Annotated in this window: 45 protein-coding genes, 4 pseudogenes and 2 riboswitches (1 of these 51 cut by a window edge); of the genes and pseudogenes, 26 read left to right on the top strand and 23 right to left on the bottom strand. The window is 63.0% G+C overall.

Going from position 1 to position 57671, the window contains the following annotated elements; genetic code table 11:
• Nucleotides 1–217: 217 nt before the first annotated feature.
• From E2H86_RS26845 to E2H86_RS15730, 11 genes and pseudogenes are all read left to right on the top strand, one after another.
• Nucleotides 218–985: pseudogene (locus E2H86_RS26845) on the top strand (cache domain-containing protein); the annotation flags it as partial.
• A 138-nt stretch (nucleotides 986–1123) separates the two neighbouring features.
• Nucleotides 1124–1858: a methyl-accepting chemotaxis protein gene (locus E2H86_RS26840; RefSeq protein WP_409977290.1), complete on the top strand. Its 735-nt coding sequence runs from the start codon at nucleotides 1124–1126 to the stop codon at nucleotides 1856–1858.
• 54 nt (nucleotides 1859–1912) lie between these two features.
• A complete protein-coding gene (pnuC, locus tag E2H86_RS15770; protein ID WP_133329416.1) occupies nucleotides 1913–2485 on the top strand; it encodes a nicotinamide riboside transporter PnuC in 573 nt (190 codons plus the stop codon).
• On the top strand, nucleotides 2482–3042 hold the full coding sequence (locus E2H86_RS15765) for an AAA family ATPase (protein WP_133329414.1): 561 nt from the start codon (nucleotides 2482–2484) through the stop codon (nucleotides 3040–3042). The genes pnuC and E2H86_RS15765 overlap by 4 nt, the downstream gene beginning before the upstream one ends.
• A gap of 290 nt (nucleotides 3043–3332) precedes the next feature.
• Nucleotides 3333–3770, top strand: a complete 438-nt coding sequence (locus tag E2H86_RS15760) for a hypothetical protein (RefSeq protein ID WP_133329412.1) — start codon at nucleotides 3333–3335, stop codon at nucleotides 3768–3770.
• A gap of 1 nt (nucleotide 3771) precedes the next feature.
• Nucleotides 3772–4344, top strand: a complete 573-nt coding sequence (locus E2H86_RS15755; RefSeq protein WP_133329410.1) for an adhesin — start codon at nucleotides 3772–3774, stop codon at nucleotides 4342–4344.
• A 52-nt stretch (nucleotides 4345–4396) separates the two neighbouring features.
• Nucleotides 4397–5728, top strand: coding sequence for a heme utilization protein (locus E2H86_RS15750; RefSeq protein WP_133329408.1), 1332 nt, complete (start codon nucleotides 4397–4399; stop codon nucleotides 5726–5728).
• Between the two features lie 63 nt (nucleotides 5729–5791).
• On the top strand, nucleotides 5792–6472 hold the full coding sequence (locus E2H86_RS15745; RefSeq protein WP_133329406.1) for a C39 family peptidase: 681 nt from the start codon (nucleotides 5792–5794) through the stop codon (nucleotides 6470–6472).
• Nucleotides 6473–6515: 43 nt separating this feature from the next.
• Complete coding sequence (locus E2H86_RS15740) at nucleotides 6516–7286, top strand: hypothetical protein (protein WP_133329404.1); 771 nt, start codon at nucleotides 6516–6518, stop codon at nucleotides 7284–7286.
• 45 nt (nucleotides 7287–7331) lie between these two features.
• Nucleotides 7332–8612: a transporter gene (locus E2H86_RS15735; protein WP_133329402.1), complete on the top strand. Its 1281-nt coding sequence runs from the start codon at nucleotides 7332–7334 to the stop codon at nucleotides 8610–8612.
• Nucleotides 8613–8717: 105 nt separating this feature from the next.
• A complete protein-coding gene (locus E2H86_RS15730) occupies nucleotides 8718–10925 on the top strand; it encodes an LTA synthase family protein (RefSeq protein ID WP_133329400.1) in 2208 nt (735 codons plus the stop codon).
• A gap of 23 nt (nucleotides 10926–10948) precedes the next feature.
• Here E2H86_RS15730 and E2H86_RS15725 read toward each other — a convergent pair whose 3' ends face one another.
• Complete coding sequence (locus tag E2H86_RS15725) at nucleotides 10949–12274, bottom strand: sigma-54 dependent transcriptional regulator (RefSeq protein WP_133329398.1); 1326 nt, start codon at nucleotides 12272–12274, stop codon at nucleotides 10949–10951.
• A gap of 343 nt (nucleotides 12275–12617) precedes the next feature.
• On the opposite strand from E2H86_RS15725, the gene E2H86_RS15720 reads away from it, so the two are divergent.
• A complete protein-coding gene (locus E2H86_RS15720; RefSeq protein WP_016392598.1) occupies nucleotides 12618–12884 on the top strand; it encodes a hypothetical protein in 267 nt (88 codons plus the stop codon).
• 113 nt (nucleotides 12885–12997) lie between these two features.
• On the opposite strand, the gene E2H86_RS15715 is transcribed toward E2H86_RS15720, so the two are convergent.
• The 4 genes from E2H86_RS15715 to cobW form a co-directional block, all read right to left on the bottom strand.
• Nucleotides 12998–13567, bottom strand: a complete 570-nt coding sequence (locus E2H86_RS15715; protein WP_133329396.1) for a vWA domain-containing protein — start codon at nucleotides 13565–13567, stop codon at nucleotides 12998–13000.
• A 98-nt stretch (nucleotides 13568–13665) separates the two neighbouring features.
• On the bottom strand, nucleotides 13666–14676 hold the full coding sequence (locus tag E2H86_RS15710; RefSeq protein ID WP_133329394.1) for an ATP-binding protein: 1011 nt from the start codon (nucleotides 14674–14676) through the stop codon (nucleotides 13666–13668).
• Nucleotide 14677: 1 nt separating this feature from the next.
• Nucleotides 14678–18439 carry a cobaltochelatase subunit CobN gene (cobN, locus tag E2H86_RS15705; protein WP_133329392.1) on the bottom strand — a complete coding sequence of 1254 codons (3762 nt, stop codon included), beginning with the start codon at nucleotides 18437–18439 and terminating at the stop codon, nucleotides 14678–14680.
• Between the two features lie 3 nt (nucleotides 18440–18442).
• A complete protein-coding gene (gene cobW, locus E2H86_RS15700) occupies nucleotides 18443–19510 on the bottom strand; it encodes a cobalamin biosynthesis protein CobW (protein ID WP_133329390.1) in 1068 nt (355 codons plus the stop codon).
• 101 nt (nucleotides 19511–19611) lie between these two features.
• Nucleotides 19612–19815: riboswitch (cobalamin riboswitch) on the bottom strand.
• An 80-nt stretch (nucleotides 19816–19895) separates the two neighbouring features.
• A riboswitch (cobalamin riboswitch) is annotated at nucleotides 19896–20127 on the top strand.
• Between the two features lie 105 nt (nucleotides 20128–20232).
• Between cobW and E2H86_RS15695 the strand changes: the two genes are divergently transcribed.
• From E2H86_RS15695 to E2H86_RS15665, 7 genes are all read left to right on the top strand, one after another.
• Nucleotides 20233–20418 (top strand): CbtB domain-containing protein, encoded by a 186-nt coding sequence (locus E2H86_RS15695; RefSeq protein ID WP_133329388.1) that lies wholly within the window; start codon nucleotides 20233–20235, stop codon nucleotides 20416–20418.
• Between the two features lie 10 nt (nucleotides 20419–20428).
• Nucleotides 20429–21121 (top strand): CbtA family protein, encoded by a 693-nt coding sequence (locus tag E2H86_RS15690; protein WP_133329386.1) that lies wholly within the window; start codon nucleotides 20429–20431, stop codon nucleotides 21119–21121.
• Nucleotides 21121–21513: a cobalamin biosynthesis protein gene (locus E2H86_RS15685; RefSeq protein WP_133329464.1), complete on the top strand. Its 393-nt coding sequence runs from the start codon at nucleotides 21121–21123 to the stop codon at nucleotides 21511–21513. The genes E2H86_RS15690 and E2H86_RS15685 overlap by 1 nt, the downstream gene beginning before the upstream one ends.
• 29 nt (nucleotides 21514–21542) lie before the next feature.
• Complete coding sequence (gene cobM / locus E2H86_RS15680) at nucleotides 21543–22295, top strand: precorrin-4 C(11)-methyltransferase (RefSeq protein ID WP_133329384.1); 753 nt, start codon at nucleotides 21543–21545, stop codon at nucleotides 22293–22295.
• 65 nt (nucleotides 22296–22360) lie between these two features.
• On the top strand, nucleotides 22361–22603 hold the full coding sequence (locus E2H86_RS15675) for a DUF1272 domain-containing protein (protein WP_133329382.1): 243 nt from the start codon (nucleotides 22361–22363) through the stop codon (nucleotides 22601–22603).
• Nucleotides 22604–22824: 221 nt separating this feature from the next.
• On the top strand, nucleotides 22825–23439 hold the full coding sequence (locus E2H86_RS15670) for a response regulator transcription factor (RefSeq protein ID WP_133329380.1): 615 nt from the start codon (nucleotides 22825–22827) through the stop codon (nucleotides 23437–23439).
• A gap of 12 nt (nucleotides 23440–23451) precedes the next feature.
• Entirely contained in the window at nucleotides 23452–26709 is a 3258-nt protein-coding gene (locus E2H86_RS15665) for a transporter substrate-binding domain-containing protein (RefSeq protein ID WP_133329378.1), read from the top strand.
• Here E2H86_RS15665 and E2H86_RS26835 read toward each other — a convergent pair.
• The 3 genes and pseudogenes from E2H86_RS26835 to E2H86_RS15655 all read right to left on the bottom strand — a co-directional run.
• Nucleotides 26684–27106: pseudogene (locus tag E2H86_RS26835) on the bottom strand (methyl-accepting chemotaxis protein); the annotation flags it as partial. The gene E2H86_RS15665 and the pseudogene E2H86_RS26835 sit on opposite strands and share 26 nt — an antisense overlap.
• A 114-nt stretch (nucleotides 27107–27220) precedes the next feature.
• Nucleotides 27221–28003: pseudogene (locus tag E2H86_RS26830) on the bottom strand (PAS domain-containing protein); the annotation flags it as partial.
• A 113-nt stretch (nucleotides 28004–28116) separates the two neighbouring features.
• Entirely contained in the window at nucleotides 28117–29133 is a 1017-nt protein-coding gene (locus tag E2H86_RS15655; RefSeq protein ID WP_133329374.1) for a LacI family DNA-binding transcriptional regulator, read from the bottom strand.
• Between the two features lie 207 nt (nucleotides 29134–29340).
• On the opposite strand from E2H86_RS15655, the gene E2H86_RS15650 reads away from it, so the two are divergent.
• From E2H86_RS15650 to E2H86_RS15640, 3 genes are all read left to right on the top strand, one after another.
• Entirely contained in the window at nucleotides 29341–29880 is a 540-nt protein-coding gene (locus tag E2H86_RS15650) for a gluconokinase (RefSeq protein WP_133329372.1), read from the top strand.
• A gap of 112 nt (nucleotides 29881–29992) precedes the next feature.
• Nucleotides 29993–31345, top strand: coding sequence for a GntP family permease (locus tag E2H86_RS15645; protein ID WP_133329370.1), 1353 nt, complete (start codon nucleotides 29993–29995; stop codon nucleotides 31343–31345).
• A gap of 79 nt (nucleotides 31346–31424) precedes the next feature.
• Nucleotides 31425–31724, top strand: coding sequence for a hypothetical protein (locus tag E2H86_RS15640; protein ID WP_133329368.1), 300 nt, complete (start codon nucleotides 31425–31427; stop codon nucleotides 31722–31724).
• Between the two features lie 48 nt (nucleotides 31725–31772).
• Here E2H86_RS15640 and E2H86_RS15635 read toward each other — a convergent pair whose 3' ends face one another.
• The 4 genes from E2H86_RS15635 to E2H86_RS15620 all read right to left on the bottom strand — a co-directional run bounded on the left by E2H86_RS15635 (nucleotide 31773) and on the right by E2H86_RS15620 (nucleotide 37096).
• Complete coding sequence (locus tag E2H86_RS15635) at nucleotides 31773–33197, bottom strand: sigma-54-dependent transcriptional regulator (protein WP_133329366.1); 1425 nt, start codon at nucleotides 33195–33197, stop codon at nucleotides 31773–31775.
• Entirely contained in the window at nucleotides 33166–34656 is a 1491-nt protein-coding gene (locus E2H86_RS15630; RefSeq protein ID WP_133329364.1) for a sensor histidine kinase, read from the bottom strand. Before E2H86_RS15630 ends, E2H86_RS15635 begins: the two co-directional genes overlap by 32 nt.
• Before the next feature lie 294 nt (nucleotides 34657–34950).
• Nucleotides 34951–36375, bottom strand: a complete 1425-nt coding sequence (locus tag E2H86_RS15625) for a sensor histidine kinase (RefSeq protein WP_230385482.1) — start codon at nucleotides 36373–36375, stop codon at nucleotides 34951–34953.
• Between the two features lie 127 nt (nucleotides 36376–36502).
• Complete coding sequence (locus tag E2H86_RS15620) at nucleotides 36503–37096, bottom strand: transglycosylase SLT domain-containing protein (protein WP_133329360.1); 594 nt, start codon at nucleotides 37094–37096, stop codon at nucleotides 36503–36505.
• A 181-nt stretch (nucleotides 37097–37277) separates the two neighbouring features.
• Here E2H86_RS15620 and gspG point away from each other — a divergent pair, with 181 nt between their 5' ends.
• Complete coding sequence (gene gspG / locus E2H86_RS15615; RefSeq protein ID WP_133329358.1) at nucleotides 37278–37703, top strand: type II secretion system major pseudopilin GspG; 426 nt, start codon at nucleotides 37278–37280, stop codon at nucleotides 37701–37703.
• An 11-nt stretch (nucleotides 37704–37714) separates the two neighbouring features.
• On the top strand, nucleotides 37715–38905 hold the full coding sequence (locus E2H86_RS15610) for a type II secretion system F family protein (RefSeq protein WP_133329356.1): 1191 nt from the start codon (nucleotides 37715–37717) through the stop codon (nucleotides 38903–38905).
• A 15-nt stretch (nucleotides 38906–38920) separates the two neighbouring features.
• On the opposite strand, the gene E2H86_RS15605 is transcribed toward E2H86_RS15610, so the two are convergent.
• Entirely contained in the window at nucleotides 38921–39835 is a 915-nt protein-coding gene (locus tag E2H86_RS15605; protein WP_133329354.1) for a site-specific integrase, read from the bottom strand.
• 460 nt (nucleotides 39836–40295) lie between these two features.
• On the opposite strand from E2H86_RS15605, the gene E2H86_RS15600 reads away from it, so the two are divergent.
• Complete coding sequence (locus E2H86_RS15600; protein ID WP_133329352.1) at nucleotides 40296–40556, top strand: DUF1652 domain-containing protein; 261 nt, start codon at nucleotides 40296–40298, stop codon at nucleotides 40554–40556.
• Here the strand turns inward: E2H86_RS15600 and E2H86_RS15595 are convergent.
• The 6 genes and pseudogenes from E2H86_RS15595 to E2H86_RS15570 all read right to left on the bottom strand — a co-directional run.
• Nucleotides 40553–42640 carry a putative bifunctional diguanylate cyclase/phosphodiesterase gene (locus E2H86_RS15595; RefSeq protein WP_133329350.1) on the bottom strand — a complete coding sequence of 696 codons (2088 nt, stop codon included), beginning with the start codon at nucleotides 42638–42640 and terminating at the stop codon, nucleotides 40553–40555. The two genes, E2H86_RS15600 and E2H86_RS15595, sit on opposite strands and share 4 nt — an antisense overlap.
• Nucleotides 42641–42771: 131 nt before the next feature.
• A complete protein-coding gene (locus tag E2H86_RS15590) occupies nucleotides 42772–44262 on the bottom strand; it encodes an efflux transporter outer membrane subunit (RefSeq protein ID WP_133329348.1) in 1491 nt (496 codons plus the stop codon).
• Complete coding sequence (locus E2H86_RS15585; RefSeq protein WP_133329346.1) at nucleotides 44259–47366, bottom strand: efflux RND transporter permease subunit; 3108 nt, start codon at nucleotides 47364–47366, stop codon at nucleotides 44259–44261. Before E2H86_RS15585 ends, E2H86_RS15590 begins: the two co-directional genes overlap by 4 nt.
• A complete protein-coding gene (locus E2H86_RS15580) occupies nucleotides 47363–50461 on the bottom strand; it encodes an MdtB/MuxB family multidrug efflux RND transporter permease subunit (protein ID WP_133329344.1) in 3099 nt (1032 codons plus the stop codon). The genes E2H86_RS15585 and E2H86_RS15580 overlap by 4 nt, the downstream gene beginning before the upstream one ends.
• Nucleotides 50458–51720: an MdtA/MuxA family multidrug efflux RND transporter periplasmic adaptor subunit gene (locus tag E2H86_RS15575; RefSeq protein ID WP_133329342.1), complete on the bottom strand. Its 1263-nt coding sequence runs from the start codon at nucleotides 51718–51720 to the stop codon at nucleotides 50458–50460. Before E2H86_RS15575 ends, E2H86_RS15580 begins: the two co-directional genes overlap by 4 nt.
• A 144-nt stretch (nucleotides 51721–51864) precedes the next feature.
• Nucleotides 51865–52218 (bottom strand): annotated as a pseudogene (locus E2H86_RS15570) (RNA-guided endonuclease InsQ/TnpB family protein); the annotation flags it as partial.
• 86 nt (nucleotides 52219–52304) lie between these two features.
• Between E2H86_RS15570 and E2H86_RS26455 the strand changes: the two are divergent.
• The gene (locus E2H86_RS26455; protein WP_268868253.1) at nucleotides 52305–52562 is read left to right on the top strand and encodes a transposase; all 258 of its coding nucleotides are present in this window, start codon (nucleotides 52305–52307) and stop codon (nucleotides 52560–52562) included.
• Between the two features lie 163 nt (nucleotides 52563–52725).
• On the opposite strand, the gene tpx is transcribed toward E2H86_RS26455, so the two are convergent.
• The 4 genes from tpx to E2H86_RS15545 all read right to left on the bottom strand — a co-directional run.
• Nucleotides 52726–53226, bottom strand: a complete 501-nt coding sequence (gene tpx, locus E2H86_RS15560) for a thiol peroxidase (protein WP_133329340.1) — start codon at nucleotides 53224–53226, stop codon at nucleotides 52726–52728.
• A 179-nt stretch (nucleotides 53227–53405) separates the two neighbouring features.
• Nucleotides 53406–54695, bottom strand: coding sequence for a serine/threonine transporter (locus E2H86_RS15555; protein ID WP_133329338.1), 1290 nt, complete (start codon nucleotides 54693–54695; stop codon nucleotides 53406–53408).
• A gap of 812 nt (nucleotides 54696–55507) precedes the next feature.
• Nucleotides 55508–56704 (bottom strand): amino acid aminotransferase, encoded by a 1197-nt coding sequence (locus E2H86_RS15550; protein WP_133329336.1) that lies wholly within the window; start codon nucleotides 56702–56704, stop codon nucleotides 55508–55510.
• 187 nt (nucleotides 56705–56891) lie between these two features.
• Nucleotides 56892–57671 carry the 3' portion of an Ldh family oxidoreductase gene (locus E2H86_RS15545; protein ID WP_133329334.1) on the bottom strand. 246 nt of this gene lie beyond the right edge of the window, so the window shows 780 of its 1026 coding nt (coding positions 247–1026); the start codon falls outside the window, past its right edge — the gene reads right to left on this strand; the stop codon is at nucleotides 56892–56894.

Raw genomic sequence — 57671 nt, 5'->3', positions numbered from 1 at the left:
CGGTTTTTACAGCGACAGGTGGGACAAATGCCAGCAGAAAAGTTCATCCCACCTAAAGGTTTCATCTGACGCGGCCGAGATCCTATCAGAGCGCCTCTGCCAAGGCTTGTCGCGGTAAAGCATAGCGCTCACTGATGGCAGTTAGCCATTGGTCGAGTGTGGCACGACGCCCGGACATGCTTGGATAGACCTGAATAAAAAGAACAATCAGGGAGTAATGATGATGAAGGCATTGAGGTCGATGTCGATCAGCCGCCGCTTGTGGCTGATTCTGCTGGTGGCGGTGGTGATGGTGGTGGCTCTGGGGCTGTTGATGTTGCGCCAGATCCATGGCGATCTCTACCAGGCCAAGGCCGAGAAAACCCGCCATGTGGTACAGACCGCCGCCGGCGTGCTGGCCTACTACCAGGGATTGGAAGCGGCCGGCAGCTTGAGCCGTGAGGCCGCCCAGAGCCAGGCACTGCAGGCCGTGCGGGGGCTGCGTTATGACAAGGACGACTACTTCTGGATCAACGATCTGGGGCCGAAGATGATCATGCATCCGGCCAACCCCAAACTCGATGGCAAGGACCTGTCGGCCATCCGTGACCCCGACGGCTTCGCCGTGTTCAACGAGATGGTCGCTCTCGCCCGCAGCCAGGGCGAAGGTCCGGTGAACTACCGCTGGCCCAAGCCCGGAGCCGCCGACCCGGTCGCCAAGACCTCGTACATCCAGCTGTTCAAGCCCTGGGGCTGGATCATTGGCTCGGGGGTCTACGTCGACGACGTCCAGGCTGAATTCAATCGCCAGCTGCGCGACAGTCTACTGCTGGGGCTGGGTATCGTCCTGCTGATGGCACTGGTGGTCATGATGATCGCCCGCAGCATCGCCCAGCCGTTGCAGCAGGCCGTACAAGCCATGGGCAACATCGCCAGTGGCGAAAGCGACCTGACCCGACGCCTGGATACCCATGGCCGGGACGAGCTCAGCCACCTCGGCGAGCATTTCAATCAGTTCAACGGCAAGCTTCAGGGCGTGGTCGGCCAGTTGCAGCGCACCGCCCATGCCCTCGCCCAATCCGCAGGTCAAGTGGGCGACAACGCCGGCGCTACCCGAGCGCACAGCAGTCAGCAGTCGCTGCAGATGGATCAGGTTGCCACGGCCGTCAACGAAGTCACCTACGCCGTACAGGACGTGGCCAAGACCGCCGAACAAGCCGCTGGGGAAATGCACGCCGCGCAGCAACAAGTGGAACATGGCCAGCAGGCGATCCACGGCAGCCTGCAGCAGATCGATCGACTGTCGGCCACCATCGAGCAAGCCGTACAGGTCATCCGCGATTTGGCCGGGCATAGCACGCGCATTGGCGGCGTACTGGAGGTCATTCGCTCCATCGCCGAGCAGACCAACCTGCTGGCGCTCAACGCCGCTATCGAAGCGGCACGTGCCGGCGATCAGGGCCGCGGCTTTGCCGTGGTCGCCGACGAAGTTCGCCTGCTGGCCCAGCGCACCGCCCAATCGACCGCCGAAATCCACACCATGATCGAGCACCTGCAAGGGCAGTCCGATGCGGCGGTACGGGCCATCGACACCAGCAGCGAGGCCTCGCGCCAGACCGTCGAACAGGCCCGCGAGGCGGGTTCCAGTCTGGATGCCATCAGCCAGGCGCTGCACAATCTGACCGCACTCAACGCGTCGATCGCCAGTGCCACCTTGCAGCAGTCCCATGTGGTCGAGGAAATCAACCGCAATGTGCTCGACACGGCCGGGCTGTCGCAGCAGACCGCCGATGCCGCACGACACTCCAGTGAGGCCGGGACCGCCCTGGCACAATTGAGCGAACAACTGGAACAATTGCTCAGGCAGTTCCGCGTGTAATGCCAGCGGCCGGCAGGTTACAATCACGCCCTTTTCCCTACCGAAGGAGCGCTGATGTCCGGCCTCGAACTGATCGCCGCCGTGCTCGGCGTGAGCGCCGTCTGGCTGACGGTCAAACAGAACGCCTGGTGCTGGCCGATCGGCCTGGTCATGGTGCTGATCTATGGCTGGCTGTTCTTCGAGGTGAAGCTGTATTCGGGCATGTTGCTGCAACTGGCATATGCCGTGCTGACGCTTTACGGCTGGTGGCAGTGGAAACGTCCGGATCGGGTCGAGGACGCGCGCCGAGTCTCGCGCCTGGGTAGGTCGACCTTGCTCGCCGGGCTCGCCGCAGGCGTGCTGATGAGCCTGGCGCTGGGCGCTGGCATGGCGAACTGGACCGACGCTGCGCTGCCCTGGCTGGATGCGACCCTGACCGGCTTCAGCCTGGTGGCGCAGTTGTGGATGGCGCAGAAGCGCCTGCAATGCTGGCCGCTGTGGGTGGTGGTGGATGTGGCGTATGTTGGCCAGTACCTGCACCAAGGCATGTATTTCACCGCCGGTTTTTTCGCCGTGCTCACTGTGATCGCCGTACGCGGCTGGCTGGAATGGCGCCGTGATCCGGCGTTGGCCCAGGTGGCGCCATGAAGGTCGTCGTACTATGCGGACCGGAATCCAGCGGCAAGAGCTGGCTCAGCGGCCTGATTCAGGCGCGATTCGGCGGAGTGGTGGTGTCCGAGTACGTGCGACATTTCATCGACCACGAGTGCCGAGACACCTGTTATGCCGATATCCCGGTCATTGCCCAGGGGCAATTGGCCTGGGAAGATCAGGCTCGTCGGCAAGCCCCGGAATTGCTGATCCTCGATACCCACCTGCTGAGCAACATGCTCTGGAGCCGCGCCCTGTTCGACGACTGCCCGGCCTGGCTCGAGCAGGCGCTGCTCGCGCGGCGCTACGACCTGCACCTGTTGCTCAGCCCCGAGGGCGTCGACTGGGTCGCCGATGGCCAGCGCAGCCAGCCGGAGCTGCGCGACCGCCTGGCGTTCTTCGACGACTCCCTCGCCTGGCTGGAAGAACATCGACAACCCCTGCAGGTCATCGGCGGTGACTGGTCAGCCCGTGAAAGCGCCGCGCTCAATGCAGTGCAGCAGTTGCTGGAGAAAAACGGCCCCATCCGCTCACTGGGTGTTAATTCGGCGTAACACCACCCCGGGGCCTTTCCCCCGTATTTGCGGGCTTTGCTCCAGTTTCGGGGGCAGTGAAAAATTCGTGAAACACCCTTACCCAACATCGCTCAGACAACGTACTAGCTGGGCCAAGCCGTGATTCTCCGAATAACTTGTGTCAGCCTTGAAACAGCCAGCTCCCTACCCGCCCTAGCAATTGTGGCTAACCCACTGAATTTCCTACCTTAACGAAAACCGGCACACCTTCTGCTCTAGTTCGTGGCAATGCTGAACGGAACCAGCGCTCTGAAGAAGGAATTGCCATCGTGGGGAATATCGAAAAAGGCTTCTACAGCCTGTTGCTGATCGGATGCACAATCGCGGCCAGTCTGAGTCAGACGGCCCAGGCGGACAACGGCATCATCGTCATCACCCGCGATGTGCAGACTCGCAATGCCACGCGCCCGCCCCTCGCTCCCGACCCCTACCCGACCACTGCCAACGCCAACCCCTCCGCGCAGGTACTTCGGCAAACCAACGAGCTGAGCGACGGCGACTTCGCCAGCATCAGCAGCGGTGCCGGCATCTCCGCGATGGTGACCCAGCAGACCAACAACATCAACGCACAAGTCGGTAACCCGCAACAGTTGCCGAATATGGCAGGTGGTCGCGCCAGCGGTGGCGGCAACGGCATCTCCAACATGGTCAACTCCAGCGTCCAACGTGGCATGGGCGCCTTGAACATCCTCACCGGAGGCAAGTGACATGAGGCACTCGCTGCTGATCACGGCCCTGTTCTGCAGTACTTCGGCCCTTGCCCAGTCGCCGGTGGTGGATACCGCCATCATCGACAGCTCCGCCAGCCGCTACGAGGGCAACATGGCGGTCAACCAGGCTGCCGGCGACCAGCAGCAACAGGCCAACGCCCGCGCCTTCGCCGTCGGCCCCCGGGCCAGCGCCAACTACCAGATCCGCCAGAACCTCGACACCCTGGCCGATCCCGCCCGCGATACCCGTGCGCAGATCAACGGCGATGCCTTCAGCCATGGCAGTGGTGCCCTGGGCGTAAACCAGAGTGCCGGGGCCAACACCCAGCAAGCCAATGCGCTGCGCATCAGCATCGGCACGCAGCCACAAAGTCTCGACGACAGCGTCCTTCTGCAGCAGAACGTGGCGCTGGTCAACAACTCCGATGCACCTGGATCCGTACCCGGCTATCGCCAGGTCACCACCAGCGACCGGGCCTTCACCGGTAGCCGTGGGGTCATCCAGGTGAATCAGAGCGCCGGGGTAGGAAATCGAACTGCCAATACCCTGAGCGTCCGGGTCGCGGACTGACCCAAACAGGTAAAGACAGCACTTAACCTAAAACAACGTACGGAGAATCACCATGAAACCCTCGATGGCACTCAAGCCTCTGGTTTTCGCAATTGCTGCGGTCATGGCTGTTGCTGTACAAGCTGGGCAAAGCAGTCACAACAACGGCCATAACAACGGTCACAATAATGGCCACAACAACGGCCATAACGGTGGTCACAACGGCAACGACGATCCAACCGTGATCTACATCTCGGCGACCGCCAATGCCATGGACGCCCAGAGCAGCACAGACAATAAGATCCTCAACGAAGGCACCCTCAATGGCGCTGAAATGAGCAACTCGGCCACCGGCACCAGCGGCAACGTGGGGGTCAACGTGGCGGCAGGCTCCGGCAACCAGCAGGACAACGCCGCCGCCATCGCCAACGCCGCAGCCGAATCGAGCCTGGACAACAGCTTCGTCTTCGGCACCGCCACTGCAACCGCCCAGGTCAACCAGTACAGCAACAACAACAAGGTGAACAATTACGGCAGCCAAGCGGCTGCAGTGATGAGCGGATCGGGTAACAGCGGCAGCGGCAACATGGGCATCAACATCGCTGGCGGCGACCTGAACCAGCAGAAAAACACCATGGCCATCGCCAACGCCGGTGCTGACATCGGCAACGCGGTAGCGACCGCCTCGGCCACCCAGACCGGTCCAGGCCTGGTCGTGAACAACCGTGCTGACCGTACCTATCGAGTGGATACGCTGACCTACACCACTCGGGCCACCGGTTCCACCGCCCGCGCCAACGCCTCGAACCTGGTGTCCGACAGCACCTCGTCGTGGGCCAAGAACGCCAGTGGCTCGAGCAGCCACAATGCAAGTGGCAGCGCAAGCTGGGGCGCCTCGGGCTCGAAGAGCTCGGAATCCAATTCGTCCCACAACGCTTCGCTGGATGTGACGTTCAACGCAGCCGCCAACACATCGACCACCCGCACCTGGGATTATGGCCGTCATGAGCGCAGTGAAAGCGAAACGTTCGATGGATCCCTGGATGCATCGCTCAACGCCACCGTGGATGCCTCGCACAGTTCGAGCCATGACTCGTCGTTCGAGAAGGCCTACGATTCGTCCTATGACAAATCGTCCAGTTCGAGCTACGAAAAATCCAAGGATGGAAGCTCCGAGTCCCACCAGAACGTAGCCCAGAGCTACAGCGAGAGCAGCTCCTACGACCTGAGCAACACCGTGTCGTTCCAGGTTCTGACTCCGACCGGCTGGGCCAACCCTGTGACCAACATCGCAACCCTGAGCGGTTCGGTCAATGGCGGCAGTGGCAACCTCGGTGTCAACGTGGCAGCGGGCGTGGGCAACCAGCAAAGCAACTCGCTGGCCATTTCCAACGTCTCGTTCTAACCAGCGCGTAACAGAGGCCCCCTTCGGGGGGCCTTTGCCACGACCGTATCAGAGGCGTTCGACATGCGCATTTTGGCCCTGGCATGTTTGCTGTGTGTGGCAAGTATTAGCGAAGCGGCGCAGATGCCGCTTTCCGTGCTTCCTGGCGGCGCTGTGATTTACAAGCCGATCCAGAGTATCCGCGAACGCAAGTTCGCCGACCTGGTGCAACAGAAAACCGATTTCAGCTGCGGCGCAGCCGCGCTCGCGACCATCCTGCGCCAGGCCTACTGGCTGGATGTCGACGAAAAACAGATCATCGAAGGCATGCTGGCCCATGCCGACCCAGAACTGGTGAGGGTCCAGGGCTTTTCCATGCTGGACATGAAACGCTATGTCGAAAGCCTGGGCATGCGCGCCCGGGGCTATCGGGTGGCAGCGGACACCCTGACCAGCGTGCGCATTCCGGTAGTCGTCCTGATGGACATCCGCGGCTACAAACATTTCGTGGTCATGCAGAAGGTCGACAAGGGCTGGGTGTACATCGGCGATCCGGTATTGGGCCACAAACGCTATAAAGTCGACGATTTCCTCAAAGGCTGGAACGGCATCATCTTCGCCGTGATCGGCCAAGGCTACGACAAGGGCAACGCCCTGCTCGATCCGCCCTTGCCACTGACCGCGAAAGGCCGCATCAACAATTTCACCCCGGTACAGGACGCGGAGTTGATGGACTTCGGCTTCATCCAAAGCGACTTCTTCTAATCGACTCTTATAACAAAAGAGCACGAAGCTCGGGGAGCATCCCATGAAGATTCCAACCTGGCTCACCCTGGCCTGCCTCGCGGCGAGCCTGCACACCCAGGCGCAGACGTTTGCGCCCATCGAACTCAAGGACCATGAACTGGCCAATCTGCGCGGGCGCTTCGTCATGCCCGGGCGCATCATCAGCTTCGGCGTCGTCATGTCCAGCACCTGGCAGAACGCCAAAGGCGAGGTGATTGGCGTCAGTTCGACGATGCAGATCCAGCAGAACACCATCAAACCGCAATTCTATGTCTCGACCATCGACGAAAAATCCACCACCAGCGGCCAGTCGAGCCAAGCCGGCACCATCAGCGCCGGAACCGGCACCGTGACCGGCGGCGCCGGGCTGGGCACCACCCAGGGCGTGACCCAGGTCGTGCGCGCCGCCGGGGACAACAACGCCGCCAACAACGACGTCGCCATCAACGTCACCAAGGCCAGCCAAGCCGGCAGTACGGCTTCGACGACGCCCAAGGGCCAGTTGCTGACCGCCGGCTCGACGATCTCCGCCAGTAATGGCGCAGGCTCGATGAGCGTTTCGTCCACCAGCAGTGGTGTACAGATGAACATCGTCGCCAGCAACAACCAGGGCGCAACCCTGCAGCGCCTGGCCCAGGGCGGCCTGTTGCAGAACGCCACCCTGCTCGGCACTGGCAACCAGGTGAAGAACTTCACCTCGCTCAACGTGGTGCTACGCGACAACGTGTCGACCGCCGGCGCGGTGAGCGGCAACCTGGATCAGCTTAAAGGCCTTCGCACCCTCGGATACTGATCTACGCTTCGTCTCATCAAATGCAGTCGGAAGGGACGGTTAACCATGCACCGATCTTTGACGTTAAAAGCTGTCGTTTGTTTGACGGCCCTGGCACCGGTCAACCTGCTGTACGCAGCGACCGATCCGCAGGTCGAAGCCCTTAAACAGGAACTGATGGCGCTCAAAGCGCGCTACGAAGCACAACAGAATGCACTGATGGTGCTGGAGCAGCGCCTGCGCCAAGTCGAAGAAGCGCCCCCTGCCCCAGCGCCAAGGCGCCTGACCAAATCCCCGGCGGAAACGGTCAGGGGCGGCCAGACCGTCGCCGCCGGCGCGCCGGGTACCACCGGCAGCTCCTATGGCCAGTCGCTCAAGGACGACTCCGAGCCCGCGCAGAGCGTATCCAACCTCTACGACGAGGCCAGCGGCTTCTTCGGCGGCGGCAAGTTCAGTGTCGAGACCGGACTGACCTACACTCACTACGATACCCGCGCCCTGGTGCTCAACGGCTTCCTGGCGCTGGACTCGATCTTCCTCGGCAACATCAACCTCGACCGGATCAAGGCCGACAACTGGACACTGGACCTCACGGCCCGCTACAACCTCGACCAACGTTGGCAGTTCGATATCAACGTACCGGTGGTCTACCGCGAATCGACCTACTCGTCCGGGGGCGCCGGGGGCGCCGGCCCCGTCACCTCCGATGCCACGGTCACCCGAGACCCGACCATCGGCGACGTCAATGTCGGCGTTGCCTACAAATTCCTCGATGAATCGGAAAGCTTGCCGGACGCCGTGGTCACCCTGCGGGTGAAAGCGCCAACCGGCAAGGATCCGTACGGCATCAAGCTGATCAACGACCCCACCAACGACAACCTCTCGGTGCCGGAAGACCTGCCCACTGGCAACGGCGTCTGGTCGATCACGCCTGGGCTGTCGCTGGTCAAGACCTTCGACCCCGCCGTGCTGTTCGGCAGCCTGTCCTACACCTACAACATGGAGGACTCGTTCAGCGACATCAGCCCCACGGTCAACACCAAGGTGCCGGGTGACGTGAAGCTCGGCGACTCCTGGCAGATCGGCGCCGGTATCGCCTTTGCCCTGAACGAGAAGATGAGCATGTCGTTCTCGGTATCGGACCAGTTCGCCAGCAAGAGCAAGATCAAGCCCGATGGCGGTGACTGGCAATCGGTGCCCAACAGTGACTACAACGCCGCCAACTTCAACATCGGCATGACCTTCGCCGCTACGGACAACCTGACCATCGTCCCCAACCTGTCCATCGGCTTGACCGACGACTCGCCGGACTTCTCCTTCAGCCTGAAATTCCCCTACTACTTCTGACCTGACCTGGGCGCGCGATGCGCCCACCGTCGGCCTCCCCGCCTTATCTCGCCTGGCCTGTTATCATCAAGCACAGATGTATGACGGTTTGATGGCAAATAAGGAATGCTCGTGAACGACCTGTTCGGCCCCTCCCGTACCCGCTTCGCCAGCCTGGCGACCTTGGTACTGGTCATCCCCTTGGGTGCACGTGCACTGCTGGGTTGGTCCGATCCATTCGGATACCTCTCGGACCTCGCCGTAGGCAGCTTGTTGCTGTTGCTGCTGCATCGACGGGCATGGTGGCTGGCCTTACCGCTGTTGCTCGCTTGGGGCGCCCTGTGGATTGCCTCGGCTGAGTTGGTCAGTGCCGTCGGCAGACTACCAACCTACGCCGACCTGGGTTACCTGTCCGACGCGCAGTTCATGGAAAACTCCACGGGCGGCGGCCTGGCCCATCCCTGGTTGCCCTGGCTGCTGGGGGCGGGTCTGGTGGGCTGGCTGGTGAGCGTCTGGCGCAGTCGTGGCCAACCGAGAGCCCGCGTCCCAAGCAAGGCCTGGGCTTTGGTCGCAGGACTGTTCACAGCCCATTGGTCCGGTCAGCATCTGGCTCCCTCCGACGCCGATCAGTGGCGCCAATACAATCTGTTGCACCAAGCGATGTCAGCTGCGGTGGGTGATCTGCAGCAGCGCACGCAGGGCTGGATAGCCCCGCAGAACCGGCTCGCGCCCCTGCCGAGCAGCGGCCTGACCCACTCCGACCTCAACGGCCACAAGCTGCTCGAAGCGCCGGGCAAGGCGCGCAATCTGCTGATCATAACCCTCGAGGGTATTCCAGGAGCGTACCTGCGCCCCAACCGCGAGGCGCTGCCCAGCCACTACGTCAGTGACTTGATGCCCAAGCTCAGTCGTTGGGCAGAGCGCGGCATGAACATCCCGGACTACGTCGTGCACACCCACCAGACCATTCGTGGTTTGTACACGATGCTGTGCGGCGACTACGACAAGCTCGCCAATGGCACGCCAAAAGGGACCGAGATGCTGACCCAGGGCCGACGCAACCAGGCATGCCTGCCGTCGCAACTGCGCCAGGCCGGCTTCAGCACTCACTTCCTGCAGGGTGCCGGCCTACGCTTCATGGCCAAGGATCGGATCATGCCGCATATCGGCTTCGATCAGGTGCATGGCCAGGAATGGTTCGGCAACCCCAACTACGTCGAGTTCCCCTGGGGCAAGGACGACCGCGCGTTTTTCGAAGGCGCCCTGACCTACATCGGCGATCTGCGCAAGCAGGACAAGCCCTGGATGCTGACGTTGCTGACCGTGGGCACCCACCAGCCCTATTCCGCGCCAGAAGCGTACCTGCAGCGCAATGACGATCCCAAACAGGCGGCAGTGGCCTATCTTGACGATGCCGTCGATGGCTTTCTCGCCAGTCTCGAGCGCCAGGGCGTGCTCAAGGACACGCTGGTGGTAGTCACCTCCGACGAGTCCCACGGCATCGACGGGGTGCGCCTGGCATCGTCATGGGGCTTCAACCTGACCCTGGCGCCCGAGCAGGCCGCGCTTCCCCGCATCAAACGTGGTACCTACGGCCATATCGACTTGACCACATCGCTGCTCGACTACTTCGCGCTGCCGATTCCCGCCGACTTGGGCGGCCGCTCGTTGTACCGCGAGTATGACAACGGGCGCGAGATGATCGCGTTCACCAATGGCATGCTGCGCTATCACAATGGCCGTGGCGTATTCACCGAATGCGACTTCCAGCAGCGTTGCCGCACCTATGCCAGCGAGGGCTTCATCGCTGACAAGGCCAAATACCTCGGCCCCGGCCGTGCCGGTACCGGGCAGCAGATCAGCGAGCTCGCTGCGGTCCTCGATCAATCGCTGCTCAAGACGCCACTGAACCTGCGTTATCAGTTTGGCGGCCCGGCCCGCATCGAACTGCAACAACGCGTTCACGACGACTGGACCGACAACCTGATCGGCGCTCAATACCTGGAAATGCCTGAAGGCTCGCATACCCGGGTGCGCATCAAGGTCCGTTCGCTCGATAGCCGCCATGAGGCGCGTATCCAGCTCAAGGCCAAGGAGTACGAACAAGATGTCTCGGTCGGGCTACCCGGCGAGATGCGCGTCAGTGCCGACACCCCTCTGGAGATGGAGTTCGGTTTCGACAACCCTACCGCGCGCAAGGCGTTTTCCTTCCACCTCCTGGGCTATGGGGGTGGCGCAGTCGAGATTACCGATTTCAGTGTCATCACCGCGCTGCCGGGCGAAGAGGAGCCGCCAACCGAAAGCGTCGACACGGAAGCTGAACAGGCCAGTTGAGGCGAACGCCAGTCGCTGCGGCCTCAACGTATCTGATGCTTGTGCAACAGCCGGTAGAACGTCGGCCGGGAAACACCCAGGACCTTGGCGGCAATGCTCAGATTGTCGCTGTGCCGGTTGAGCACGTCGCACAAGGCCTGACGCTCGGCCCGGTGCTTGTAGTCTTCCAGCGTTCCCAGGGGTTGCTCTTCGGCGTCGATGGTATGCAGTCCAAGGTCCTGGGCCTCGATCTGTCGTCCCTCAGCCAGCACCAGGCCGCGACGCACACGGTTGGCCAACTCACGCACGTTGCCCGGCCATGAGTGACGCCCCATGGCGGCCAAGGCACTATCGCTGAACGAACGTGGCCGGCGCCCGGTTTCCAGGCTGTAGAAGTGGGAAAAATGGTTGGCCAACATCGACAGGTCGCCATGTCGGTCGCGCAACGGCGCGGTCACCACTTGCAGCACGTTGAGCCGATAGTACAGATCTTCGCGAAAACGCCCTTGCTCGATCGCTTTCTCCAAATCGACATGGGTCGCCGCCAATACACGCACATCTACGGGGATTGGCTGGCTCCCGCCGACACGTTCGATGTGCTTTTCCTGCAGAAAACGCAGCAGGTTCGCTTGCAGTTCCAGCGGGAGGTCGCCAATCTCGTCGAGAAACAGCGTTCCGCCGTTCGCCGCCTCGATTCGCCCCACCTTGCGCTGGTGCGCGCCGGTGAAGGCGCCCTTCTCGTGACCGAACAGCTCGGACTGAATCAGATGCTCGGGTATTGCGCCGCAATTGATCGCGATGAACGGCTGCTCGTGGCGCAATGATTGACGATGCAGGGTGCGCGCCACCAGTTCCTTGCCGGTGCCGCTTTCCCCGCGGATGAGCACTGGAGACTCGGTCGGCGCCAACTTGCCAAGCAGCTTGCGCAGTTCCCGGATCGGCCGGCTCTCCCCCAGCAGTTCGTGTTCCGGCTCATCCACCCTGACCGTGCCCTTGCCGCGCAGACGCGCCATACCGAAGGCGCGGCCCAGAGTCACCTGCACGCGCGATACATCGAAGGGCAAGGTATGAAAGTCGAAGAACCATTCGCAGACGAAGTCTCCGACATTCTGGATACGCAGTTCCTCGGCGCTGAGCACGGCGATCCATTCGGTGTTGCTACGCTTGATCATGTCCTTGACGGCGTCTGGGTGGCGCAGGTGCGAAGCCTGCAAGCGCAGCAGGCCGACATCGCAGGGATACTCCAGCGCGTGGTCGAGGGAACAGCTGTGCACATCCCATCCGGCGCTACGCAAACCGGGGAGAAGGCGGTGGCAGTCGTCGCACGGGTCGACGATGAGCAGGCGACGAGGGGCTGCGGTTTCGTGCATGACCGTTCCTTGGCGCCAAATTATGGTTTTGTGCGAGAAAACAGTAAGTTGCGACGCCCGAATTAACAGTAGCAACGAAGTTGACGCTTCCCACTACCGTTTGTCTACTAAATGCTGCCACACCAACGGCACCCGGGAATTTCATCGGTTTAATGGCGTCACAGACGGCGGCGGACAACAAACTTCATAACCGCACGAAAAAATTTACAACTGCCGTGTGACTTGGACACCTACTTGGAGCATCAGTACGAATAACCCCGCGCTGCGCATCGCGATAACTGTAGCGAGCCAGAAATCCCGCGGACTAACATTTCGATGTTTGGGACCATAGAGAGACCGAACCATGAACGCCCCGCTCCGTGTCAACGAAGCACTGCTGATCGCCGACCACGCCTTCGAACCCTTCCAGTGTGTAGCCTGGGATGCCCCCAACGGCACTGGAGAGCTGAGCCTGGCAGTGATCGACCGGACCAGCACGCGTATCGGCAGCAAGCAAGTTTCCTCGCGCATCTATTCCGACCCCGCGCAGTGGGCCTGCCTGATCGAAGAAGTACGCGCCGAACTGTGCGAAAAAGGCTACGACCTGCAACCTTGGTCGATGCCAAAGTAATATCGCCGGTTGCCTGCAAGTGCGTGCCTGCCACGCACTTGGGGAACTTTCCCCACTCCCCCATTATTGGGGATGGACACTTTCCTTATTGCGGCATAGTGTCGCGCCCCTTCTTAATTGTTCTTTAACGCCAATTGTTCGAGGTGCTGGTAATCGGCCAGCAACTGTTCGGCCAACTGCCGCGCCCGCCCCAGACGTACAGGGGCTAGTTCCATGTCGATCAGCACCGTGTCACAGGGCATGGGGGCTAGGGCTTGCCAGCGCTGCAAGCGACCATCGGTGAACACCAGGCATCGCTGGGCTTCGTGGGGGTGCGCCTTGCGCCGCGTCAGTAACCAGTCGCGTGCTTGCTTCAGTGCCTCCAGCAATGGCGTGCCACCACCGGCACCCAGGGCACGCAACCAGGGCTGCAACGCCGCCGACGCCTTCAATCCGTGTCGCTGCCAGCGTGGCGCACCGCCACTGGCGGTGAGCAGGGCCAGCCGAGCGCGCTGGCGATACGCTTGATCGAACAGCTCCGCCAGCACGCCTTTGGTGGTGGCCAGCGCCTGATGGCGACGGGTCGAGGCCGACGCATCGACGATCACCAGCCACACTACCGGCGCCTGGCTGCGGCGCTGCTGCCAACACAGGTCCTGGCGCTGACGGGGACGACCTTTGAGCAACGTCGGCAACCAGGCCACGCGACCACTGGACGAGGGCTGCGCATGGCCGCCGCGGGGGCCTGTCAGTTTCCCGGCGCTGCCCCTGGCATCCGCCGCCTGCGGCTGCTGGCGGATGCTCAGGGCTTTTTTGCCCAGTTCGGTACCTCACGCCGAGGGCCGGTGGAGACGGGCTGTGCCGGTAGCGCTCCCCAATCCCCCTGCCCGCCTTGCCCGGCAGTGCTCTGCCCGGCAGCGCTGAATGACCCAGCCGGCGGATTGGACTGGCTCTCGGGGGGCGTGCCCCGCCGCCGATGGCGCAGAGCGAACTCGGCCACCGCCTCGACATCCTCTTCGGCGATGCATTCCCCGCCACGCCAGGCGCAGTGCGCGCGGGCCGCACGCAGCCAGACCAGGTCAGCCCGCAAGCCATCGACGCCCGCCGCGAAACAGCGCTCGGTGATCCAGGCCAGCGCCTGGTCATCGAGAGCGATAGCCGCCAGACGTTGCCGAGCGCTGTGGCAGCGTGCGCGCAAGCTCGCCTGCGCCCCGGCCCACTCTTGGCTGAACGCTTCAGGATCGGTATCGAAAGCCAGGCGCCGGCGAATGATCTGCTGCCGGGCAGCCGGCTCGGGCAGGCCGTCGAGCAGGACGTTCAAGCCAAAGCGATCGAGCAATTGCGGGCGCAGCTCGCCTTCCTCGGGGTTCATGGTGCCGATCAATACGAAACGGGCGCTGTGCCGATGGGAAATGCCGTCGCGCTCGATGCGGTTGGTGCCGCTGGCAGCCACGTCGAGCAACAGATCCACCAAGGTGTCCGGCAGCAGATTGACCTCGTCGACGTACAACACGCCGCCGTCGGCCTGGGCCAGTACACCAGGCGAGAACTGCGCCCTGCCCTGACCCAACGCGGCATCCAGGTCCAGCGTGCCGACCAGGCGTTCTTCGCTGGCCCCCAGCGGCAGGGTCACGAAAGGGCCCTCGCCGAGCAGATCGGCTAGCCCCCTGGCCAGGGTGCTCTTGGCCATCCCACGGGGTCCTTCGATCAGCACGCCACCGATCTTCGGATCGATCGCGGTCAGACACAGGGCCAGTTTCAGGTCGTCGGCACCCACCACGGCTGCCAATGGAAATTGCACGGGTTCACTCATTTCAAGCCTGTTCCTCGCCATCGAGCAGTTGCGCCTCGAGGGCCTCGCGGTAATCACCGGGCTGCTCCCACAGACCTCGTTGCTGGGCTTCCAGCAGGCGTTCGGTCAGGTCACGCAGCGCTTCGGGGTTGTGTTGGCGCATGAAGTCGCGGGTCGCTGGGTCGAGTACATAGGCATCGGCCAGCGACTGATAGTGATGATCATCGATCAGGTGCGTGGTGGCATCGAAAGCGAACAGGTTGTCGACAGTCGCCGCCATCTCGAACGCGCCCTTGTAGCCATGACGCTTGGCGCCGTCGATCCACTTGGGGTTGAGTGCACGGGCGCGAATCACCCGGTTCAATTCTTCCTTCAGGGTACGCACCCGTGGCCGGTCGACCTGGCTGTGATCGCCGTGATAGCTGGCCACCGTCGCCTGGGACAGGGTTTCCGAGGCCGCCAGCATGCCGCCCTGGAACTGGTAATAGTCGTTGGAATCGAGCAGGTCGTGCTCATGGTTGTCCTGGTTGTGCAGCACTGCCTGGACTTGGCCCAGACGCGAGGCGAACTGTGCGCGGGCGGGAGTACCATCGTCCTGGCCGCCATAAGCGTAGCCACCGTGGTTGAGGTAGACCTCGGCCAGGTCTTCGCGGCTGTGCCACAGACGGCCATCGATGGCGTTCTGCACACCTGCGCCATAGGCACCCGGCTTGGCGCCGAACACTCGCCAACCGGCCTGGCGCGCGGCTTGCTCGGCGTCGACGCCTTGTGCCTGCAAGGCCTTGCGCTCGGCACGGACGCGTGCGGCAAGGGGGTTGAGGTCGTCCGGCTCGTCGAGTGCGGCGACGGCCTGCACCGCCGCATCGAACAGCCGTATCAGGTTGCCGAAGGCATCCCGGAAAAAGCCCGAGACGCGCAGTGTCACATCCACCCGCGGGCGGTCCAGCAGGCTCAACGGCAGTATCTCGAAATCATCGACGCGCTGCCCTGCGCTGGCCCAAACCGGGCGCACGCCCATCAAGGCCATGGCCTGGGCGATGTCGTCACCGCCGGTGCGCATGGTCGCCGTGCCCCACACCGACAGGCCCAGCTGGCGCAGGTGGTCGCCATGGTCCTGGAGGTGGCGCTCGAGAATCAGGCTGGCCGAGGCGAAGCCAAGGCGCCAGGCAGTGGTGGTCGGCAGGTTACGCACGTCGACGGTATAGAAGTTGCGACCGGTGGGCAGCACATCCAGGCGCCCACGGCTGGGCGCCCCACTGGGGCCGGCCGGAACGAAACGACCGGCCAGGGCAGCGAGCAGGCCATCACGCTCGGCATTGCCGCAGGCATCGAGGTTGGGTGCAACTTCCTCGCACAGCGCCTGGATTACCCTGTGCACCCCCTGCCAGGAGGTATCCTGCGGTAACTGCAATCGACCGTCGAGCGCCTGTTCGATCACCTGCAAAGCGAATAGCTCCAGGCGTTCGCGGGTGTCCCCGCAGGTGCGCCAGGCGCTGTCGTCAACCACCTTCAACAGCGCCGGACGCGGCCCTGTCCATGGCTGACCGAGGTCACAGTCGAGCGGGTCGAAGCCCAGTGCCAGAGCCTTGGCCAAGACCCGCGGCAGGCTGGCATTGCCATCCTTGCCATCGCCACGTTCGACGCGCAGCAGCGCCAACAGCGTGTCACGGCGCAACCGTCCCTGCGGCGACTGGCCAAAGACGTGCAGGCCATCGCGGATCTGCGATTCCTTGAGGTCGCACAGATAGGTATCCAGCCGAGGCAGCCACACTGCGGCATCGTCCAGCTGACCTTCGAGCTGCAGTTCGCGATCGATATGGTTGGCCTTGACCAGTTCGAGAATCTCGCGCTGCAACTCGCGGGCCCGGCGCGGGTCCAGCAGTTGCGCCTCGTAGTACTCGTCGGCGAGCCGTTCGAGATGACGCAGCGGCCCGTAGGTCTCGGCGCGGGTCAGCGGCGGCATCAGGTGGTCGATGATCACCGCCTGGGTACGGCGCTTGGCCTGGGCACCCTCGCCCGGGTCATTGACGATGAACGGATAGACGTTGGGCAACGGCCCGAGCAGTGCGTCCGGCCAGCACTGTGCCGACAGTCCCACGCCCTTGCCGGGCAGCCATTCGAGGTTGCCGTGCTTGCCGACATGGATCACTGCATCGGCGGCGTAGACGTGGCGCAACCAGAAGTGAAACGCCAGGTAGGCGTGGGGCGGCACCAGGTCAGGATCGTGATAGACCGCACTGGGATCGACCTGGTAACCCCGTGCTGGCTGAATACCGACGAAGGTCTGACCAAAGCGCAGGCCGGCCACCATCAATCGCCCGCTGCGGTACATAGGGTCCTGTTCAGGTGGCCCCCAGCGCTCCAGCACGGCTTGGCGGTTGGCTTCGGGCAAGCGGGCGAAAATGGCCTGGTAGTCGGCCAGGGCCAGGCTCTGGGCGCAGGGGCGCAGGTCCAGGTGATCGAGATCGTTGGTCACCCCACCGAGCAAGGCATGGATCAGGCCGGTGCCGCTGTCGGGCAGGTCGCCTACCGGGTAACCTTCGTCACGCAAGGCTACGAGTATGTTGAGAGCGGCTGCGGGGGTGTCCAGGCCGACACCATTGCCGATCCGGCCATCACGGGTCGGGTAGTTGGCGAGCACCAGGGCCACCCGCTTTTGCCCGTTGGGCAGGCGGGCCAGGGCCACCCAGCGCCGCGCCAGCTCGGCGACGAAGTCCATGCGCTCAGGGTGAGCACGGTAGCAAACGACATCGGCCTGGCTGCGCTCGCTGCGCCAGGCCAGGTCCTTGAAGCTGACCGGCCGGGTGATGATCCGCCCGTCCAGCTCCGGCAGGACGATATGCATGGCCAGATCGCGCGCGCCAAGTCCCTGCTCGCTGGCCTCCCACGCCGGCTGATTGTCCTGGGCGCAAATGGCCTGCAGCACCGGGATGTCTCGGCGCAACGGCCGCAGGTTGGGACGTTGCGGGCTCGACAGGGCAAAACCCGTGGTGTTGATCACCACTTCGGCCCCCACCTCCTCCAGCCACTGCTCAAGCTGCTCCAGGCAGGCGCTTTCCTTGAGGCTGGCCAGGGCCACCGGCAGCGGATTGAGCCCCGCCGCCTGCAAGCGCTGGCAGAACACGTCGATGAAGCCGGTGTTGGCAGCTTGCAGGTGTGAGCGGTAGAACAGCAGCGCTGCAACGGGTTGCTGCGGATGCCACTGGCTGTACCAATGCTCCAGGGTCGCGCTGCCTTTGGCCGGATGGTAAACGGCCGTACGCGGCAGTGCCTGAGGTTCTGACCAGGGATACTGCCTGCCCAGCCACAGGCTGGCCATGCAGTTGAACAAATTGAGCGCATTGGCTTTGCCGCCCTGGCGCAGATAGTGCCAGAGGCGCTCGGCCTGGGCCGGGTCGACCGTGCCCAGCGCGGTGAGCTCCGGGTCCGGACGATCGTCGCCAGGCACCAGGATCAGTTGCACGCCTTGGGCCGCCAGCTCGACCAGTTGCTCGACCCCATAGCGCCAGTAACCGACGCCGCCATGCAGCGACACCAGGATCACCTTGGCGTGACGCAGCACCTGGTCGATGTAGAGGTCGACCGAGGCGTGGTTCTGCACCTGCATGGGATTGGCCAGGCGCAGTGTCGGAAAGTCGTCGGGCAATTGCTCGGCGGTGTCGGCGAGCAACGCCAGGTGCGAATCGCCGCTGCAGAGGATCACCAGCTCGGCGGGAGTCTGGCCAAGGTCGGCAATGCTGTCATCCGGCACGAAGCCGCCGGGCTGGGTCCGCAGCAGGTGCATCGATCAGGCGCCCAGGGCCTGGCGCAGGCGCCCTTCCAGGTGAGCGGCGTCGAGGTCCTGGCCAATCAGCACCAGTCGGGTGATGCGCGGTTCGTCGGCACGCCAGGCACGATCGAAGTGCTTGTCGAAGCGCGTCCCCACGCCCTGCACCAGCAGACGCATCGGCTTGCCCGGAATGGCCGCGAAGCCTTTGGCACGTAGGATACCGAACTCGACCACGAGCTGAGTCAGGGCGTCGAGCAGCAGGCTCTCGTCGGCCTCGGGCAGGTCGATCGAAATGGAGTCGAAGGCATCGTGGTCGTGATCGTCGTGGTCGTCGCCGTCATGATGGCTGTCGTGGTGGGTACGTCGGCCATCGATATGCGCTTCGGCCTCGGCCCCCACGCCCAGCAATACCTCCAGCGGCAAGCGGCCACTGGCGGCCTCGATCACCTTGACTGCCGGCGGCAACTCTTGCGCCACCTCGGCACGGACTTTGGCCAGACCCTGTGCATCGATCAGGTCGGCCTTGTTCAGCACCACCAGGTCGGCGCTGGCCAGTTGGTCGGCGAACAGTTCGTGCAGCGGCGACTCGTGATCGAGGTTAGGGTCGAGCTTGCGCTGAGCATCGACCTGATCCGGGTAGGCGGCAAAGGTGCCGGCGGCCACGGCCGGGCTGTCGACCACGGTGATGACGGCATCGACGGTGCAGGCGTTGCGGATTTCCGGCCACTGGAACGCTTGAACCAGCGGTTTGGGCAGCGCCAGGCCGCTGGTTTCGATGAGAATGTGGTCGAGGTCGCCACGGCGGGCCACCAACTCGCGCATCACCGGGAAGAATTCCTCCTGCACGGTGCAGCACAGGCAGCCGTTGGCCAACTCGTAGACCCGGCCGCTGGCTTCTTCTTCGGTGCAGCCGATGCTGCATTGCTTGAGAATCTCCCCATCGATGCCCAGTTCGCCGAATTCGTTGACGATGACCGCGATACGACGGCCTTGGGCATTGTCGAGCATGTGGCGCAGCAAGGTGGTCTTGCCCGAGCCGAGGAACCCGGTGACGATGGTGACGGGGAGTTTGGCCAGTGTTTTCATGTCGCGTTGCCCTTGGCAGGTTGGCGCGGGCATGCGGGACGACAGCCCCGGGGCCAGGTCGGCTGGGCTCGTTCGCCACCGGATCACCCCGCCCGGTTGAAAGTCGAAATCGCCTCGAGGCAGGTCTCCTGGCTTGCACCGGTCGGCCCCGTGATCCAGGGCTTGCGGACGACGCCTTCCCGCGCCGTCGCGCAGTGGCTGTGTCGATCCAAAGGATGCTTACAGTTGCGGGGGCAGCCGCGGCTTGTACCGCGTTCCCATCTTAGCTTCGGCATGGCCGAAGAACCTCGAAGCGGCAAGGCTACGCGGGGGGTGGCTGGGGGTCAACCGATGACGGGGGAAATTGTGCCGGGTCGTGGTTGACGCCACTGCGGCCCCGTGCTCTTCTTATGCCCTGCGTTCAGGTGCCCCTACGGGGGTGAAACGGGAAACCGGTGCGTCGCAGGCCCTCGACACATGTCGAACAGGCCCGACCATTCCGGTGCTGCCCCCGCAACGGTAGACGAGTGAAGGGTCTTGACCACTGTGCCACGCAGTTCGGCATGGGAAGGTGACCCCATCAGGAGCCACGCTCCTCCTCGTAAGCCCGGAGACCGGCCTGGCGTTCATGTACACCCCGCGGAGGGCGGGCGCTGTCGCATTCCCCTTTCCTGGGGCCCAAGGCGCTGATGCGTCCGGGGCGGCCGCGCCTGTTGCCTGAGATAAATGCAGAGGAATGCGTCATGCCCGTCACCACTCTCAAACACAGCGTCGCCACCCCCAGCTCCCTCAGCCAGCGCCTCGTCGTCGCTGTCGGCGCCAGCCTGCTGGGCCTGTGCCTGGTCTACTTCGCAGGCTTCTCGCACATCGAAGCGGTGCACAACGCCGCCCACGACACGCGTCACAGCGCCGCCTTCCCCTGCCACTGAGCCCGCCCGCATGATCAAGCGCATCGCCCGCACCGCCGGGTTCAGCGGCCTGCTCGCCGCTCTTTTGCTGACCCTGCTGCAAAGCTTCTGGGTCGCTCCCTTGATTCTCCAGGCCGAAACCTATGAGAACGCCGGTCCAGTGACCGAGCACCACGAGCATGACCACGAAGCGTCGGCCGCCCACAGCCACGACAGCGAGGCCTGGTCACCCGAAGACGGTTGGCAGCGCATCGTTGCCACCACCGGCGGCAACTTGGTGGTAGCCGTCGGCTTCGCCCTGATCCTTGTCGCACTGTACAGCTTGCGTGAACCCAATCGCGCGCTCTCGGGCGCCTGGTGGGGGCTGGCCGGCTTCGCCGTGTTCTGCCTGGCGCCGACCCTGGGCCTGCCACCGGAACTACCCGGGACTGCCGCCGCTGACCTCGGCCAGCGCCAGGCCTGGTGGATCGGCACCGCCGCCGCCACTGCCGTGGGCCTGGGCTTGCTGGTGTTCGGTCAGCACTGGCTGCTCAAGGCGCTCGGTGCAGCGCTGCTGGTACTGCCCCATATCATCGGCGCGCCCCAACCTGAACATCATTCCAGCTTGGCGCCAGCGGACCTGGAAACCCAGTTCAAGATCGCCTCCTGGCTGACCAATGCCGTGTTCTGGCTGGCTCTGGGCCTGCTCAGTGCTTGGCTCTATCGTCGCGCCAACCCGGCCTGATGACGGCGCTGTACATCGGCCTCGGTTGCCGCCGAGGCTGTCCGCTGGAAACCCTCGAAAGCGCGCTGCGACAAGCGTTGCAGGACCATGGCTTGGCGCCTTCGGCGATATGTGGCATCGCTACCGTGACGTCCAGGGCCAACGAGCCTGCACTGGTGCAACTCGCCGAGCGCCATGGCCTGCAGCTGCAGCATTTCGACGCCCCTGCGCTCGAGCGCTTCGAGGCGCAGCTCAGCCACCGCTCGGCCGTCGCCCACCTCCACACTGGCTGTTGGGGCGTAGCCGAAAGCGCGGCCTTGGCCCTGGCCTGGCAGGTCGAAGGCCAGGCCAGCCTGGTACTCACCCGCCAGGTCCACGGCCCGGCTACCCTGGCCATGGCGCGTGGTCGATAATCGCCTCACCCATCGTTCAAGGATCCACCATGACTGTTTACTTCATTGGCGCAGGCCCAGGCGACCCCGAACTCATCACGGTCAAGGGACAACGCCTGATCCGCCAATGCCCGGTGGTCATCTACGCGGGGTCGCTGGTGCCTGCGGCCGTGCTCGAAGGGCACCAGGCCGAAACCCTGATCAATAGCGCCGAACTGCACCTGGAGCAAATCATCGCGGCGATCCGCGCAGCCCACGACAAGGGCCAGGATGTCGCCCGGGTGCACAGTGGCGATCCAAGCCTGTACGGCGCCATCGGCGAACAGATCCGCCACCTGCGCGAACTGGGAATCGACTACCAGATCATCCCTGGGGTCACTGCCGTCGCTGCCAGCGCAGCATTGCTCGGCTGCGAGCTGACCCTGCCTGAAGTGGCGCAGACGGTGATTCTGACCCGTTACGGCGACACCTCGCCGATGCCAGCCGGTGAGCAACTGGCCGACCTGGCGCGTCACCGCACCACGCTGGCCATCCACCTGGGCATCAAGAACCTCAGGCGGATCGTCGCCGATCTGCTGCCGCACTATGGCGGCGACTGCCCGATCGCCGTCATCCATCGTGCCACGTGGCCGGATCAGGACTGGGTCCGCGGTCGCCTCGACGACATCGTCGAGCAGGTGGCCGCCAAGGGTTTTAGGCGTACCGCGCTGATTCTGGTGGGTCAGGTGCTGGGCGATGCCGCCTTCGCCGACTCGGCCCTTTATCGCGCCGGGCACGCGCATCTGTACCGGCCCCGTGACTAAAGATTGCCAAGCGTCTACAGGCCAGAGCAGACTCCAGCTTCCCGCCCATGCCACGGAGTTCTACCATGCTGGAGCTGCGCCCCAACTGCGAATGCTGTGATACCGACCTGCCCGGCGATAGCCCCGACGCCATGATCTGCTCGTTCGAATGCACGTTCTGTCGTCGCTGCGCCGAGCAGAGGTTGCAAGGCCAATGCCCCAATTGCGCGGGACAACTGGTCGCCCGGCCAAGCCGAGTGGGCCTGGCCTTGCGTAACAACCCCGCCTCCTCCACGCGCGTATCCAAACCCCACGGTTCGTGCCTCTGAAACCCCTGTAAAGATGTCTTGCCCCTGTGCTGCAAGGGGTTAAGCATTCCCTCGTCCTTTGTAGGGCTTTTCAACAGAGTATGGTGTGAATTTCCACAGTTCTATACTCGCCATTACTAAGGAGGAGGAATGTCCGTATCTTGCGCGCTGCCGGCCATCGTCTGCAGGCCTCTTCCCGCTACGCGGGAGAAACGGACCACATTCCGACAGGAGTTTTCTACATGACTACAGTACTGATCGTCGACGATCACCCTATTGTTCGCCTTTCCCTACGCATCATTCTGGAGCGTGATCGCTTTCAGGTTGTAGGAGAAATCGATGACGGGAAAGAAGTCGCCCAAGCCGTACGTGACCTTCAACCGGATGTCGTCATCCTCGACATCGGCCTCCCTGGACTCGATGGCATGGAGGTGATCAAACGCCTGCAGAAGCTCGAGCCGCAACCGAAGATCATGGTCCTCACCGGCCAGGCTGGAGATCTGTATGTCAGGCGCTGCCTGGACGCCGGCATCGCCGCATTCCTGACCAAGGATGAAGACCTCGACGCCGTGGTGTTCGCCTTGAAAGCACTGGTCAAAGGCTACTCCACCTTTCCCCAGATGTCGGTCAACAGCAGCACGCTGGAAAGCGAAGCCTACCGTCTGGGCAGTTTGTCCAACCGAGAAATGGAAGTCTTGCGTCGCCTTGCCCGCGGCGAGAGCAACAAGTTCATCGGCCAGCAGATGAACCTCAGCGCCAAGACCATCAGCACCTACCGCGGCCGGATCATGGAGAAGCTGCGCACCGAATCGCTCGTGGAAATGGTCGATCTGGCCAAGCGCAACCAGGTGAACTGAACGGGCGATGTGATGAGAATCGTCCTCTGCTGTCTTTTCCTGTTGCTGGGCTGCTTGTCCACCGACGCCTTCGCGCAGGCCGCTGGCGAACAGCGTCACTTGCTGGCGCGCTCGGTCAGTGCTGCACCGCCGTTGAAGCTCGCTGCCCAGGATCGCCAGTGGTTGCAACGGCGCAAAGTGTTGCGCCTGGGCAGTTCACGCCCTGACTATCCTCCCTTCGAGATAAATGCCAGTCTCCACGACTATGAAGGCCTCAGTGCCGATTATGCCGGGTTGATTGCCGAGCAACTGGGGGTCAGCATCGAGGTACGGCGATTCGACAGCCGGCATGAGGCAATCGCCGCGCTGCGTGACGGACGCATCGACATACTGGGGAGCTCCAACGCATTCGAGGCCGCCGATGCCCAACTGGCCTTGAGCCAACCCTACGCCGACGACCTGCCGGTCATCGTCACCCGCGAAGGTCGTAGCCTGGAGCATAACCACGCCCTCGACGGCCTGCGCCTGGCCATGGTCGACCACTACCTGCCCGCAGCGCAGGTCCGGGCACTCTACCCCAACGCCCAACTGAGCCTGTATCGCTCCACGCTCACGGGCATGGCAGCCGTCGAACTGGGGGAAGCCGACGCCTATCTGGGAGATGCAATCAGCACCGACCACCTGATCGGCAAAAGCTATCAGGGGTCCCTGAAGATCGACCATTTCTGCCAGGCACCAGCGGCTGCGTTCGCCTTTGCCCTGGCCCACGACAACACGCGCTTGCATCGTCTGGTCGACGACGCCCTGGCCAGGATCAGCGAAAGCGAGCGAATGAACATCCTGAGACGCTGGAGCAGCGGCAACACCAGCCTGCTCCTCGATCGTCACCCTGCGGCGTTGACCGAGCAGGAGCGTAGCTGGATCGCCGCTCACCCCAGCGTCACTGTACTGGTCAACAGTGCCCTGGCGCCCCTGACCTTCAACGATACCCAGCAGCATGCCACCGGCATCACCCTCGACCTGCTCAAGCAGATAACCCTGCGTACCGGTCTGCACTTCGACGTCGTCGAGCACGACTCTGTGCAGAAGATGGTCGATCTGGTAGCCCGCGGCCAGGCACAGATGATCGGCGCCCTGGGCTATGGCGCGGAGCGCGCCACCAAACTGCGCTATACCCGCCCCTACCTGGTCAGCCCGAGGGTGCTGGTGACGCGTTCCCAAGGCGTTTCGGCCGCCCAGGCCAAGTCGTTGGACGGCAAGCGTGTAGCCTTGCTACGCGGTTCACCGCAGCGCGCACAGCTACAGCGCCAGTACCCAGGCGTCGAGCTTGTTGAGGTGGACAATCCGCTCGGTCTGATGGAAGCCGTGGCCAACGGCGACGCCGATGTGGCCATGAGCAACCACATCAACGCCAGCTATTACATCAATCACGTATTCAAAGGCACCCTGCAGATCGCCGCCATGCTCGGCGACGACCCCGCTGTAGCGGCGTTCGCCGTAGCTCCGAACCAGCCACAGCTGCAGGCGATTCTGGACAAGGTGCTGCTGAGCATTCCGCCGGATGAGTTAGACCAACTGATCAACCGCTGGCGGACCAGTACCCTGGTCAGTGACAGCCCTTGGCGCAACTACCGCACCCTGGCCTTGCAGGTGCTGATCCTCTCGGCGCTGCTGCTGGCGGGTGTGGTGTTCTGGAACAGCTACCTGCGCAAACTCATCCACCAGCGCACCGAGGCCCAGCAAGCACTGCAGACTCAGCTGGGGCTGAGCCGGGGCCTCCTGGAGCAATTACGCCAGGCCAAGGATGACGCGGTGCGGGCCAGCCAGACCAAGAGCACCTTCCTGGCCACCATGAGCCACGAAATTCGAACGCCGATGAATGCCGTCATCGGCTTGCTGGAGCTGGCCCTGGAAGACAGCCAGGCCGGGCGCTGCGACGTCGAGACCCTACGCACCGCGCACGACTCGGCGATCGGCCTGCTTGAACTGATCGGCGACATCCTCGACATCTCGCGCATCGAATCCGGACATATGACCCTGCAACCGGTCGCGGTCGACTTGGTCGGCCTGGTGCACGCCTGCTTGCGGGTCTTCGAGGGCAACGCGCACCTGAAAGGGTTGCAGCTGAACAGCGAAGTACCCGAAGGGCCGTGCTGGGTGCAAGCTGACCCGCTTCGCCTCAAGCAGGTGCTCTCCAACCTTTTGAGCAATGCGATCAAATTCACCGACCGCGGCGAGGTCAAGGTCAGCCTGCGGCTCACATCGCAACCCGAGCACATCGGCGTGAGCCTGGTGGTGCGTGACACCGGTATCGGCATCGCCGCGCCCGACCAGGACCGCCTGTTCAGCGCCTTCGCCCAGGCCCAAGGTCCGCGGGCGCAGCAGGGCGCCGGGCTGGGTCTGGTGATCAGCCGCACCCTGGCCGAACTGATGGGGGGCGAACTCAATCTGCAAAGTGTCGAAGGCGTCGGCACCCGGGTCGAGGTGCTGGTGAACCTACCGCGCAGCGCGCCCGTCGAAGTGTCCGAGCCTGTCCACTGCGCGCCACAGGCGACCGAAGGGGCGTTGGATATCCTGGTGGTCGACGACTTTCCGGCGAACCTGATGCTGCTGGACAAACAGCTTTCCAGTCTCGGCCACCGTGTCACCTTGGCTGAAAACGGCGAGCAGGCGCTGGCCCTGTGGCAGTCGACGCCATTCGAACTGATCCTGACCGATTGCAGCATGCCGGTCATGGATGGCCACGCCCTGACCCGCGCCATCCGCAATACCGAGCAGGCCCGGGGATCAGTGCCCTGCCGGATCATCGGCATCACGGCCAATGCCCAGGCCGAGGAGCGCGAACGTTGCCTGGAAAGCGGCATGGACGATTGCCTGTTCAAGCCCATCGGCCTGCAGACCCTCAGGCAGCATGTGGCAGGCGCCACGCCGAAGCACTCACCGGTCAGCTACTTCAACCTGGATGAGCTGCGCCACCTGACCCAGGACGACGAGCAATTGACCCGTCGCTTGCTGGAGCAACTGGCCAAGAGCGCCGGCGAAGACCTCGCCGCCCTGCAGGCCCTGGACGAAGACAGCAACGACGCAGCACTTCGCGCCCTGGCCCACCGCATCAAGGGAGGAGCGAAGATGCTCAAGGTCCGACGCATCGTCAGCGTATGTGAGGCTATCGAGCAGGCTCAGGCCGGTGGTGAGCCGACTGCCGAGCTGCGCCGGCAACTCCATGCCGGCCTGCAGACCCTTTGCCGCGAACTCGACGAACAGCTCAATGCAATTGCAGCGTCGAAGTGATTTCGCCGATCGCATCGACCACGTGCCGGGAGCCTTGCTGGATCTCCATGATCACCGTGCCCGCTTCGTTGGCCAGCGCCACGCCACGACCGGTACGTGACAGGCTCGACTGCATGCTGGCCACTGCGGTCAACGAAAGATCGTGGTTCTGGCGCACCACATCGACGATTTCCAGCGTCGCTTTGCTGGTCCGCGCGGCCAGACTGCGCACCTCATCGGCCACCACCGCGAAGCCGCGTCCATGCTCGCCGGCCCGCGCTGCTTCGATAGCTGCGTTGAGGGCCAGCAGATTGGTCTGGTCGGCAATGCCGCGGATGGTCAGGACGATCTGACCAATCACATCCGACTGCTTGCTCACCGCATCGATGCTGCGGGCGGCATCGTTGAGCTCCTGAGAAATCTGCTCGATCACTTCTACCGTCTGCTGAACCACTTCGGTCCCTTTGCGCGCGCAGGCGTCGGTCTGCACCGAACTGGCGTGGGCAGCCTCGGCGGCGGTTTGCTGGGTGGTGACCTGGGCGGTGATGTCGCTGGCGAACTTCACCACCTTGTAGAGCCGACCCTTGTTGTCGAAGATCGGGTTGTACGACGCCTCAAGGTAGACCGTCTGCCCGTATTTATTGACCCGTTCGAAGCGGTGCGAGTGGTATTCGCCCCGGTTCAGCGATGCCCAGAATTCGCGATAGGCCGCAGACTCGCGCTCGTGGGGCTGGCAGAACAGACCATGATGACGACCGACCACCTCCTCATGGCTGTAGCCCATGGTCGCCAGGAAGTTTTCGTTGGCCTTGATCACCCGGCCTTCGGGTGTGAATTCGATCACCGCCATCGATCGGCCGATGGCCTTGAGCAGGCTTTCGCTCTCGTGCTCCTCGATCACCCTGCAGGTAATGTCCGAGGCTACCTTGATCACACTGGTGACCTCGCGCTGAGCATTGAACACCGGCATGTAGCTAGCCTCCAGCCACACCTCTCGCCCAGCCTTGTCCAGGCGCTCGAAGGTGCCACTGATCGCCTTGCCCTCGCCCAGTTCACGCCATAGCTGTTGGTATTCGGCACTGTTGGCATAGGCCGGGGCGCAGAACATCCGATGATGCTGACCGCGCAGTTCGTCGGCGCTGTAGCCCAAGGTCTGGCAGAAGCGTTGGTTCGCTTCGAGGATGGTGCCGTCGGGGGCGAATTCGATCATCGCCATCGAGCGGCTGATGGCCGCCAATTTGGCCTCAAGGCCCGCCAGTGCCTCCCTGCTGCGCTGGATTTCAATCAGGTCTGCCTTGTGATGGAAATCGAACATGACGCCAGGCTCCTCCTCATGAGATGCCCTCAGCATAGATTGCCTGCGCACAAGTGCCAGCATAATGCTATTGCTAAGCAATTACTCCGTTGTGACTACCGTTTCCGATGGCTTCAGGAGCTTTCCCTGACCATCAGTTCGAAGCCCAGATCCTGTTGCTCGGCCGCCACCAGCTTGCCATCGAGCAAGGCCAGCAGTGCTTGAGCGGCACGCTTGCCAACCGCCGCCCGAGGGGTCCGAATCGAGGTCAGCCGCGGGACCATGTGCGCCGAGGCTGGCAGGTCGTTGAAGCCGACCATCGCTACCTGCCCCGGCACGTCGATGCCCTGGCGCAATGCCTGGAGTACCGCCCCCTGGGCCAGATCGTCGTTGCAGAAGAAGATCCCATCGACCTCTGGCGCTTGCGCCAACAACTGGCTGAACAGTTCGCCACCCAGAGCGATGGAAGACGGCTGGGGCGCGAGCAACTCACGTTCGCCCCCTTGCAGACCGGCCTCGACCAACGCCTGGCGGAAACCTTCGGCGCGCTGCATCACCCGCGGGTCGAGTTGCGCAGCAATGAACGCCAGCTGCTTGCAACCCCGCGCTATCAGGTGCTGGGCTGCCGCCCGTCCGGCCAGCTCCTGGGAAAAGCCCACCGAGAACACCCCCTCGCCACCGAGCTCCATCATGTGCACGCATGGCACGCCACTGGCAGCGAGCATCTGACGGGAAGCCTCGCTGCGCTCGAAGCCGGTGAGCAGGATGCCGCATGGCTGATAGGCCAAGTAGTTGCGGATGAGGTTTTCTTCCTCGGTCACGTCGTAGTGGTAGTTACCGATCAGCACTTCCAAGCCACGCGGACGCATGACCTCGTGAATCGCCTCGAGGGTGTCGATGAACAACTGGTTGGACAGCGATGGGATGAGCACCACCACCGATTGGCTGCGCGCCGACGCCAGTGCTCGCGCGGCAGGGTTGGCCACGTAACCGAGGCTTGCTGCGGCCGCCACGACCTTTTCCACCAATGCTGGCGCAACGGTGCTGACCCCGCGCAGCGCGCGCGAGGCGGTGATCGGAGAAACCCCTGAGAGCCTGGCGACTTCTGCCAGGGTGGGACGGCCGGTGGTGCGGGAACCTGTACGAGACATGATTGTTGTAATTTTACTACTTGCAAAGAGACGGGAACGGCCACTAAGGTAGCGCTGTCTCAGGACGCAGGCAATGTAATCTTTGGTCGCGACGGTAGCGACCGAGCGCCTGGCGTCCATACTGCGTAAGGACAAGACCAACAACACCGGGAAGACAGTCAGGCGTTTCTATCAAGACAGCGCTGTCTCGCCCCGCAGGAGGTTTCAATGAATGCTCCACTGTCCGCCATCGTGGTGATGGGCGTGGCCGGTTGCGGTAAAAGCTGCATCGGCGCCGCCATCGCCAAGTCAAGTGGCGGCCGCCTGATCGAAGGCGATGCGTTTCACCCTGCCGCCAATATCGCCAAGATGAGCGCCGGTATCCCCCTCGACGATGACGACCGTGCCGGCTGGCTGGTGCGTCTGGGTCAGGAACTGCACGATGTCGCGGCCACCGGCGTACGCCCTATCCTCACCTGCTCGGCACTCAAGCGTCGCTACCGCGATACGCTACGCGCCAGCATGCCCGGCGTGGGTTTCGTGTTCCTCGAACTGACACCGGCCGATGCCGAACGACGGGTACTCGCGCGTCCAGGGCATTTCATGCCGGCCAGCCTGATCGACAGCCAGTTCGCCGCACTCGAACCGCCCCATGGCGAGCCGCTGACCCTGGCACTCGATGCCACCCGCCCGATCGAAGACCTGGCCGAGGCGGTAGACACCTGGCTAAAGCCTTGCGGTGAACGGGAACTGGCGCGAACTGCCTGATTTCGGTGGTTTTTTCCGCTCACCAAAGACAGCGCTACCTTGCCACCGCAATGCGGTGACCCTTCAAACCACGCTACGCCAAAAACAACGATAAGACCGAGGCATAACCACCATGTTCGGACTGGCTACTGATACCTACCTGTTGCTCGACGCTCTGGTTACCATCGTCGGGCTGATTCTGCTGATCACCCATTTCAAGGTTCACCCCTTCGTCGCCCTGACCTTGGCAGCGGGCTTTCTCGGCCTGACCTCGGGCATGCCCGTGGCCAAGGTCATGAAGTCGTTCCAGGACGGCTTTGGCGGGGTGCTCGGCTTCGTCGGCATCGTCCTGGCGCTGGGCACCATGCTGGGCAAGCTGATGGCCGACTCCGGGGGCGCGGACCAGATCGCGCAAACGCTGATCCGCGCCTTCGGCAAGAAGAACGTGCACTGGGCCATGATGTTCGCGGCCTTCCTGGTCGGCATTCCGCTGTTCTTCGAGATCGGCTTCGTGCTGCTGGTGCCGTTGGTATTCATCGTCGCCCGGCGCTCCGGGGTTTCGCTGATCAAGATCGGCATTCCACTGCTGGCGGGTCTCTCCGTGGTCCACGGCCTGGTCCCGCCGCACCCGGGTCCACTGCTGGCCATCGGGATCTTCCATGCCGACATCGGCCGGACCATTTTCTATGGCCTGCTGGTCGCCCTGCCGACAGCGATCATCGCCGGTCCGCTGTTCGGCAACTTCATCGCCCGCTACATCCCTGGTAGTCCGTCCCAGGAGCTGATGGACCAGATCGCCAAAGAGTCCGACCGAGGCAACCTGCCAAGCTTCACCATCACCCTGGTCACCGTGCTGCTGCCGGTGGTGCTGATGCTGCTCAAGACCTTCGCCGACGTGGTACTGCCCGCCGAGCACGTGATACGCCAGTGGATGGACCTGATCGGCCACCCCATCACCGCCCTGCTCGCGGCCTTGCTACTGGCCTTCTACACCTTCGGTTCGGCACGCGGTTTCACCCGCCAGCAAATCATGAAGATGCTCGACCAGAGCCTGGCACCGACCGCCGCCATCGTCCTGATCGTCGGTGCAGGCGGTGGTTTCAAGCAGATGCTGGTGGACACCGGGGTCGGCAACGTGATCGGGCAGATGGCGGTGCAAGCGCAGATTTCGCCGATTCTGCTGGCCTGGCTGGTGGCCGCCGTCATTCGTATCGCCACCGGTTCGGCGACCGTGGCCACCATTACCGGGGCCGGTATCGTCGCGCCGGTGATCGACCTGGTGCCGGGGGTCAACCGTGAACTGCTGGTACTGGCCACCGGAGCCGGTTCGCTGATCCTGTCGCACGTCAACGACGCCGGCTTCTGGCTGGTAAAGCAATACTTCAACATGACCGTCGCCGAGACGTTCAAGACCTGGAGCATGATGGAAACCATCCTCTCGGTGGTCGGCATCATCTTCATCATGCTGCTGTCACTGGTGGTCTGACCGTTGATCGGGGTGATGGCACCCTGGCTGCTCGGGTAGGGCCCAACTGAGGACCTACCCCTGCAAAGGAGCCTGCCCCATGAATCGATCGACCTTGGTACTTGCCGCCCTGCTCGCCACACCCATGGCCTGGGCGGTCGGCACTGGACCCACCTACCCCGACGATCCGCACAACCCGGCGCCCCAGCCGGGCGTCGACAGCACCCTCAATCCGATCGAGAAGCCGATGCCGCGCGACACCGATCCGCGCCTGCAAGGCAGCGAGCCGCAAGACCCACCCGCTCGACAGAATGACAACCGTGACCTGCCAGGAATGGACGGCACTGGCTCGGAGGGCGCAGGGGGCCAAGGTGGCGACGGCGGCAGCGGTAAACCCTGAAGCCCGTACCGCCCATTCCGCCGACATCGCTGGCAGCGCCGGCAACCCCTACCATTGCCGCTTGTCCGGCCGGATGAGGCCGAGTTTCTCTATCCGGTAGCGCAGCATATCGCGTGACAGCCCGAGCATCCGTGCCGACTTGGTGACATTCCAGTCGGTACGGTCGAGGGTCCGGCATACCAGGTCGCGCTCCATGTCCGGTAGGCTGGTGCCGGGTTCCGGCTCTTGCCGTGGCGCTTCGAACGGTATCGGCGCTGGCGAGGTCAGCGGCTCGTCGATCAATGTCAGGCACAGGTTGAGCTGGTGCGCCTGGATCACCTCATGGGGCGCCAGTAACACCGTCTGCTCCAGCATATTGCGCAATTCCCGCACATTCCCCGGCCAGCTGTAACTGAGCATCAGTGATTCGGCCTCTGCGCTGAAACGCAGGTTGGGCTTGCCGTAGCGGCGCCCGTGGTGAGCCAGGAAGTGCCGTGCCAGCAACAGAATATCCTGGCCACGGGCGTACAGCCTGGGGACCTTGAGGGCAATGATGCGCAGGCGGAAGAACAGATCACGGCGGAACTTGCCCTGCTGCACCATCTGCTCCAGGTTGCAGTTGGTGGCGCTGATCACCCGCAGGTCGACCTTGCGTTCCTTCACTGCGCCGATCCGGCGAATGCTGCGATCCTCGAGCAACTTCAGCAGTTTGGCCTGCAGCAAGAGGTCCATCTCGCCGATCTCGTCCAGGAACAGCGTACCGCCATCGGCGGCCTCGACCAGACCGACGCGGCGGTCCTTGGCATCGGTGAAGGCACCTTTCTCATGGCCGAACAGCTCGGCTTCCAGCAAGTTGGCCGGGATCGAGGCGCAATTGAATTCGATGAACGGGCCCTTGCTGCGCGAGCCGTCGAAATGCAGGGCGCGGGCCACCAGTTCCTTGCCGGTACCGGTCTCGCCTTCGATCAGTACCGGCGGCAGGTCATCGCTGGCCATGCGCCGCTCGGCGTCGAGCACCTGGCGCAAGGTGTGCTTGAGCCCGAGCATCGCCGGCGACTCGCCGATCAATGCCTGCAGCCCCGATTTCTGTGCCTCGCGCTCCTGATAGAACGACAGGGTGCGCTCCATTCGCTCGGTCGCCAGGGCTTTGTCCAGGGTCAGCTTGAGCTCGGCCAGCACCACCGGCTTGGTCAGGTAGTGGAACGCCCCCTCTTTCATCGCCTGTACGGCATCTTCGACGTTGCCGTAGCCGGTCATCATGATCACTTTGAGGTCCGGGGACTGAGCCACGAGCGTACGTAACAAGTCATGCCCGCTCATGCCAGGCAATGAATTGTCGGTCAGCACCGCATCGGGTTGCATCCGTTTGACTTGCTCCAATGCCAGTTCGGCGCTGTGGCACACGGTGACCTCGAAGCCTTTGAGTCCGAGGTAGGTCTGAATGTTTTCGGCGAGGATTTCATCATCCTCCACTACCAGGATGCTGTGCTCCATGGTCCCCTCCCGCTGCGATGTTGAAAATGAGGCTGACGCGGGTTCCTTCCTCCTGGCGGCTGCTCAGGCTGACCGAGCCGCCAAAACGTTCCATGATGCGCTTGACCAGTGCCAAACCGACCCCCAGGCCGCCTTGCTTGGTCGTGTAAAACGGCTTGAATACCAAACGCTCCTGCTGCTGCGTCATGCCCTTGCCGGTATCGGTAAGCAGCAATTGCGCACGCTGCCCCTCGAGCACGCTGACTTCGGCGCACAGGGTGCCGCCGTTGGGCATCGCTTCGATGGCATTGGAAAACAGGCTGTTGAGGATTTGCGTGAGCTGCAATGGCTGACTGGCGACCCATTGCACCACAGGGCCCTGGAAACGGAACTGCACACCGTTGCGCTCGATCTGCTGGACAAACGCCAGGTGAGTATCCTCGACCGCCGCCACCAGATCCACGGCCTCGGCTTCGTCGCTGGCCGGGCGCAGCGACACCAGCAGGTCGCGCACCCAGCGCGACATCCGGTCGACCTGGCTGATGATGTCGACGATATTCTTCTGCGCCTGGGGGGTCGCGATTTCCTGCGCCAGTTCGGCGCTGGAGCGGATGTTGGCCAACGGATTGCGCAGGCTATGGGCGACCGCCGAGGACATCTCGCCAAGGGCCACATAGGTTTCGCTGGCCACCAGGCGATCCTGCTGATGGCTCAGCAGTTGGGCGGCGCGGCGCACGATCCAGAACAGGCCGAAGTAGATCAGCACCCCGCCGACCAGGGTCGAGGCCCAGATCAGTACATAGCCGCGCTGGATCCGGCGTATCAGGTCCTGGGGCTCCTTGTAGATCTCGACCATTGCCAACACCTGCTCGCCTTGGCTGTCGAACAGCGGGATGTAGTTCTCGATGAACAGGTATTGGGGGGCGCGCTGGAATTTCTGCTCTTCGCGGTCCTCGTCAGCCTTGTGGTAGCTGGCCGACACGGCCTTGCGCGAATGAAATGCGTGTTCGAGGTCGCCATCGCTCTCGATACGCTTGCCGACCAACTGCGGATTGGTCGACCAGATAATGGTGCGGTCGCGGGCATACGCGTTAGCCAAGAGGGTGTCAGGCAGATGAGCGACGTGGTCGAGGAATTCGGAACGGGTGGCTTCGGCGAGCGCCGGGGTGAATTGCAAATGCTGCTGATCCAGGCGCGGATCGAGCAACTCCCCCATGGTCGTGCCCGGCGGCAGTTGCGAGTGACGCACTTCGGCCTGGGCGATGGCCTGAATGAATTGGGCCGTCAGCATGGCATCGCGCTGGACGCTGTCGCGTACCACGAATCGGGTCGAGACGTAGCCCAGGCCGACTGCCACAGCAGTGATGATCAACAGGCTGATCAGCGAAAACCAGCGCAGCAAATTGAATTGGCTGACCGGCGTTGCCGGACTGCTGGCAGGTGATGCCGCTGTGGGAACAGGGTCTTCCAGCATCTGCATCGGTTGGATTCCACTGAACGATTGCGTTCTGAAAGCGCCCTGTGTAGACCGCTACCCAAGGTAGCGTTTTGATGGCGCCTCGCCGTGGCAGCCACGCTGCCGAATACGTTGCTTTAGGTACAGCAAAAAGTCAGCCAGCTTTTATCTAAAACATTAAATCTATATAAAACAATAGCTTACAGACAACTCAGAATCCACATCCGAGAATGATTCCCCACTTTTGGGTAACTTTCACCCAATCGACCAGTTTTATTTTAAAATCAAATAGTTATAGATATATCTAGATGTAGATTGTCATGGCTTCACCAGCTTGAAGTTCAGCCAGACCCGGGTCCCACGGCCCTCACGGCTGCTGAGCCGCACCGAGCCGGCGAAGCGCTCCATTATCCGTCGCACCAACACCAGCCCTACACCCAAGCCCCCTTGCTTGGTGGTGAAAAACGGCCTGAACGCCAGGCGCGACTGGTGCTCGGTCATGCCTATGCCCGTATCCGACAGGCACAACGTGATGCTGCGCCGATCATGGCGCACCACCTCCACCCGCAGGCGACCGCCCTGCTCCATCGCTTCTAGCGCGTTGTCTATCACGCTGTGGAATATCTGCGCGAGCAACGCCGGATGCCCCAGGACCTGCACCGAAGGGAGCGGCTGCAAATCAAGCGTCACGCCACTGCGCGCCAGGGGTACGGCGAAGGCCTGCAGGCTTTCTTGCAGGGCCCTGGCCAGGTCCACCGCCACAGCCTCATCGTTGAGCGGGCGCAACGACTGCAACAGTTGGCGGATCCAGTGGGACATGCGGTCCACCTGGCTGATGATGTCGTTGACATTGCGCTGGGCCGGTCCGTCATCGAACGCTTGGGCCAACTCGGCACTGGAGCGGATGCTGGCCAGTGGGTTACGCAGGCTGTGCGCCACTGCCGACGACACTTCGCCCAACGCCACATAGGTCTCGTTGCTGATCAGACGCTTCTGCTGCACCGCCATGACCCGCGCAGCACGGCGCATGATGCCGTACAGGCCGACATAGACCAGACCGGCCCCTACGGCGATGGCCAACCAGATCAGGATCAACCCATGCTCGATGCGCACGATCAGATCGTGGGGCTCCTTGTAGATCTCGACCATGGCGGTCACCTGCTCGCCATTGGCGTCGAATAGCGGAATGTAGTTCTCGATGAACAACTGCTCGGGCGGCGTGACGAACTTCTGCTCGCTACGTGCCTGCTCGAAATTGTGATAGCTGGCCGAGACGCGCATCTTGTACTCGAACGCCCGCTCCAGATCGTCGTCGCCCTGGATCAGCTTGCCCACCAGCGCCGGGTTACTCGACCAGATCACCGTACGGTCCGGTGCGTAGATGTTGGCCAGCAGCATGTCCGGCAAGTGGGCGATGTGATCGAGAAACTCGCCTCGTGCCCTGCGCCGGGCATCGGGATCGACATCCGGCAAGGCCGCCTGGTCGGTACGCGGATCGAGCAGTTCGCCCATGGTACGGACATTGGGGATGGACACGTGGCGGACTTCGGCATCGGCGATCGCAGTGATGAACTGGGCGGTGAGCAGTGCATCGCGCTCGACGCTTTCATCGATGATGAAACGGCTGGAAATCAGCCCCAGTCCGGCAGCCACAGAGACGATGATGGCCAAGCTCACCCAGGCGTACCAGCGCAGCAGGTTGAATGCCTTGGGCCCGCCGGAGGCCTCAGTCGCGGTAGGCATGACGAGCAGTTCGGAAGGGGGAACGATGGCCATGGCAAACTCCACTGCTGGGCACCTGTGAAAGGTTATAGCCCAGAGTTGGGGGGATCGAAGGGGATAATCTGCATGGGGTCCACGTTCACCCCCCCTAGAGCGGAGAATCCGCCGCCAGCCCCTGCAGCTTGCGATATTCGCGCAGAACTGCCGGTACGTAACGACGGGTTTCGGCGAATGGCGGCACCGCGCCACGGCGCAGTACCGCCTCGGGACCGGCATTGTAGGCCGCGACCGCCAGGGTGATGTCATTATCGAACAGCCTCAGCATGCGCTTGAGGTAGCGCGCGCCGCCCTTGATGTTGTCTTCCGGGTCGAGGCGGTCCTCGACTCCCATTTCCCGCGCGGTGTCCGGCATCAATTGCATCAGCCCCACCGCCCCAGCGGCCGAGCGAGCCCGGGGGTTATAGCCAGACTCCGCCTTGATCAACGCGTGCAACAGCGCCTGGGGCACATCGTGAATCCGTGCCGCGGCGGCCACCACGTCGGCATAGGGACGCCCGGTGATCAACTGGGCGTCGCTCGGTCCGGCTTGGGCGATCGGCTCGCTGATCACCCGTTCATAGTGGCGTCCTGGTCGATGGACGTTGGTCAGTACGTAGCCGCCCTTGGCATCGATGGAAATGTACACATCAGCCTGGGCGATCGTCGCCGCTAGCCACAGTGAAAGCAGGATCAATCCACGCATGTCGCTCGCCTCCCCGCCTTGCCCCCGTTTTGGGGGAAATGCCCCGCGAATCAGGGCGTTTTTGCCTAAGACGCAAGCTGCGTGCCGCTTGCCATGGCGCATGGCGCAAGGCCCCGAGGCAGACGTGCACGGCTGTTGCATGGGACCTGCACGGCATGTCCCAGCAGCGGAGGATTTCACCATGCAACGCCGGCCCAACCCCCAACGTGGCTTCACCCTGCTTGAACTTCTGGTGGTACTGGTGGTGCTCGGTCTATTGGCCGGCATCGTCGCGCCCAAGTACTTCAGCCAGCTCGGCCGCTCGGAAGCCAAGGTGGCGCGAGCGCAGATCGAAGGCTTGAGCAAGGCCCTGGATCTCTATCGGCTGGAAGTCGGTCATTACCCCAACAGCGAACAAGGCCTGCAGGCCCTGGTGGTCGCCCCCAGCGGCGAGGCGCGCTGGTCGGGCCCCTACCTGCAGAAGGCAGTTCCCCAGGATCCCTGGGGCCGGCCTTACATCTACCGCCAGCCGGGCGAGAACGGCGGCGAATATGACCTGCTGTCGATGGGCAAGGACGGCCAGCCCGGCGGCGATGGCGAAAACGCCGAAATCACCAGTTGGCAATGAGGGGGTGGCCCATGCGCTATCACCTGAAGGCTCTGGGCAGCCAGGGCGTGGTGCAGTTGCAGGTCGAGGCCGACGACATCGAACAAGCCCGGCGCAAAGCCAGCGAGCAAGGCCTGCGGGTGGTAAGCATCCGCGGCCAGGGCCGCACCTTGGGTAGCATGACCTGGCGTCGCGAGGCAGCGTTCGACCTGGTGCTGTTCAGCCAGGAACTGACTACCTTGCTCAATGCTGGCCTGCCACTGATCGACGCCCTCGAGAGCCTGGCGGAAAAAGCCCCAGGCGCAGGTGCGCGCAGGGTGCTCGAAGCCCTGGTTCGTCAGCTCTACGAAGGCCGTTCGCTGTCCCAGGCGCTGAGCCAGCAACCGCGGGTGTTTCCTACGCTGTACGTGGCACTGGTGCAGTCCAGTGAACGGACCGGAGCGTTGGGCGATGCGTTGTCCCGCTACATCGGTTATCGCCAGCGCCTGGACCTGGTCCGACAGAAGCTGGTGGGCGCCTCGGTCTACCCTTTGCTGCTGTTGCTGGTCGGTGGGGGCGTGGTGCTGTTCCTGCTGGGCTATGTGGTGCCTCGCTTCAGCCTGGTGTTCGAAGGCATGGGCAGTGAACTGCCCTGGCTGTCGCGCATGCTGATGCAGATCGGCTTGTTCCTGCACGCCCAGCAGGCGCCCTTGGCGTTGGGTGCCGTCGGTGGCATCGTGACCCTGGTGCTGCTACGTCGCCATCCGCGGGTGCGCCGCTGGTTCGCACGCCAGACGCGGCGCATACCGGCGCTGCATCAACGGTTGATGATGTACGAACTGGCGCGATTCTACCGCTCGCTGGGCATCTTGCTGCAAGGCGGTATACCGATCCTGACCGCCATGGGCATGGCCCGCGGGCTGCTGGGCAGCGCCTCGGCGCAGGGCCTGGAGCAGGCCAGTCAGCGGGTGGGCGAAGGTCTACCGCTGTCCGATGCCCTGGAAGCGGCCAAGCTGGTGACACCGGTATCGCTGCGCCTGCTGCGGGCCGGGGAGCAGTCTGGCAACCTCGGCGAGATGCTCGAGCGCTGTGCGGACTTTCACGACCAGGAGATCGGACGCTGGGTCGAGTGGTTCGTGAAGCTGTTCGAACCTCTGCTGATGACCTTCATCGGGCTGCTGATCGGGCTGATCGTGATCTTGATGTACATGCCGATCTTCGAACTGGCATCGAGCATTCACTGACGCGCCGGGGCTGGTTCAATAATCGAATCGGTCCACCGCACGCCGCCGCTCGTTGTCATCGCGGCGGTCATAACTGGCGGTGGTCTGGATGTTGACGTGATGGGCCAGCTTTTGCGCGATGGCCAGGTCGTGCTCTTCGATCACCCGGGTGATGAACGCCCGGCGGAAGTCATGGGGCATGATCTTTACCCCCACCTGCGCCCCACGCTGGCGGGCGATGTAGTAGATGGCATGCTTGGTGATGCGCGCGCGGGTAATATGGTTGCCCCGGCGAATGCGGTTGAACAGGAACGTATCGTCACGGACCCCTTCGGGCAGCCTTTCGCGGCGCAGGTCCAGCCAAGCCTGCAGCTTCTCGAACGCCCAGGCTGGCGCGTACTTGATCAACTGCCGGTTGCCCTTGCCCAGCACCTGGATGCTCCGCGCCTCGAAGTCGACATCGTCCAGGTCGATGTCGACCGACTCCGACTTGCGCATGCCGGTGCCATACAGCAAGGCGATGATCGCTGCATCGCGCACACCCTGGGGCCGAGGATCGGCAGCGCACAATTCCATCAGCTCGCGGATCAGGCTGCGGCGCAGGTTGCGCCCCGGCGGCAAGCGGCTGCCCGTGTCAGGCTTGACCTCGCGAATGCGCAACAACCGCTCATGATCGATCAGGCCCTGGCGCCAGGCTTCGTTCATCACGCCGCGTACGGCATTGACATACAGCGACGAGCTGTTGGGGGCGTAACCATCAGCCCTCAGCGCCGCAACCAGGCCGATGACATGGCCAGGGTCAAGGCGGTGCCACGGCACGTCGGCAATATCCTGATCGACGAAACCGAGCCGATCGGCGGCATCCTGGAGCACATAGCGCATGGTCTGTTGACTGGACGGAGCCAGGCGGGCCAGGTATTGCAACAGCGGGTTCTGGGAAAGCTCGGACAAAACGTGGATCCTGTAGCGCGAAAGCGAGTCAAGCCGCGCCCCGGCAACATCGAGGCGACAACCAAACGGCAGGTCAGGACGACCCGGAAACAGTGCCATCACCTTGATATTCAATAGGTTGGAGAATGGCACAGGGGGTGATAGTACCCTATTGGCGCCTTGTTGATGTGCGATCGAACGATGCTCAGCGTTGTGGTCCCGCTCAGCGCCGTCACACCGATGCAGTGCCATTGGTCTGATAGTGTCCCACCCGCCGCTCAGCCACCCTCCTTCCGGAAAACGTTTGCGATGGGCGCCGACGGCGGCTGCGCCAGAACGCCACAGGTGACCGGTTTCAAGTATTTGCGAAGTTTTCCTGTTCGCCAGGCCTGCGCGACCTTTTCCGGTGCTATGGTTACATACCCGGTGGCCGCAGCCTGGGCTACCCTCACGCTGTCCAGGAAAGGACAAGGAGGCTGGCATGAACAAGATGACGTTCCCTAACGCCTGCCAGGTGATGCGTTGGCATTTTCACCCGCTTGGGTTCGAAGCCAGCATGGATGCCCCCCGCAGCATGGTCGCCCGGCTATTCGACCGAGCTACCGGCGAAACCCTGCTGGCAATCGCCGGAATCCCGTGCACGGCAGTGATGCCCGCCGCCGATGTCGAGCGCATCATCGAGGCGGTCGAAGCGGAAATGGATGCCTTCATACCCAGGCTGATGCTCAAGGATGCCGTTTAGGCGGGCACCTCGACATCCTGTGCCAGGGCCTGCAACCGCGCCATGAACTGCTCGGCCGGCACCGGCTGACCGAGCAGGTAGCCCTGCAGCGAATCACAGCCCAGCCCGGTCAGGAATGCCTGCTGGCCGTCGGTTTCCACACCTTCGGCGACGATCCGCAACCCCAGGGCCTGCCCCAGCGCCACGATCGCCGAGACGATAGCGGCGTCGTCGCCATCCTGCTCGAGGTCGCGCACGAACCCTCGGTCGATCTTCAGTTCATTGGCCGGCAGCCGCTTGAGGTACATCAGGCTCGAATAGCCGGTTCCGAAATCGTCGATCGACAGGTCCACCCCCATGTCGGACAGACGCTGTAGCACCAGCAAGCTGGCATCGGCATCGTGCATCGCCGTGGTTTCGGTGATTTCCAGGGTCAAGCGGTTGGCCGGCAGCCCATTGTCCCGCAGTGCCTGGGCCACACTGTCGACCAGGCCGCCATGACAGAATTGCAATGCCGACAGATTCACCGCCATGCGCCAGTGTTGATACCCCTGGTCGAGCCACTGCCGCATTTGTCGACAGGCTTCGCCCAGCACCCACTCGCCGATGGGGATGATCAGCCCGGTTTTCTCCGCCATAGCGATGAAACGATCCGGCAGCATCAGTCCATGTTGCGGGTGTTGCCAGCGTAACAGTGCTTCGGCGCCAATCGGCTGGCAACCCTGGGCGGCAAACTTGGGTTGGTAGTGCAAGCGGAACTGCCCCTGCTCCAGGGCCATGCGCAGGTCCTGAAGCAACTGCAGCTGCTGGCGGGCATCGCTGTTCATCGAGGCGTCGAAGAAGCGGTAGCCGTTCTTGCCGGCGCTCTTGGCGTGATACATGGCGGCATCGGCGTTGCGCAGCAGTTCGTGCTGGTCCAGGCCATTACCTGGATACAGGACGATGCCCAGGCTCGCGGTAACCTGCAGGTCGTGGCCGGCCACTTCGAACGCCCGTGACACCAGGTTGACCTGCTTGACCGCCACGTCCATGGCGTCATTCGGCTCCTGCAAGTCGACCAGCAGCACGAACTCATCGCCGCCGATGCGTGCCAATGTGTCCTGGCTGTGCAGATGCCCACGCAGCCTGGTGGCCACGGCCTTGAGCAACAGGTCTCCGACATGGTGACCAAAGGCGTCGTTGACAGGCTTGAAGCCATCCAGGTCGATGAACATCAACGCAAAGCAACCGCCCTGCTCCGCAACCTTGGCGATGGCCTGATCGATCCGGTCGGCCAGCAGGGTGCGGTTAGGCAATCCGGTCAGGGTGTCGTGCAGGGCCAACTGGGTCAGCTCCTGGTTGGCCAGGGCCAGTGAACGCGCCAGGGCGGCTGTGCGCGCCTCCAGACGGGCGTCCAGCACCGAAGTCAGCAAGGCCACCGCCAGCACCGCCAGGGTCGTGATCAGCACCAGGTAGACCAAGCCATCGCCTTTGAGACCGTTGGCCAGCGCCCCGCAGTAACTGCCTTCGCTGAAGTTGGCCGCCGCCATGCCGGTGAAGTGCATACCGACGATGGCGATCCCCATGAGCACCGCCGCCAACCCTCGGACCTGTCTGACGTAGGGCGTATGCCGGCGCAGACGGAAAGCGATCCACAGGGCGGCCGCCGACGCACCGACAGCGATGACCAGGGACATGCCGAACAACGTCGGGTCGTAGTCGATGCCCGGTGACATGCGCAGCGCCGCCATGCCGGTGTAGTGCATGCAACTGATACCGCCCCCCATGATCAGCGCACCGAAGCTCAACGCCTGCCACGGCAAGCTGGGCTGACTGACCATCCATAACGCGAAGCCCGCCGAAAGCACGGCGATCAGCAGCGAAAACGCGGTCAGCCCGATGTCATAGCCAAGCTCCACGGGCAGGCTGAAGGCCAGCATGCCGATGAAATGCATCGACCAGATGCCGAAGCCCATGGCCAGCGCCCCACCCCCCATCCACAGGTACACCGCCCGTCCTTTGGCGGTGGTCAGGCGGCCGGTGAGGTCGAGGGCGGTGTAAGAGGCAAGAATGGCCACGCAGAGAGAAATCAACACCAGCGCGGAAGAATAGCTACCGATCAGCATTTGCAGTTCCAGCGACGGGCACGGGAGGCACCCGGACAAGGCTGCAGATTGTACTCAAGCGCTGGCCAAACGCCACGAGGTTTTCGCGAATGGGAATGGGTCCAGTCTGTAGCCCTGCCGCCCCTCCCCGCTCACTCTCTGGCTTCGGCGAACGCCTGTTCGGCCTGCCACCCACCGCCCAATGCGGCGATCAGCTGGACGCTGGCCACCAGCCGCCCTTCCAGCAACGACAGCACGCTGCGTTCGTTGCTCAAGGCGGTTGCCTGCACGTTGACCACGTCCAGATAACCGATCAGTCCAGCCTTGTACTGGTTCTCGGTCAGACGCAGCGACTCGCGGGCAGCCTCCAGCGCCTCCTGGCGCACGACAGCCTCATCGCCATACACCTTCAACTGCACCAAGTAGTTTTCAACTTCCTTGAAGCCATCGAGCACTGTCTGCCGGTACTGCGCTACGGTCTGGTCATAGGCGGCGACCGTGCGGTCGACTTCAGCGCTGCGCTTGCCTGCGTCGAACAAGGTCAGGGCCAACTGCGGCCCCACCGACCAATAGCGGTTCGGCAACTCGATCCAGTTACTGAAGCTGCTGCTCGAGTACCCCCCGCTCATGCTCAACGACAGGTCGGGGAAGTACGCCGCCCGCGACACGCCGATCTGTGCGTTGGCCGCCATGACGTTACGCTCGGCTGCAGCGATGTCGGGGCGACGCTCGAGCAGTTGCGACGGCAACGCCAGCGGAATATCCGGCAACGCCGGGATCGACTTGCTGTCGGCCAGCGCGAAATTGGCCGGCGCCTTGCCGAGCAAAACGGCGATGGCATTCTCGAATTGCGCACGCTGCCAGGCCAGGTCGATCAGGTCGGCCTGGGTGCTCTTGAGCTGAGTGCGCGCCTGGGCCACCGCATCGGGGCCGGAGACGCCGGCACGATATTGGTTCTCGGTCATGCGCAGCGAACGCTGGTAGGCGGCGACGGTAGCCTCGAGCAAGCGTTTCTGCTCATCGATCACCCTCAGTTGCAGATAATTCTGCACCAGCTCCGACTGCTGACTCAGGCGAATCGCGGCCAGATCGGCCAGGCTGGCCTCGGCGCTGGCCTTGTCGGCGTTGAGCGTTTCACGCAGTTTGCCCCACAGGTCGATCTCCCAACTGACACCAAGCTGAGCATTGTAGGTATTGCGAATGCCGCTGCTGTTGTTCGACAGACTCGAGCTCGAACTGCCGGTGCCTTGTGCTGAACGGTTCTTGCTGGTGGTCAGGTCCAACGTGGGAAACAGCGAGGCACGACTGCTGCGCACCAACGCCTGGGCCTGGCGATACTGGGCCTCGGACTGGGCCACCGTCTGGTTACTGCGATTGAGTTCCTCGACCAGAGCATTGAGCCCCGGATCGCCGTAAACCTCCCACCAGGCGCCACGGGCGATGGCATCGGAAGGGCTGGCCTGGGTCCAGCCTTCGGCTTGCTTGAACTGCGCAGGTGTGTCCATCTCCGGACGATGGTAATCCGGGCTGAGGGTACAGGCGCTGAGCATGGCCACGCACAGCCCGGCGCCGATCAGGTGCGAACCGCGCCCGCGGGTCAGCAACTGCAGGGCACGGTGGAGAGGAGCTTGGGCAAAGGTCATAGCGGGGTTTCCAGGGCGGCGTCGGTGCGCACGCCGCGCCAACGATTGAAACGGTGACGCAGGCGGTCGAGGTACAGGTACACCACCGGCGTCGTATAAAGGGTCAGGACCTGGCTGAAGACCAGGCCACCGATGATGGTCAGGCCCAGGGGCTGGCGCATCTCCGCGCCCTCGGCGCGACTGAGCAACAGCGGCAAGGCGCCGAGGATGGCCGCCAGGGTAGTCATCAAGATCGGTCGCAAACGCAACAGGCAGGCGCGGCGGATCGACTCTTCAGGGGTGAGTCCCTGATGCCGCTCAAGTTGCAGCGCCAGGTCGATCATCAGGATCGCGTTCTTCTTCACCACGCCGATCAACAGGAACAGCCCCAGCAGGGAAATCAAGCTGAACTCGCCCCCGGTCAGGTACAACGCCAGCAAGGCCCCGACCCCTGCCGAAGGCAAAGTCGACAGGATGGTCAACGGGTGGATGTAGCTTTCGTAGAGAATGCCCAGCACCAGGTACACCAGCACCAGCGCGCCAAGGATCATGAAAGGCTGGCCCTGCTGGGTCTTGGCGAATGCGTCGGCGGTCCCGCCCAGGCGAGCGATCACCGATTCGGGCAAGCCGAGCTTGGCCACCGCCCGCTCGAGCGCAGCCATCGCCTGGTCGGTGCTATAGCCTTCGGCGATATCGAAGTTGATGTCCTGGGAGGCGAACTGGTTCTCGTGGCTGACCCGATCGTCGGCGAGGGTGTTTTCGTAATGGGCAATGGTCGACAGCGGCACCCGTGCACCTTCGCTGGTGATCACCTGCACCTGCTCCAGGGTACTGGGATCCCAGGCGTATTTCGGATTGATCTCCAGCACCACCTGGTACTGGTTGAGGCTGTCGTAGATGGTCGAGATCTGCCGCTGACTGTAGGCGTTGTTGAGCACCGTGGTGACCATGTCCATGTCGATGCCCAGCCGCTTGGCCTGGTCGCGGTCGACCACCAGGGTCACCTGCTGCGTCCCGCCGCCGTCGCGGGCATCGACCGAGGTCAGTTCGGGCAAGGTACGCACCAGGGCCGTGACCTTCGGGAACCATTCGCGCAAGGCGCTGAGATCGTCGCTCTGCAAGGTATAGACATACTGCGATGAACTCTGATCGCGGCCTCCGCCGCCCAGCTGCAGGTCCTGGTCGGCCATCAGATACAAGCGGCCGCCCGGCACCTTGGGCAGTTCACGGCGCAGGCGGTCGATGACCTTCTGCGCAGAGATCTTGCGTTCGGCAATCGGTTTCAGACGCACCAGGACCATGGCATTGTTGGTGCCGCTGTTGCCTCCGATGAAGCCGGCAACACTCTGCACAGCCGGATCGGCCAGCAAGGCGCGCCGGTAGATTTCCATCTTCGGCTGCATCACGGTGAACGACAGGCCATCGTCGCCGCGGATGAAACCCATCAATTGCCCGGTATCCTGCTGCGGCATCAACGTCTTGGGGATCACCACGTACAACGCGATGTTGACGCCGATGGTCAGCAACAGGCTGAACAGCGTCAGGCGTTTATGGCGCAAGGCCCAGCCCAGGCTGCGGTCATAGGCGTTGACCAGGCGCTGATGCTGCCTTTCGCTCCATCGCTGCAAGCGGTTCTGTTCGGCCTGCTGCGGCTTCAGCCAGCGTGCGCAGAGCATGGGCGTGAGGGTCAGCGACACCACAAGGGAAACGATGATCGCCGCCGCCAGGGTGATCGAGAACTCCTGGAACAGGTTGCGCACGATGCCGCCCATGAACAGGATCGAGACGAACACCGCCACCAGCGAGACGTTCATCGACAGCAAGGTGAAACCGACTTCCTTGGCGCCGAGAAATGCCGCCCGCATCGGCGGTTGGCCATCTTCGATGTGCCGCGAGATGTTCTCCAGCACCACGATGGCGTCGTCCACCACCAGGCCGGTGGCCAGGATCAATGCCATCAGCGACAGGTTGTTGAGCGAGAACCCGCACAGGTACATCACCGCAAAAGTGCCGACCAGCGACACCGGCACCGCCAGACTCGGGATCAGTGAAGCGCGCAGACTGCCGAGGAACAGGTAGACCACCAGGATCACCAGCACCACGGCGATCATCAGGGTGTGCTCGGCTTCTTTCAGGGTGGCCTTGATCACCGGCGAGCGGTCCATCGCCACATCGAGTTTGACACTGGCCGGCAGCAGTGACTGCAACGCCGGCAATTGCGCCTTGATCTGGTCGACGGTCTCGATGATGTTGGCGCCGGTCTGCCGGTTTATCACCAGCAGCACCGCGCTCTGGTCATTGAAAAAGCCGCTGTTGTAGCGGTTTTCGACGCCATCGGTGATGCTCGCCACATCGGACAGGCGCAAGATCGTGCCGTTCTCCTGGCGGATCACCACCGGCTCGTAGTCCTTGGCCTTCTCCAATTGATCGTTGGCACGCACCTGCCAATTGCGCTGGCCGTCCTCGACGAACCCCATCGGACGGCGCTGGTTGGCGTTGGCGACTGCGGTACGCACGTCATCGAGAGCAATTCCGTACTGGTTGAGCAACTGCGGCTCCACCGCCACACGCACTGCCGGCAACGAGCTACCGCCAATCTGCACTTCCCCTACCCCACTGACCTGGGCCAGGCTCTGGGACAGGATGGTATCGGCCAGGTCGTAGAGCTGGCCTTTCTGCAGCACGTCCGAAGTCAGCGACAACACCATGATCGGCGCCTGAGACGGGTCGATCTTCTTGTAGGTGGGCATGCTGCGCATGCCGCTGGGCAGCAGGTTGCGTGTGGCATTGATCGCCGCCTGCACTTCCCGGGCCGCGCCGTCGACGTCGCGGCCGATCTCGAAGCCGATGATGACCCGGGTGGAGCCCTGGCTGGAGTTGCTGGTGAGCGTGGTGACGCCGGCGATACTGCCGAGTTTGCGCTCCAGCGGCGTAGCCACGGTGGCGGCCATGACCTCTGGACTGGCCCCGGAAAGATTGGCCTGGACCACGATCACCGGGAAGTCCATCTGCGGTAGCGGCGCCACCGGCAGCAAGCCAAAGCTCACCCCGCCCAACAACATGATCGCCAGGCTCAGCAGCATGGTCGCCACCGGTCGGCGGATGAAGGGTCCGGACAGGTTCATGCCTGGGCCTGCTGACGATCGCTGGCCGGACGCCAGCGGCGGGCCAGGCGGTCGAAGTACAGGTAGATGACCGGGGTGGTGAACAGCGTCAGCACCTGGCTCACCAGCAGGCCGCCGACCATCACCAGACCCAGTGGCTGGCGCAGCTCGGCACCGGAGCCGGTGGCGAGCATCAGCGGCACCGCACCGAACAGCGCCGCCAGGGTGGTCATCAGGATCGGCCGGAAGCGCAACAGTGCCGCCTGATAAATCGCATCGGCCGGCGCCATGCCCTCGTTGCGCTCGGCCTCGAGGGCGAAGTCGATCATCATGATCGCGTTCTTCTTGACGATGCCGATCAACAGGATGATGCCGATGATGGCGATCATGCCCAGGTCGTTACCGCTGAGGATCAGCGCCAGCAAGGCGCCCACCGCTGCCGACGGCAGGGTCGAGAGGATGGTCACCGGGTGGATGTAGCTCTCGTAGAGCACGCCGAGCACGATGTACATGGTCACCACCGCCGCCAGAATCAGCAGCAAGGTGCTCGACAGCGAAGCCTGAAACGCCTCTGCCGCTCCCTGGAAGCGCGTCTGGACGCCGATCGGCATGCCGATCTCCTGCTGCACCTGCTCGATCACCTTCACCGCCTCCCCGAGAGAGGCACCGTGGGCCAGGTTGAACGACAGCGTCACGGCCGGGAACTGGCCGATATGCGAAATGGCCAGCTGCGCCTGGCGCTGCTCGATGCGCGCCAAGGCCGAGAGGCGCACCTGGCCGCCGTCGCTGGCCTTGACATGGATCGACTCCAGCGCCTGCGGGCCGATGCTGCCGGCGTTCTGCGACTGCAGTACCACTCGGTACTGACTGGCCTGGGTATAGATGGTCGAGATCTGCCGTTGACCGAACGCGTCGTACAGGGCGTTGGTGATCTGCGAAACGTCGATGCCCAGGCGGCTGGCCATGTCCCGATCGATCACCAGATAGACCTGCAGGCCCTGGTCCTGCAGATCGCTCGCCACGTCCTGCAGTTCAGGGCGCTGCTGCAACGCCTCGACCAATTTTGCGCTCCACTGGGCCAGCAGGTCGGCGTCGGGCGACGACAGGCTGAACTGGTACTGGGTCCGGCTGACCCGGTCCTCGATGCTCAGGTCCTGCACCGGCTGCATGAACAGCCGGATGCCGACCAGCTTGTCCAGCTGCGGCTGTAGACGGCTGATGACTTCACTGGCGGTGACATCGCGGTCACCATGGGGTTTGAGGTTGATCAGCAGTCGACCGCTGTTGAGGGTGGCGTTGTCGCCGTCGACACCAATGTAAGAGGACAGACTCTGCACTGCCGGATCCTGCAGGATCAGCTTGCTCAAGGCTTGCTGACGTTCGCTCATGGCGCTGAAGGAAATCGACTGCGGCGCCTCGGAGATACCCTGGATCACCCCGGTATCCTGCACCGGGAAGAAGCCCTTGGGCACCATTAGATACAGCACCACCGTCAGCGCCAGGCTGGCTACCGCCACCATCAGGGTCAGCGGCTGATGTTGGAGCACCCAGCGTAGACCACGCCCGTAGCGTTCGATCAGCCAGTCGATCCAGGCGCCACTGGCGCGGTAGAAACGCCCTTGCTCCTCCTCCTTGGGCTCGCGCTTGAGCAGTCGTGCGCACATCATCGGCGTCAGCGTCAACGACACCACGAGGGAAATCAGGATAGCCACCGCCAGGGTGATGGCGAACTCGCGGAACAGCCGCCCGACCACATCGGCCATGAACAGCAGCGGGATCAACACGGCAATCAGCGAGAGCGTCAGCGACACCAGCGTGAAGCCGATCTGCCGTGCGCCTTTGAGTGCCGCCTGCATCGGCGTCTCACCTTCCTCGATATGGCGGGAAATGTTCTCCAGCATGACGATGGCGTCGTCCACCACGAAACCGGTGGCGATGGTCAAGGCCATCAGAGTCAGGTTGTTGATCGAAAATCCCGCCAGGTACATCACGCCGAACGTGCCGATCAGCGACAGCGGCACTGCGATCGAAGGAATGACAGTGGCACTGACACGGCGCAGGAACACGAATGTCACCATCACCACCAGGACAATGGCGATCAGCAATTCATGCTGCACGTCCTTGACTGCGGCGCGGATGGTCTGGGTACGGTCGGTGAGCACCGAGACGTCCAGGCCCGCCGGCAGGTTGTCGGTGATCGATGGCAGCATCTGCTTGATCCGGTCGACCACCTCGATGACGTTGGCCCCCGGCTGACGCTGGATGTTCAGCAACACCGCCTGGTTCTGGTTGGCCCAGGCTGCAAGCCGTTCGTTCTCGGCACCATCGACGATTTCGGCAACGTCTTTCAGGCGCAACGGCGCACCGTTGTTGTAGCTGAGGATGAGGTTGGCGTATTCCTCGGGCGAACGCAGCTGGTCGTTGGCATCGAGCATCGACACCCGTGTCGGACCGTCGAAGTTGCCCTTGGGCTGGTTGACGTTGGATGCGCCGATCAAGGTGCGTACATCGTCCAGGTTCAGGCCGTTGGCAGCGAGGGCATCGACGTTGACCTTGATCCGCACTGCCTGGCGCTGGCCGCCGGCGATGCTGACCATGCCGACGCCGCTGATCTGCGCGAGCTTCTGCGCCACACGGGTATCGACCAGGTCGTTGAGCTTGGGCAACGGCATGGTCTTGGAGGAAATGGCCAGGGTCAGTACCGGCGTGTCGGCCGGATTGACCTTGTTGTACACCGGCGGTGCCGGCAGGTCGCTCGGCAAAAGGTTGCTGGCGGCGTTGATGGCCGCCTGCACCTGTTGCTCGGCAACGTCCATGTTCATGTCGAGGTTGAACCGCAGGGTCAGCACCGACGCCCCGCCGGAGCTGGTCGAGGCCATCTGGGTCAGGCCAGGCATCTGCCCGAACTGGCGCTCCAGCGGCGCGGTGACCGCGCTGGTCATCACCTGGGGGCTGGCACCGGGATAGAGGGTCATGACCCGGATGGTCGGGTAGTCGACCTGCGGCAACGCCGATACCGGCAACAGCTTATAGGCGATCAGGCCGGCCAGGACGATGGCCAGCATGCTCAGCGTGGTGGCGACCGGTCGCAGGATGAACAGACGCGAGAGGTTCATGCGCCCGCCTTCACCGGCTCATCGGCCTTGCCCTTGGCCTCGCCGCCTTGCAGCTGCGAGCCTGGAGTGGCGGGCACCTGCGAGCTGTCCTCGACGACTTCGACCTGGGTGCCTTCGCGCAGGCGGTCGGTGCCTTCGAGCACCAGGCGGTCGCCCGCGGCCAGACCTTCGAGAATCACACTGCGCTCGCCATCGCTTGCACCGACCTTGAGCTTGCGAATGTTGACCTTGCTATCGGCATTGACCACGTAGGCAAAGGTGCCATCGTTACCGAACTGCACGGCGGCCGAGGGCACCAGCACCACTTGCTTGAGGGTATCTGCGAGCAGGCGCACGTTGACGAACTGGTTGGGGAACAGCGACAGGTCCTTGTTCTCGAAGCGTCCTTTGAACTTCAGGGTCCCGGTGGTGGTGTCGATCTGGTTGTCGATGCTGCCCAGCACGCCGGTGGCCTGCAGCTTGCTGTCGCTGCGGTCCCAGGCTTCGACCGGTAGGCTGGCACCGGTGCGGTAGCGCTGCAGTACGGTGTCCAGTTCGGTTTCCGGCAGGGTGAAAGCGACGCTGATCGGCTCGGTCTGGGTGATGACCACCAGCGCCGTGGTGTCGTTGGCCGCGACCAGGTTGCCCAGATCGAGTTGACGCAAGCCGACACGGCCACTGATGGGGGCGCGAATCTGGGTGAACTCGAGGTTCAGGCGGGCATCGTTGACCTGGGCCTGGTTGGTCTTGACCAGCCCCTGGAACTGCGCGACCTGGGCTTCGGCAGTGTCCAAGGTCTGCTTGGCGATGCTGTCTTCGGCATATAGCCCGCGGTAACGGGCAACGTCGACCTGGGCGTTCTTCAACTGCGCCTGGTTTTGCGCCAGGGTCCCTTCGGCCTGCTGCAAGGCGATCCGGTAAGAGCGCGGGTCGATCTCGGCGAGCAGGTCGCCAGCCTTGACCCGCTGACCTTCCTTGAAGTGGATCTTGACCAGCTCGCCTGATACACGGCTACGGACGTTGACCGTATTGATCGCGGTCACCGTGCCCAGCGCCTTGTAATAAAGCGGGAAATCGCCCACGGTGGCCGGCTCTACCCGCACCGGCACCGGGTCGGTAGAAGCACCGAAACCTGGACGCCCGTTGCCGCCCGTTCGTCCTTTGGCTTCATTGTGGGGCGCGGTTGCGGGCCACAGCCACCAGGCCAGCAGGGCCAGCAGCAGCAGGATCAGCAGGCCCACGAGCCAACGACGGGGAGAACGGGAGACGGAAACTTGCATGGGTTGAACGAACCTTGTTCGGAAAAACGACATGGGAGGATGAACGATAAGCACTGGTATCGTTTTTGCAAAGCGCCTTTACAGGCCATTTACCTTGAGCTGACGTTGCCAAAGCCCTGAACTTTAATTGACATCCTCCCCGCCCTAAAGGACGGGAATTCCTACAGGTAGACGGCCATGCCCGACCGCGAGAATGTTCCTCGCCGCGTTAATGTCGCGGTCGTGAGTGGCACCACACTCACAAGTCCATTCTCTTATTCCAAGGCCGGTCCTACCTTTCGGACTACTGGGCGGGAGTACGCCGCAATGCGAACAGGCTTGGGTGGTGTACGCTTCGTTGACTTCACGAAAAACGATGCCTGCGCTATCGCACTTGTAAGACAGCATCGTTTTCAACATGCCCCAACCGGCGTCGTGCACCGACTTGGCCATTTGGGTCTTAGCCAACGCTTTGGGCTTGCCGTTGCCAACAACGATCAGCCCGCACCGCTGCACAAGCGCGGTGCTGAAGTTCGTTTAGGTAATTCCAGACAGTGTTAACCGACCGCGCCCACGCGCGCAGAACGGGCGCATGCCTGTCCTTGATGCGCAATTGGAGGGTTTTGGTGGCTTTCACTCTGGATTGGCCTTTATCCATATTGTTCAGCAAAATAGCGCGTTTACCCTGGCTTTTTCAAGGTTGGTCTAGTGGAGAATTCATTGCGTGTTATTTCCCGGAATTGATGCAACCAGCCTGGCGGGAGAATGCGTTGTGGTCGGCGTCGTATTTCGCCGGCAGCGTAGGCGGTGCGCCATTGGACGTGGTTCGGCGCTACATCGAGCAGCAAGACAGGCCGGCGTAAGGGCGCGCAGTTCGCACGCCTCGCTATCCCTCCCGCACTAAAGTACGGGGTATCTCGCTGAGAAAAACCGATGAAAACGGCCCGGATAGAAGGCCGGGCCGTTTCAGGGTGTTGCCTGGGGTTGGACAGGGGCGTCGACGTCCCGCCCTGCCCTGCACCGTTATTACTTCAACACGGCCAGTGCCGCGTCATAGTTCGGCTCGTCGGCGATTTCCGCGACCAGCTCGCTGTGCAACACCTTGTCGTTCTCATCGAGCACCACCACGGCACGGGCAGCCAGGCCGGCCAGCGGACCGTCGGCGATGGCGACGCCGTAGTTTTCCAGGAACTCACGACCACGCAGGGTCGACAGGTTCTGCACGTTCTCCAGGCCTTCGGCGCCACAGAAACGCGCCTGGGCGAACGGCAGGTCGGCGGAGATGCACAGCACCACGGTGTTGGCCACGTCATTGGCCTGGGCGTTGAACTTGCGCACCGAGGTGGCGCAGGTGGGGGTATCGACGCTTGGGAAGATGTTCAACACCTTTCGCTTGCCGGCGTAGTCCTTCAGCGACTTGTCGGCCAGCCCATCGCCTACCAGGGAGAACGCCGGAGCCTGGGTGCCGGCCTGTGGCAAGTTGCCTTTCACCTGAACCGGGTTGCCTTTGAGAGTCACTTGAGCCATGACGGAAATCCTTATGCGGGGTTTGAAAAGGACATTGAGTTAACCATGAAGGCGCTCAGGTGCCTATGGCCACTTCAGAAAATGTTGGACGTTTTTTTCGCCACGACGAACCGCAGGCCGCGACCATGAAAAAGCCCGGAGGGCGATATGCCATCCGGGCTTGGGTGTTCTATGAAGGCTCAGCCGAACAGACTATAGGCCAGGTTGTAGAGCACCGAGGTCAAGGCGACCAGACCGATCACCACCACGAACACATTGGACAGCGCCCCGCTGTACTGGCGCATCGAGGGCACGCGGCGAATGGCGTACATCGGCATGAGGAACAGCAGCACGGCGAGGATCGGCCCGCCGAGCGACTCGATCATGCCAAGGATGCTCGGATTGAGTGTGGCGACGACCCAGCACACCACCAGCATCAGCGCGGCGACGAGGCGGTCGAGGGCTTTGGGGGACGGGCGTGCGCCGGTCCGGGCGATGATGCCCTTGAGGCCCTCGCTGGCGCCGATGTAGTGGCCCAGGAACGATTTGGCAATGGCCACGAAGGCGATCAGCGGCGCGGCGAAGGCGATGGCCGGATTGCTGAAGTGGTTGGCCAGGTACGACAGGATCGACAGGTTCTGCGCTTTCGCCTCGGCCAGTTGGGCGCTGCTCAGGGTGAGTACACAGCTGAATACGAAGAACAGCACCATCGCTACCATCAACAGGTGAGCACGCGCCAGGATCTGCCCGCTGCGCTCATCGGCATGCTGGCCATAGCGGCGCTTCTGGTCGACCGCGAAGGCCGAGATGATCGGCGAATGATTGAACGAGAACACCATGACCGGGATCGCCAGCCAGATGGTGTGCAGGAACGCCGAGCCCGAAGGCACCTGGCCGGCGCTGTCGAGAATACCGCCGGTCCAGTGGGGAATCAGGTACAAGCCCAACAGCCCGAGGGCAACGATGAACGGGTAGACCAAGAGGCTCATGACCTTGACCGTGGCCTGCTCACCGCAGCGCACGATGGCCAGCAGGCCGAGGATCAGCACAAACGAAAGCAATGCCCGGGGCGGCGCCGTCATGTGCAGCTGGTGCTCGATGAAGCTGCTGACGGTGTTGGTCAGCGCCACGCTATAGATAAGCAGGATTGGGAAAATGGCGAAGAAATAGAGGACGGTGATCAATGCACCGGCCTTGATGCCGAAATGCTCCTCGACCACTTCCGTGATGTCGCCGCCATCACGGCCTGACAGCACGAAGCGGGTCAGTGCGCGGTGGGCATAGTAGGTCATCGGGAACGCCAGGGCGGCGAGTACCAGCAAGGGCCAGAAACCGCCGAGACCGGCGTTGATCGGCAGAAACAGCGTCCCGGCACCGATGGCGGTGCCGAACAGACCGAGCATCCAGGTGGTGTCATGACGCGACCAATTGCCGAGGGCGGCGGGGGTCGATTCGAAGCGTTGTTCGACGCTTGGGGCCTGCTCATTCATTCCGGGTGCAACTCCACTCGCAAGACTGCAACAGGCTGAGAGTGGCGAAACAGAAGCATCGCACACCTCAACCGAAAAAGGGGGGGCGCGATTGTGCACTGAAAGAGGGCAATTGCGAAGCCCCGTCCGAGGGACGGTTGCACTTGTCATGACAACGAAGGTTGCACCGGATCGAAACGAGGTTCTTCACGGATTGTCGGAGAGTTGGGTTGGGTTGGCATTGGAACTCGAAACGCTCCATTTTGTGTAGGCGCTACTGGCCCCTTCCTTCCGGCGGCGCCTGCACGGGCGTTATCTTCGAAAGACAGATCGCGAGACCCGCTGCAACACAAAACGAAGGTAAAAAAAACCGAGAGCGCAGCGATTCGCCTGCCGTTGCTCTGGCTTTTGCTCTTGCTCTTGATCTTGCTTTTGATCTACCCGCGACCTCAGGAGGCCGAGTGGAGGTGGCTGGAGGGCCAGGTGCGTAGCACCCTCCGGCGTTAGCCGGAGGCGCGAGATGTAGACTTGCGTAGCAAGTCGTAGGCCGCGCGGGCCCGCAAGCCGCCGGAGCGAGGGGACCCCGAAGCGCAGCGTAGGGGCCGTATGTGGGAGCAAGCGGTTTTGCGCTCCTTTGTCCAAGAACAAAGGGGCCCGCCGTAAAGGCGGAAGGGGCCAGTAGCGCCGCTACATCCCTCGGATCAGCCACACAAGCCCAAAGCCCCAACCCCGGAGCCCCCAGAGGACCCAGAGACCCAGAGACCCCAACACCAAAACCCTGCCCCCACTAATCCGTGAAGAGCCCGAAAACCCGCGGTCGGCCCTTGGCGATCTTAAGCCTGTACGGCCGCGAACGCCTCTGCCACCTGTTGCAGGTTGGCCGGACGCAGACCAGACATGCACACACGACCACTGTCGATCAGGTACACGCCGAACTCGTCACGCAGTCGACGAACCTGTTCGACACTGAAGCCGGTGTAGCTGAACATGCCACGCTGGCGCAGGAAGAACTGGAAGTCCTGGCCCGGCAGCAGCACTGCCAGAGCATCGACCAATGCCTGGCGCATATCCAGGATCCGCTTGCGCATGACGTCGACTTCCGCTGCCCACTGGGCATTGAGCTGAGCATCGCCGAGTACGCCAGCCACCAGCTGGGCACCGAAGTTGGGCGGGCTGGAGTAGTTGCGACGCACGGTGGCCTTGAGCTGGCCAAGTACGCTCTGGGTAGTGGCTTCATCGTCGCAGACGACCGACAGGCCCCCTACCCGCTCGCCGTACAGCGAGAAGATCTTCGAGAAAGAGTTGCTCACCAGGCATGGCACGCCGGCACGGGCCATTTCGCGGATGGCGAAAGCGTCTTCCGCCAGACCTTCGCCAAAGCCCTGATAAGCGATGTCGAGGAATGGAATGAGCTGACGCGCCTTGACCACTTCGACCACCTGTTGCCACTGGACCTGGGTCAGGTCGGCCCCGGTGGGGTTGTGGCAGCATGGATGCAGCAGCACGACGCTATTGGCTGGCAGGGTCTGCAGGGTTGCGAGCATGCCGTCGAAATCGACGCCCCGGCTGGCCTGGTCGAAGTATGGGTAGGTGTGAACCTTGAACCCGGCACCCTCAAAGATCGCGCGATGGTTGTCCCAGGTCGGGTTGCTGACCCAGACTTCCGACTGCGGGAAGTAGCGTTTGAGGAAGTCGGCACCGACCTTCAGCGCACCAGAGCCGCCCACGGTCTGCACGGTCGCCACGCGACCGGCGCTAACCGCCGGATGATCGGCGCCGAACAGCAACGCCTGGATCGCTTGGCGGTAGCTGGCCAGGCCTTCCATCGGCAGGTACAGCGAGGCTTCGTGGTCCTGGCCGGCGAGGCGCTTTTCGACCGCGTCCACCGATGCCAGTTGCGGCACGATGCCGGCCTCATCGTAATACAGGCCGATACTCAGATTGACCTTGTTGGCCCGCGGGTCGGCCTTGAAGGTTTCCATCAACGAGAGAATCGGGTCGCCGGCATAGGCATCGACATGTTTGAACACAGCGTGCAGCTCCTTGGATCAGGACAGTTCGTAAAGGCAGACCTGAGCATACCCGCAGTTGCGGTGAAGGAACATCACCTGCGTGCAAGGTTGTCTATGCAACTGTGCATGCCTGGTGTTTGGCGTTGGCCTCTTCGCGGGCGAGCCCAGTCTCACAGGCGCCCGCTAACCGACTGAAGAGTCCCGTTCAGCCAGCCAATTCCCTGAGCCCTTGCAACTCCTGCTCGCTCAACGCCACCCCTTCGCGCTCGGCAACCTCACGCTCGCGGTAGCGACGCTCGCCCGGCATGCGCGACAACCCAACCGCCTGCATCTGCTCCACCAGTTCACGGCTGCGCAACGCAAAGCGCTCGCCCTCGGCCTTGCTCGGGTCGATGACGATGATCAACTGCCCGGTCCAGGGTGTCTTCGCCCCCGGGTGCCCTGACCAGTCGAACTCCCAGGAAAAATGCCCCCCCGTCAACGCAGCAGCGAGCAGTTCGACCATCATCGACAATGCCGAGCCCTTGTGCCCGCCAAACGGCAACAAAGCACCGCCATCGAGGATGGCCGCCGGGTCGGTGGTCGGCTGCCCCGCCGCATCTACCCCCATACCTTCAGGCAACTGCTGACCGGACCGTGCGGCAATCTGCACATCGCCATGGGCCATGGCACTGGTTGCCATGTCGAAGACGATCGGGTCGTGCCCCGCGCAAGGTGCGGCGAAAGCGATCGGGTTGGTCCCGAACAGCGGCTTGCGCGCACCATGAGGGACCACGCAGGTCATGCTGTTGACCACACTCAGGGCTACCAGACCTTCGTCGGCGAACGGTTCCACGTCCGGCCACAGTGCAGCGAAATGGTGAGAGTTATGTATCGCCAGCACGGCGATGCCGGCACTTCGCGCCTTGTCTACCAGCATCGGGCGGGCCGCGGCCAGCGCCGGCTGGGCGAAGCCACCACGGGCATCCACGCGAATGTAGCCAGG

Source organism: Pseudomonas putida (genome assembly GCF_004357765.1).
Lineage (GTDB): Bacteria > Pseudomonadota > Gammaproteobacteria > Pseudomonadales > Pseudomonadaceae > Aquipseudomonas > Aquipseudomonas putida_U.
Note: the sequence above shows the minus strand (reverse complement) of the source record. Positions and strands in the feature narration are given on the sequence as shown.

Excerpts from the sequence above, each read along its gene's own strand:
- E2H86_RS26840 (WP_409977290.1), top strand. The coding sequence starts at position 1,124 with ATGGATCAGGTTGCCACGGCCGTCAACGAAGTCACCTACGCCGTACAG.
- pnuC (WP_133329416.1), top strand. The coding sequence starts at position 1,913 with ATGTCCGGCCTCGAACTGATCGCCGCCGTGCTCGGCGTGAGCGCCGTC.
- E2H86_RS15765 (WP_133329414.1), top strand. The coding sequence starts at position 2,482 with ATGAAGGTCGTCGTACTATGCGGACCGGAATCCAGCGGCAAGAGCTGG.
- E2H86_RS15755 (WP_133329410.1), top strand. The coding sequence starts at position 3,772 with ATGAGGCACTCGCTGCTGATCACGGCCCTGTTCTGCAGTACTTCGGCC.
- E2H86_RS15750 (WP_133329408.1), top strand. The coding sequence starts at position 4,397 with ATGAAACCCTCGATGGCACTCAAGCCTCTGGTTTTCGCAATTGCTGCG.
- E2H86_RS15745 (WP_133329406.1), top strand. The coding sequence starts at position 5,792 with ATGCGCATTTTGGCCCTGGCATGTTTGCTGTGTGTGGCAAGTATTAGC.
- E2H86_RS15740 (WP_133329404.1), top strand. The coding sequence starts at position 6,516 with ATGAAGATTCCAACCTGGCTCACCCTGGCCTGCCTCGCGGCGAGCCTG.
- E2H86_RS15735 (WP_133329402.1), top strand. The coding sequence starts at position 7,332 with ATGCACCGATCTTTGACGTTAAAAGCTGTCGTTTGTTTGACGGCCCTG.
- E2H86_RS15730 (WP_133329400.1), top strand. The coding sequence starts at position 8,718 with ATGCTCGTGAACGACCTGTTCGGCCCCTCCCGTACCCGCTTCGCCAGC.
- E2H86_RS15725 (WP_133329398.1), bottom strand. The coding sequence starts at position 12,274 with ATGCACGAAACCGCAGCCCCTCGTCGCCTGCTCATCGTCGACCCGTGC.
- E2H86_RS15720 (WP_016392598.1), top strand. The coding sequence starts at position 12,618 with ATGAACGCCCCGCTCCGTGTCAACGAAGCACTGCTGATCGCCGACCAC.
- E2H86_RS15710 (WP_133329394.1), bottom strand. The coding sequence starts at position 14,676 with ATGAGTGAACCCGTGCAATTTCCATTGGCAGCCGTGGTGGGTGCCGAC.
- cobN (WP_133329392.1), bottom strand. The coding sequence starts at position 18,439 with ATGCACCTGCTGCGGACCCAGCCCGGCGGCTTCGTGCCGGATGACAGC.
- cobW (WP_133329390.1), bottom strand. The coding sequence starts at position 19,510 with ATGAAAACACTGGCCAAACTCCCCGTCACCATCGTCACCGGGTTCCTC.
- E2H86_RS15695 (WP_133329388.1), top strand. The coding sequence starts at position 20,233 with ATGCCCGTCACCACTCTCAAACACAGCGTCGCCACCCCCAGCTCCCTC.
- E2H86_RS15690 (WP_133329386.1), top strand. The coding sequence starts at position 20,429 with ATGATCAAGCGCATCGCCCGCACCGCCGGGTTCAGCGGCCTGCTCGCC.
- E2H86_RS15685 (WP_133329464.1), top strand. The coding sequence starts at position 21,121 with ATGACGGCGCTGTACATCGGCCTCGGTTGCCGCCGAGGCTGTCCGCTG.
- cobM (WP_133329384.1), top strand. The coding sequence starts at position 21,543 with ATGACTGTTTACTTCATTGGCGCAGGCCCAGGCGACCCCGAACTCATC.
- E2H86_RS15675 (WP_133329382.1), top strand. The coding sequence starts at position 22,361 with ATGCTGGAGCTGCGCCCCAACTGCGAATGCTGTGATACCGACCTGCCC.
- E2H86_RS15670 (WP_133329380.1), top strand. The coding sequence starts at position 22,825 with ATGACTACAGTACTGATCGTCGACGATCACCCTATTGTTCGCCTTTCC.
- E2H86_RS15665 (WP_133329378.1), top strand. The coding sequence starts at position 23,452 with ATGAGAATCGTCCTCTGCTGTCTTTTCCTGTTGCTGGGCTGCTTGTCC.
- E2H86_RS15655 (WP_133329374.1), bottom strand. The coding sequence starts at position 29,133 with ATGTCTCGTACAGGTTCCCGCACCACCGGCCGTCCCACCCTGGCAGAA.
- E2H86_RS15650 (WP_133329372.1), top strand. The coding sequence starts at position 29,341 with ATGAATGCTCCACTGTCCGCCATCGTGGTGATGGGCGTGGCCGGTTGC.
- E2H86_RS15645 (WP_133329370.1), top strand. The coding sequence starts at position 29,993 with ATGTTCGGACTGGCTACTGATACCTACCTGTTGCTCGACGCTCTGGTT.
- E2H86_RS15640 (WP_133329368.1), top strand. The coding sequence starts at position 31,425 with ATGAATCGATCGACCTTGGTACTTGCCGCCCTGCTCGCCACACCCATG.
- E2H86_RS15635 (WP_133329366.1), bottom strand. The coding sequence starts at position 33,197 with ATGGAGCACAGCATCCTGGTAGTGGAGGATGATGAAATCCTCGCCGAA.
- E2H86_RS15630 (WP_133329364.1), bottom strand. The coding sequence starts at position 34,656 with ATGCAGATGCTGGAAGACCCTGTTCCCACAGCGGCATCACCTGCCAGC.
- E2H86_RS15625 (WP_230385482.1), bottom strand. The coding sequence starts at position 36,375 with ATGCCTACCGCGACTGAGGCCTCCGGCGGGCCCAAGGCATTCAACCTG.
- E2H86_RS15620 (WP_133329360.1), bottom strand. The coding sequence starts at position 37,096 with ATGCGTGGATTGATCCTGCTTTCACTGTGGCTAGCGGCGACGATCGCC.
- gspG (WP_133329358.1), top strand. The coding sequence starts at position 37,278 with ATGCAACGCCGGCCCAACCCCCAACGTGGCTTCACCCTGCTTGAACTT.
- E2H86_RS15610 (WP_133329356.1), top strand. The coding sequence starts at position 37,715 with ATGCGCTATCACCTGAAGGCTCTGGGCAGCCAGGGCGTGGTGCAGTTG.
- E2H86_RS15600 (WP_133329352.1), top strand. The coding sequence starts at position 40,296 with ATGAACAAGATGACGTTCCCTAACGCCTGCCAGGTGATGCGTTGGCAT.
- E2H86_RS15595 (WP_133329350.1), bottom strand. The coding sequence starts at position 42,640 with ATGCTGATCGGTAGCTATTCTTCCGCGCTGGTGTTGATTTCTCTCTGC.
- E2H86_RS15590 (WP_133329348.1), bottom strand. The coding sequence starts at position 44,262 with ATGACCTTTGCCCAAGCTCCTCTCCACCGTGCCCTGCAGTTGCTGACC.
- E2H86_RS15585 (WP_133329346.1), bottom strand. The coding sequence starts at position 47,366 with ATGAACCTGTCCGGACCCTTCATCCGCCGACCGGTGGCGACCATGCTG.
- E2H86_RS15580 (WP_133329344.1), bottom strand. The coding sequence starts at position 50,461 with ATGAACCTCTCGCGTCTGTTCATCCTGCGACCGGTCGCCACCACGCTG.
- E2H86_RS15575 (WP_133329342.1), bottom strand. The coding sequence starts at position 51,720 with ATGCAAGTTTCCGTCTCCCGTTCTCCCCGTCGTTGGCTCGTGGGCCTG.
- E2H86_RS26455 (WP_268868253.1), top strand. The coding sequence starts at position 52,305 with ATGCGCAATTGGAGGGTTTTGGTGGCTTTCACTCTGGATTGGCCTTTA.
- tpx (WP_133329340.1), bottom strand. The coding sequence starts at position 53,226 with ATGGCTCAAGTGACTCTCAAAGGCAACCCGGTTCAGGTGAAAGGCAAC.
- E2H86_RS15555 (WP_133329338.1), bottom strand. The coding sequence starts at position 54,695 with ATGAATGAGCAGGCCCCAAGCGTCGAACAACGCTTCGAATCGACCCCC.